57 protein-coding genes (1 of these 57 running past the window's edge) are annotated in these 56441 nt (G+C 64.4%); 32 read left to right on the top strand and 25 right to left on the bottom strand.

Annotation, left to right across the window (positions count from 1 at the left end; translation table 11 throughout):
• The 7 genes in view from dnaJ to recO are tightly spaced (at most 41 nt apart) and all read left to right on the top strand, a layout consistent with a single transcriptional unit that may run on beyond the window.
• Positions 1 to 766: the 3' portion of a molecular chaperone DnaJ gene (dnaJ, locus tag HMPREF1316_RS10475; RefSeq protein ID WP_040652281.1), read on the top strand. 410 nt of this gene lie to the left of the window's left edge; only the last 766 of its 1176 coding nucleotides appear in the window; its start codon lies beyond the left edge, outside the window; the stop codon is at positions 764 to 766.
• Positions 763 to 2004, top strand: coding sequence for a MiaB/RimO family radical SAM methylthiotransferase (locus HMPREF1316_RS10470; RefSeq protein WP_021726971.1), 1242 nt, complete (start codon positions 763 to 765; stop codon positions 2002 to 2004). The genes dnaJ and HMPREF1316_RS10470 overlap by 4 nt, the downstream gene beginning before the upstream one ends.
• A gap of 41 nt (positions 2005 to 2045) precedes the next feature.
• Entirely contained in the window at positions 2046 to 3026 is a 981-nt protein-coding gene (locus HMPREF1316_RS10465; RefSeq protein ID WP_021727008.1) for a PhoH family protein, read from the top strand.
• The gene (ybeY, locus tag HMPREF1316_RS10460; protein ID WP_021726976.1) at positions 3016 to 3525 is read left to right on the top strand and encodes an rRNA maturation RNase YbeY; all 510 of its coding nucleotides are present in this window, start codon (positions 3016 to 3018) and stop codon (positions 3523 to 3525) included. The genes HMPREF1316_RS10465 and ybeY overlap by 11 nt, the downstream gene beginning before the upstream one ends.
• Positions 3522 to 3899, top strand: coding sequence for a diacylglycerol kinase family protein (locus HMPREF1316_RS10455; protein ID WP_021726955.1), 378 nt, complete (start codon positions 3522 to 3524; stop codon positions 3897 to 3899). The genes ybeY and HMPREF1316_RS10455 overlap by 4 nt, the downstream gene beginning before the upstream one ends.
• Positions 3900 to 3931: 32 nt before the next feature.
• Positions 3932 to 4858, top strand: coding sequence for a GTPase Era (era, locus tag HMPREF1316_RS10450; protein ID WP_021726959.1), 927 nt, complete (start codon positions 3932 to 3934; stop codon positions 4856 to 4858).
• A gap of 8 nt (positions 4859 to 4866) precedes the next feature.
• The gene (recO, locus tag HMPREF1316_RS10445; protein WP_021726949.1) at positions 4867 to 5619 is read left to right on the top strand and encodes a DNA repair protein RecO; all 753 of its coding nucleotides are present in this window, start codon (positions 4867 to 4869) and stop codon (positions 5617 to 5619) included.
• A 172-nt stretch (positions 5620 to 5791) separates the two neighbouring features.
• Here recO and HMPREF1316_RS10440 read toward each other — a convergent pair whose 3' ends face one another.
• Both HMPREF1316_RS10440 and HMPREF1316_RS10435 read right to left on the bottom strand, forming a co-directional pair.
• Positions 5792 to 6613, bottom strand: a complete 822-nt coding sequence (locus tag HMPREF1316_RS10440) for a Cof-type HAD-IIB family hydrolase (RefSeq protein ID WP_021727004.1) — start codon at positions 6611 to 6613, stop codon at positions 5792 to 5794.
• Between the two features lie 111 nt (positions 6614 to 6724).
• Positions 6725 to 7600 (bottom strand): SurA N-terminal domain-containing protein, encoded by an 876-nt coding sequence (locus HMPREF1316_RS10435; protein WP_021726958.1) that lies wholly within the window; start codon positions 7598 to 7600, stop codon positions 6725 to 6727.
• Positions 7601 to 8112: 512 nt separating this feature from the next.
• Between HMPREF1316_RS10435 and rpsO the strand changes: the two genes are divergently transcribed.
• Together rpsO and HMPREF1316_RS10425 are read left to right on the top strand one after the other, a co-directional pair.
• Complete coding sequence (gene rpsO, locus HMPREF1316_RS10430) at positions 8113 to 8391, top strand: 30S ribosomal protein S15 (protein WP_021727015.1); 279 nt, start codon at positions 8113 to 8115, stop codon at positions 8389 to 8391.
• A 95-nt stretch (positions 8392 to 8486) separates the two neighbouring features.
• The gene (locus HMPREF1316_RS10425) at positions 8487 to 10706 is read left to right on the top strand and encodes a polyribonucleotide nucleotidyltransferase (protein WP_021727022.1); all 2220 of its coding nucleotides are present in this window, start codon (positions 8487 to 8489) and stop codon (positions 10704 to 10706) included.
• Between the two features lie 120 nt (positions 10707 to 10826).
• On the opposite strand, the gene HMPREF1316_RS14915 is transcribed toward HMPREF1316_RS10425, so the two are convergent.
• Both HMPREF1316_RS14915 and HMPREF1316_RS10420 read right to left on the bottom strand, forming a co-directional pair.
• Positions 10827 to 10952 carry a hypothetical protein gene (locus HMPREF1316_RS14915; RefSeq protein WP_021726992.1) on the bottom strand — a complete coding sequence of 42 codons (126 nt, stop codon included), beginning with the start codon at positions 10950 to 10952 and terminating at the stop codon, positions 10827 to 10829.
• 50 nt (positions 10953 to 11002) lie between these two features.
• Positions 11003 to 11572 (bottom strand): cysteine hydrolase family protein, encoded by a 570-nt coding sequence (locus HMPREF1316_RS10420; protein ID WP_021726961.1) that lies wholly within the window; start codon positions 11570 to 11572, stop codon positions 11003 to 11005.
• 210 nt (positions 11573 to 11782) lie between these two features.
• Here HMPREF1316_RS10420 and HMPREF1316_RS13385 point away from each other — a divergent pair, with 210 nt between their 5' ends.
• From HMPREF1316_RS13385 to hflX, 17 genes are all read left to right on the top strand, one after another.
• Complete coding sequence (locus HMPREF1316_RS13385) at positions 11783 to 12346, top strand: oxidoreductase (RefSeq protein ID WP_021727031.1); 564 nt, start codon at positions 11783 to 11785, stop codon at positions 12344 to 12346.
• Positions 12294 to 13748 (top strand): FAD-dependent oxidoreductase, encoded by a 1455-nt coding sequence (locus tag HMPREF1316_RS10415; RefSeq protein WP_051333000.1) that lies wholly within the window; start codon positions 12294 to 12296, stop codon positions 13746 to 13748. The genes HMPREF1316_RS13385 and HMPREF1316_RS10415 overlap by 53 nt, the downstream gene beginning before the upstream one ends.
• Before the next feature lie 216 nt (positions 13749 to 13964).
• The gene (locus tag HMPREF1316_RS10410; RefSeq protein ID WP_021726953.1) at positions 13965 to 15626 is read left to right on the top strand and encodes a ribonuclease J; all 1662 of its coding nucleotides are present in this window, start codon (positions 13965 to 13967) and stop codon (positions 15624 to 15626) included.
• 6 nt (positions 15627 to 15632) lie between these two features.
• Positions 15633 to 18161 carry an FtsK/SpoIIIE family DNA translocase gene (locus tag HMPREF1316_RS10405; protein ID WP_040652278.1) on the top strand — a complete coding sequence of 843 codons (2529 nt, stop codon included), beginning with the start codon at positions 15633 to 15635 and terminating at the stop codon, positions 18159 to 18161.
• A gap of 4 nt (positions 18162 to 18165) precedes the next feature.
• Positions 18166 to 19674, top strand: a complete 1509-nt coding sequence (locus HMPREF1316_RS10400) for a helix-turn-helix domain-containing protein (RefSeq protein ID WP_021726974.1) — start codon at positions 18166 to 18168, stop codon at positions 19672 to 19674.
• A gap of 36 nt (positions 19675 to 19710) precedes the next feature.
• Positions 19711 to 20208 (top strand): YajQ family cyclic di-GMP-binding protein, encoded by a 498-nt coding sequence (locus tag HMPREF1316_RS10395; protein ID WP_021726935.1) that lies wholly within the window; start codon positions 19711 to 19713, stop codon positions 20206 to 20208.
• Positions 20174 to 21562 carry a 30S ribosomal protein S12 methylthiotransferase RimO gene (gene rimO / locus HMPREF1316_RS10390; RefSeq protein ID WP_021726990.1) on the top strand — a complete coding sequence of 463 codons (1389 nt, stop codon included), beginning with the start codon at positions 20174 to 20176 and terminating at the stop codon, positions 21560 to 21562. The genes HMPREF1316_RS10395 and rimO overlap by 35 nt, the downstream gene beginning before the upstream one ends.
• The gene (gene pgsA / locus HMPREF1316_RS10385) at positions 21562 to 22215 is read left to right on the top strand and encodes a CDP-diacylglycerol--glycerol-3-phosphate 3-phosphatidyltransferase (protein WP_021727036.1); all 654 of its coding nucleotides are present in this window, start codon (positions 21562 to 21564) and stop codon (positions 22213 to 22215) included. The genes rimO and pgsA overlap by 1 nt, the downstream gene beginning before the upstream one ends.
• On the top strand, positions 22208 to 22726 hold the full coding sequence (locus tag HMPREF1316_RS10380; protein ID WP_021726934.1) for a CinA family protein: 519 nt from the start codon (positions 22208 to 22210) through the stop codon (positions 22724 to 22726). The genes pgsA and HMPREF1316_RS10380 overlap by 8 nt, the downstream gene beginning before the upstream one ends.
• Before the next feature lie 218 nt (positions 22727 to 22944).
• Complete coding sequence (gene recA, locus HMPREF1316_RS10375) at positions 22945 to 24051, top strand: recombinase RecA (RefSeq protein ID WP_021726999.1); 1107 nt, start codon at positions 22945 to 22947, stop codon at positions 24049 to 24051.
• A 117-nt stretch (positions 24052 to 24168) separates the two neighbouring features.
• Positions 24169 to 24753 carry a regulatory protein RecX gene (locus HMPREF1316_RS10370; RefSeq protein ID WP_051332998.1) on the top strand — a complete coding sequence of 195 codons (585 nt, stop codon included), beginning with the start codon at positions 24169 to 24171 and terminating at the stop codon, positions 24751 to 24753.
• Positions 24754 to 24998: 245 nt separating this feature from the next.
• Positions 24999 to 26555, top strand: a complete 1557-nt coding sequence (gene rny / locus HMPREF1316_RS10365) for a ribonuclease Y (RefSeq protein ID WP_021727023.1) — start codon at positions 24999 to 25001, stop codon at positions 26553 to 26555.
• Between the two features lie 6 nt (positions 26556 to 26561).
• Positions 26562 to 27647, top strand: coding sequence for an ATP-binding protein (locus HMPREF1316_RS10360; protein ID WP_021727002.1), 1086 nt, complete (start codon positions 26562 to 26564; stop codon positions 27645 to 27647).
• A gap of 98 nt (positions 27648 to 27745) precedes the next feature.
• Entirely contained in the window at positions 27746 to 28063 is a 318-nt protein-coding gene (locus HMPREF1316_RS10355; protein ID WP_040652276.1) for a stage V sporulation protein S, read from the top strand.
• Between the two features lie 59 nt (positions 28064 to 28122).
• Positions 28123 to 29430: a tRNA (N6-isopentenyl adenosine(37)-C2)-methylthiotransferase MiaB gene (gene miaB / locus HMPREF1316_RS10350; RefSeq protein ID WP_084620959.1), complete on the top strand. Its 1308-nt coding sequence runs from the start codon at positions 28123 to 28125 to the stop codon at positions 29428 to 29430.
• Positions 29427 to 30377: a tRNA (adenosine(37)-N6)-dimethylallyltransferase MiaA gene (gene miaA / locus HMPREF1316_RS10345; RefSeq protein WP_021726950.1), complete on the top strand. Its 951-nt coding sequence runs from the start codon at positions 29427 to 29429 to the stop codon at positions 30375 to 30377. The genes miaB and miaA overlap by 4 nt, the downstream gene beginning before the upstream one ends.
• A gap of 22 nt (positions 30378 to 30399) precedes the next feature.
• Positions 30400 to 31722 carry a GTPase HflX gene (hflX, locus tag HMPREF1316_RS10340; RefSeq protein WP_021726987.1) on the top strand — a complete coding sequence of 441 codons (1323 nt, stop codon included), beginning with the start codon at positions 30400 to 30402 and terminating at the stop codon, positions 31720 to 31722.
• On the opposite strand, the gene HMPREF1316_RS10335 is transcribed toward hflX, so the two are convergent.
• Both HMPREF1316_RS10335 and lexA read right to left on the bottom strand, forming a co-directional pair.
• A complete protein-coding gene (locus HMPREF1316_RS10335) occupies positions 31719 to 32483 on the bottom strand; it encodes a heparan-alpha-glucosaminide N-acetyltransferase (RefSeq protein WP_232204518.1) in 765 nt (254 codons plus the stop codon). The two genes, hflX and HMPREF1316_RS10335, sit on opposite strands and share 4 nt — an antisense overlap.
• The gene (gene lexA, locus HMPREF1316_RS10330; protein ID WP_021726957.1) at positions 32476 to 33123 is read right to left on the bottom strand and encodes a transcriptional repressor LexA; all 648 of its coding nucleotides are present in this window, start codon (positions 33121 to 33123) and stop codon (positions 32476 to 32478) included. Before lexA ends, HMPREF1316_RS10335 begins: the two co-directional genes overlap by 8 nt.
• Before the next feature lie 189 nt (positions 33124 to 33312).
• On the opposite strand from lexA, the gene HMPREF1316_RS10325 reads away from it, so the two are divergent.
• The 5 genes from HMPREF1316_RS10325 to HMPREF1316_RS10305 all read left to right on the top strand — a co-directional run bounded on the left by HMPREF1316_RS10325 (position 33313) and on the right by HMPREF1316_RS10305 (position 37269).
• Entirely contained in the window at positions 33313 to 33765 is a 453-nt protein-coding gene (locus tag HMPREF1316_RS10325) for a LysM peptidoglycan-binding domain-containing protein (RefSeq protein WP_021726962.1), read from the top strand.
• A 105-nt stretch (positions 33766 to 33870) separates the two neighbouring features.
• On the top strand, positions 33871 to 34323 hold the full coding sequence (nrdR, locus tag HMPREF1316_RS10320; protein WP_021726986.1) for a transcriptional regulator NrdR: 453 nt from the start codon (positions 33871 to 33873) through the stop codon (positions 34321 to 34323).
• Positions 34316 to 34762, top strand: a complete 447-nt coding sequence (dut, locus tag HMPREF1316_RS10315) for a dUTP diphosphatase (RefSeq protein ID WP_021727010.1) — start codon at positions 34316 to 34318, stop codon at positions 34760 to 34762. Before nrdR ends, dut begins: the two co-directional genes overlap by 8 nt.
• A gap of 88 nt (positions 34763 to 34850) precedes the next feature.
• Positions 34851 to 36164 carry an NCS2 family permease gene (locus HMPREF1316_RS10310; protein WP_021726956.1) on the top strand — a complete coding sequence of 438 codons (1314 nt, stop codon included), beginning with the start codon at positions 34851 to 34853 and terminating at the stop codon, positions 36162 to 36164.
• A 157-nt stretch (positions 36165 to 36321) separates the two neighbouring features.
• Positions 36322 to 37269 carry an NAD(P)/FAD-dependent oxidoreductase gene (locus tag HMPREF1316_RS10305; RefSeq protein ID WP_021726978.1) on the top strand — a complete coding sequence of 316 codons (948 nt, stop codon included), beginning with the start codon at positions 36322 to 36324 and terminating at the stop codon, positions 37267 to 37269.
• Positions 37270 to 37490: 221 nt separating this feature from the next.
• On the opposite strand, the gene HMPREF1316_RS10300 is transcribed toward HMPREF1316_RS10305, so the two are convergent.
• From HMPREF1316_RS10300 to HMPREF1316_RS10235, 14 genes are all read right to left on the bottom strand, one after another.
• Positions 37491 to 39113 carry a ClC family H(+)/Cl(-) exchange transporter gene (locus tag HMPREF1316_RS10300; protein ID WP_021726988.1) on the bottom strand — a complete coding sequence of 541 codons (1623 nt, stop codon included), beginning with the start codon at positions 39111 to 39113 and terminating at the stop codon, positions 37491 to 37493.
• Positions 39114 to 39219: 106 nt separating this feature from the next.
• Complete coding sequence (locus tag HMPREF1316_RS10295) at positions 39220 to 40530, bottom strand: C40 family peptidase (RefSeq protein WP_021726995.1); 1311 nt, start codon at positions 40528 to 40530, stop codon at positions 39220 to 39222.
• A gap of 128 nt (positions 40531 to 40658) precedes the next feature.
• On the bottom strand, positions 40659 to 41195 hold the full coding sequence (locus tag HMPREF1316_RS10290) for an adenine phosphoribosyltransferase (protein ID WP_021726998.1): 537 nt from the start codon (positions 41193 to 41195) through the stop codon (positions 40659 to 40661).
• Positions 41173 to 41955 carry a transcriptional regulator FtsR gene (gene ftsR / locus HMPREF1316_RS10285; protein ID WP_021726936.1) on the bottom strand — a complete coding sequence of 261 codons (783 nt, stop codon included), beginning with the start codon at positions 41953 to 41955 and terminating at the stop codon, positions 41173 to 41175. The genes HMPREF1316_RS10290 and ftsR overlap by 23 nt, the downstream gene beginning before the upstream one ends.
• 5 nt (positions 41956 to 41960) lie before the next feature.
• Positions 41961 to 42392: an FHA domain-containing protein gene (locus tag HMPREF1316_RS10280; protein ID WP_021726960.1), complete on the bottom strand. Its 432-nt coding sequence runs from the start codon at positions 42390 to 42392 to the stop codon at positions 41961 to 41963.
• 48 nt (positions 42393 to 42440) lie between these two features.
• Positions 42441 to 42821 carry a Rid family hydrolase gene (locus HMPREF1316_RS10275; RefSeq protein WP_021726975.1) on the bottom strand — a complete coding sequence of 127 codons (381 nt, stop codon included), beginning with the start codon at positions 42819 to 42821 and terminating at the stop codon, positions 42441 to 42443.
• Entirely contained in the window at positions 42818 to 44044 is a 1227-nt protein-coding gene (locus tag HMPREF1316_RS10270) for a MalY/PatB family protein (RefSeq protein ID WP_021726951.1), read from the bottom strand. The genes HMPREF1316_RS10275 and HMPREF1316_RS10270 overlap by 4 nt, the downstream gene beginning before the upstream one ends.
• An 84-nt stretch (positions 44045 to 44128) precedes the next feature.
• Positions 44129 to 44968: an aminomethyltransferase family protein gene (locus HMPREF1316_RS10265; protein WP_021727006.1), complete on the bottom strand. Its 840-nt coding sequence runs from the start codon at positions 44966 to 44968 to the stop codon at positions 44129 to 44131.
• A gap of 9 nt (positions 44969 to 44977) precedes the next feature.
• On the bottom strand, positions 44978 to 46132 hold the full coding sequence (locus tag HMPREF1316_RS10260) for a D-alanyl-D-alanine carboxypeptidase family protein (protein ID WP_021726969.1): 1155 nt from the start codon (positions 46130 to 46132) through the stop codon (positions 44978 to 44980).
• The gene (locus tag HMPREF1316_RS10255; RefSeq protein ID WP_021726982.1) at positions 46129 to 46875 is read right to left on the bottom strand and encodes a CDP-alcohol phosphatidyltransferase family protein; all 747 of its coding nucleotides are present in this window, start codon (positions 46873 to 46875) and stop codon (positions 46129 to 46131) included. The genes HMPREF1316_RS10260 and HMPREF1316_RS10255 overlap by 4 nt, the downstream gene beginning before the upstream one ends.
• A gap of 100 nt (positions 46876 to 46975) precedes the next feature.
• Positions 46976 to 48043 (bottom strand): tartrate dehydrogenase, encoded by a 1068-nt coding sequence (locus HMPREF1316_RS10250; protein ID WP_021726965.1) that lies wholly within the window; start codon positions 48041 to 48043, stop codon positions 46976 to 46978.
• A 45-nt stretch (positions 48044 to 48088) separates the two neighbouring features.
• Positions 48089 to 48571, bottom strand: a complete 483-nt coding sequence (locus HMPREF1316_RS10245; RefSeq protein ID WP_021726997.1) for a deoxycytidylate deaminase — start codon at positions 48569 to 48571, stop codon at positions 48089 to 48091.
• Between the two features lie 101 nt (positions 48572 to 48672).
• Positions 48673 to 50163, bottom strand: a complete 1491-nt coding sequence (locus HMPREF1316_RS10240) for a glycoside hydrolase family 32 protein (protein ID WP_021726972.1) — start codon at positions 50161 to 50163, stop codon at positions 48673 to 48675.
• Positions 50164 to 50187: 24 nt separating this feature from the next.
• Complete coding sequence (locus HMPREF1316_RS10235; protein ID WP_198009659.1) at positions 50188 to 51006, bottom strand: class I SAM-dependent methyltransferase; 819 nt, start codon at positions 51004 to 51006, stop codon at positions 50188 to 50190.
• Positions 51007 to 51054: 48 nt separating this feature from the next.
• Between HMPREF1316_RS10235 and HMPREF1316_RS10230 the strand changes: the two genes are divergently transcribed.
• Positions 51055 to 52884, top strand: a complete 1830-nt coding sequence (locus HMPREF1316_RS10230; RefSeq protein WP_040652289.1) for an elongator complex protein 3 — start codon at positions 51055 to 51057, stop codon at positions 52882 to 52884.
• Between the two features lie 134 nt (positions 52885 to 53018).
• Here HMPREF1316_RS10230 and HMPREF1316_RS10225 read toward each other — a convergent pair whose 3' ends face one another.
• The 5 genes from HMPREF1316_RS10225 to HMPREF1316_RS14530 all read right to left on the bottom strand — a co-directional run.
• Entirely contained in the window at positions 53019 to 53480 is a 462-nt protein-coding gene (locus HMPREF1316_RS10225) for a GNAT family N-acetyltransferase (protein WP_021726937.1), read from the bottom strand.
• A gap of 128 nt (positions 53481 to 53608) precedes the next feature.
• Positions 53609 to 53824 carry a hypothetical protein gene (locus tag HMPREF1316_RS14785; protein ID WP_021726979.1) on the bottom strand — a complete coding sequence of 72 codons (216 nt, stop codon included), beginning with the start codon at positions 53822 to 53824 and terminating at the stop codon, positions 53609 to 53611.
• Between the two features lie 354 nt (positions 53825 to 54178).
• A complete protein-coding gene (locus tag HMPREF1316_RS10220) occupies positions 54179 to 54961 on the bottom strand; it encodes a family 1 encapsulin nanocompartment shell protein (RefSeq protein ID WP_021726939.1) in 783 nt (260 codons plus the stop codon).
• A gap of 12 nt (positions 54962 to 54973) precedes the next feature.
• Entirely contained in the window at positions 54974 to 55315 is a 342-nt protein-coding gene (locus HMPREF1316_RS10215) for a hypothetical protein (protein WP_198009658.1), read from the bottom strand.
• A gap of 686 nt (positions 55316 to 56001) precedes the next feature.
• A partial coding sequence (locus HMPREF1316_RS14530) for a DUF7226 domain-containing protein (RefSeq protein WP_021726985.1) occupies positions 56002 to 56441 on the bottom strand: 440 nt, incomplete at its 5' end.

Genomic DNA, 56441 nt, shown 5'->3' with positions numbered 1-56441 from the left:
CTGCACCAAGACCATCTCCTACGAGCGCCTTGCCCCCTGTGACGACTGCGGTGGCACGGGCGCTGCCGAGGGCGGCCACCAGGCCACCTGCAAGCGCTGCGGCGGCACCGGTCGCGTGGTCGAGGTCCAGCGCACCATCTTTGGGCAGATGCAGTCACAGAGCGTGTGTCCCGACTGCGGTGGCACCGGCCAGGTGATCGACAAGCCCTGCGAGACCTGCGACGGCCAAGGTCGCACGCCCTCGCGCGAGACCGTGGAGGTCAAGGTGCCCGCAGGCGTGCATGCGGGACAATCGCTCTCGCTTACGGGCAGGGGCGAGGCGGGCGTACGGGGTGCCACGTCCGGTGACCTCGTGGTCTCCATTGACGTCGAGCAGCATGCCACGTTCGAGCGTCAGGGCGATGACCTCTTCTGCAGGGTGACGGTCGATTCCCTCGAAGCCGTCGTGGGAACCACCGTGAGCGTTTGCGGCATTCTGGCGGACGAGGTCGTGGGGGTCGCCATTCCGGGAGGCACGCAGTACGGGGAACAGATTCGCGTGGAGGGGCGCGGGATGCCCCGTCTGGGTTCCAATGCCCGTGGCAACCTGTTCTGCATCGTGCAGGTGAGCACGCCCCAGGACCTTACGCACGAGGAGCGCGACGCCATCGCGCGGATGGTGGACGTCCGCAGGGGCAGGAGTGCGGGTGGGGCGTCGGGTCCTGACGCCCGGGCGGGCGAGCGGCGTGGCAACCGGGCGTGGCGCCGCGGGAGGAAGCGTTCGTGAGCGGCGGTTCCGTCGCCTTCGTCAACCTAGGCTGTCGCGTCAACCGCGTGGAGCTCGACGACATCGCGGCGCGGCTCGAGGCCGCTGGGCTTGTCCCCACCGCACCCGCGGCCGCGGACGCCATCGTGGTCAACAGCTGTGCCGTGACGGGTGAGGCCGAGGCAAAGACGCGCAAGACGGTGCGTCGCATGGCGACGCTCGCACAGGCGCCCGAGGTCATCGTCACAGGCTGCGTTGCCAGCCTCTTTGCGTCGGAGCTCTCGGGCCTTGCCCCCAACGTGACCGTCGAGGCGGACAAGTCGTTGGTGGCAGGGCGCGTCATCTCGCTGGTGGGCCAAGGGGGTGGCGTACCGTCTGCCTGCGAGGGCGTGACGCCCACGGGGCGCACGAGACCCGCGATCAAGATCCAGGACGGTTGTGACAACCGCTGTAGCTACTGCATCGTATGGAAGGCACGGGGCAGAGGCCGTTCGCTCCCGGCGGTCGAGGTGCTGAGCCGTCTGGACGAGACCTGCGGGCGAGGGGCGCGGGAGGTCGTGCTCACGGGCATCAACATCGGCCGCTATCGGGACGGTGGGCTCGACCTTGCGGGGCTTCTCGACCTCGTCATGGCGCGTTCGGACGTGGGGCGCGTGCGCATCGGCTCCATCGAGCCGCCCGACGTGACGGAGCGGCTGGTGGACGCCATGGCACGTCACGGCGGGCGCGTGGCCCCCTTCCTGCACGTGTGCCTGCAGTCGGGATCGGATGCCACGCTCAGGCGCATGTGCCGGGCCTACGATACGGCGGCGTATCGCCAGGTCGTGGCATACGCACGCGATCGGCTGCCCAAGCTCTCGCTGGGGACGGACCTCATCGTGGGCTTTCCTGGCGAGACCGAGGGCGAGTTCGAGGAGAGCCTGGCCTTCTGCGAGGAGATGGCCTTCTCGCGCATGCACGTGTTCCGCTACTCCAGGCGTCCCGGCACACCCGCCGCCACGGCGCCCAGGCAGGTCGACCCCCGGGAGATGGCACGACGGAGCCGTCGCATGCGGGAGCTGGCCCGTCGCATGCGCCGGTCGGAGGCCGAGCGCATGGTGGGATCCGAGCAGCTGGTCCTTGTGGAGCGCGCGGGCCGCGGTGTGACGGGCGGCCTCTTTGACCTGCACCTTGATCCCTCGGTACCCGTGGGATCCCTCGTGCGGGCGTGCGTCCGCTCCGTCTTGGATGACGCGAGCCTGCTCGGCAGGCTATCATGAGGGGCACAGACGCTCGTGCGAGAAGGGACCACACGGAATCTATGCAGCCTACCCATGTGAGACTCACCATACCGGATTCCGTTGACCCCCTGATGCTCATGGGGCCGAGCGACGCGCTGCTCAGGCGCATCGAGGGCGCCTTCGATGCCATCATCACCGTACGAGGGGACCAGATTCTCGTGATGGGCGCCTCCGCCGAGGTCGAGCAGGTCACGAGCGTGTTCTCGCGTCTCATCCATCTCGTCGAGCGGGGAGACGTGCCCACGGCCGAGGATGTTGACCTCATCATCGGTCAGGTGGGGTGTGGTGCCCAGGAGGCGAGCGAGAGCGCCTCGAGCATTCTGCTCACATATCGCGGCCGTGCGGTGCGCCCCAAGACGGCAGGGCAGCAGCGCTACGTGGACTCCATCGCCGCCAACACCATCACGTTCGGCATGGGGCCCGCAGGCACCGGCAAGACCTACCTCGCCATGGCCATGGCGGTGGCGGCGCTCAAGCGCCACGAGGTGAGTCGTATCGTGCTCACGCGCCCCGTCGTGGAGGCGGGGGAGTCGCTTGGATACCTGCCGGGCACGCTGCAGGAGAAGCTCGACCCATACGTGCGTCCCCTCTACGACGCCCTCTTCGACCTCACCGACGTCGAGCGCGGCAATGCCCTCATCGAGCAGGGGACCATCGAGATCGCGCCTCTCGCCTTCATGCGCGGACGCACGCTGAACGACGCCTTCGTGATCCTGGACGAGGCGCAGAACACCACGCCCGAGCAGATGAAGATGTTCCTCACGCGCCTGGGGTTCTCGTCCACGTTCGTGGTGACGGGTGACCGATCCCAGCGCGACCTCCTGGGCAGGGGTGGCCTCGAGAGCGCCCGGAGCGTGCTGAACGGTCTGGAGGGCATCGAGTTCGTAGACCTCGATGTGGGTGACATCGTGCGTCACAGCCTGGTGGCGCGCATCGTGGATGCCTATGACCAGGCGGGGATCGCATCACAGGGGACGGGAGGTGCCTTCCATGACGAGTGAGGTCGACGTCTCGTGTGACGAGGGGGTGTCGGCCCCCATCGACCTTCGCGAGCTGGAGGCGGATGTCGCCCTCGTGTTCGCCGAGGAGGAGGTCACTCGGCCCTGTTCCGTCTCGGTGAGCGTGGTCACGGACGGGCGCATGCGCGCCCTCAACCGCGCGTGGCGCGGCCAGGACAGGCCGACCGACGTGCTCTCGCTCGGGTGCGAGCGACCCGATGATCCCGACCTCGCCCCCGGTGAGCCCTGCGAACTGGGAGACGTCGTGTTGGCACCCGCCTACATCGAGCGTCAGGCGCGGGAGTTCGGCACCACGTATGCGGATGAGTTCCGCCTGCTGCTCGTACATGGCCTGCTGCATCTTCTGGGGTATGACCATCTCGACGATGCGGAGGCCGCGATCATGGAGGCTCGCGAGGATGCGCTAGTGGTCAGGATCGCCACGGACGCGCCCATCGACCCCGTGACGCTCACGCGGCATCGGGAGGGTGAGGATCGATGATCCCCGGCAAGAACCCGCACCACCCCTCGTTCCGCAGGAGCTTTCTCTTCGCCTTTCAGGGCTTCAGGAGCGCAGCGCTGCAGGAGCGCAACTTCAAGGTGATGCTGGCCGGTGGGGCGCTTGCCATCGCGATGGGCTTCGTGTGCCAGCTCGACCTCGTGAGCTGGGCCATCATCCTCATCTGCATAGCCGTCGTGCTGGCCAGCGAGCTTCTGAACACCGCCATCGAGACCGTGGTGGACCTCGTGAGCCCCGAGTTCCATCCGCTCGCGGGCCGCGCAAAGGACGTCGCGGCGGCAGCGACCTGGGTGACCACACTGCTCGTGGCCCTTGCGGGCATCTGCGTGTACGTGAACGCGCTGTTCTTCCGCTGACCCCTCCCCAGTTTCCCAAGGTAAGGATGCCCATGGACACGGACACAAGCGCCCCCAAGACTCAAGAGTTCCACAGCGGTTTCGTCGCATTGGTGGGGCGGCCCAACGTGGGCAAGTCCACGCTGCTCAATGCCTGCTACGGCGGCAAGATCGCCATCACGGGCCCCGTGGCTCAGACCACGCGCCGCCGCATGAGGGCCGTCGTGAACACACCGGACTCCCAGCTCGTGATCGTGGACACGCCGGGGCTGCACAAGCCCAAGGACACCCTGGGCAAGGAGCTCAACAGGGCAGCGATCGCCGAGCTCGCGGAGGTGGACATAGCGAGCCTCCTGATCGATGCCACCAAACCGGTGGGCAGGGGAGACGAGTGGGTGGCCCGCCACGTGCAGGAGTCCAAGGCTCCCTACAAACTGCTCGTCATCACCAAGGCTGACCTGGTCGAACCCGAAAAGGCTCAGGCTCAGCTCGAGGCAGGTCGAGGGTTGACCCCCTTCGATGACGCGCTCGTGCTCTCGGCCAAGGAGGGCTTCAACGTCCGCTCGTTCGTGAGCCTCGTGTCAGCGCATCTGCCCGTGGGACCGCGATGGTTCCCCGAGGACATGGACGTGGACATGACCGACGAGGAGCTCGTGGCCGAGTTCGTGCGCGAGAAGGTCCTTCTCAACATGAGACAGGAGGTGCCCCACTCCGTGGGCGTGCTCTGCAATGACATCGCGTGGGCCCACGACGGGCACGCCTCTGTCACCTGCACCATCGTGGTTGAGCGCGAGGGGCAGAAGGCCATGGTCATCGGCAGGAAGGGCACCGTGATCAAGCGCATCGGCAGTGCGGCGCGCGTGGATGTCGAGCGACTGCTGGGAGCCAGGGTCTTCCTCGACCTGACGGTGCACGTGCGTCCGCAGTGGCGACGCGACCAGAACGAGATCCGTCACATGGGCCTCACGGTGGAGGAGTAGGCCAAGCTATGGCGGGTCGGCGTACATACCGTACGAGCGCCATCGTACTCGACCGCACGAAGCTCGCGGAGCAGGACCTCATCCTCACGCTGCTCGCGGCGTCGGGAGCCGAGGTGCGCGCCGTTGCCAAGGGTGCCCGCAAGCCGGGTGGACGCCTCGCCTCGCGTGTGGAGCTCTTCTCGGAGACGGACTTCCTGCTGGCCAAGGGCAGGGGGGCGCTGGACATCGTCTCCGAGGCGTCGCTCGTCGATGCACACCAGCGTATACGCGGAGACTTCGCGCGCTTGAGCGCCGCAAGCGCCATCGCCGAGGTCGCCCGCCTCACGTGCTTTCAGGACAGCAAGGACGGCTTTTTGTATCCCATCTGCTCACGCGCACTGGCGGCCGTCGAGCAGGCCGCGGACCAGGAGCATCTCGACCTGGTCGTCGCGACCTACGCCTTCAAGGTGCTGGCCCATGCAGGGTGGCGCCCCGCGCTCGACTCGTGCGTGGCCTGTGGGGATGCGGATGTCTCGTACTTCTCCGTGCGCGCGGGCGGCGTGCTGTGCGCGAGCTGCGCCAAGGACGTGCCGGGTGCCGAGGAGATGGGCCCGGCGCGACGCGACTGGCTCTGCTCCCTCATCGGGCTCACCTTCGACGCGCTCCTGGCATCGGGGATCGACCTCGAGACCTCGACGGAGCTGGTCTCGCTCGCGCACCGGTGGGCCGCCACGCATCTCGACGCGCGCCTGCGCGCCTTCGAGTTCCTGCTCAGCGTCTAGGCTGCCCCTTCCTGAGTCGTATGCAATCTCTCCTCCCGGCTGATGGAGTCGTATGCACTGTTGGGCCGCCATCCGCGATAAACTGTAGAGTCAATAACACAGCTACCTGTGGTTATGTTGAGAGGAATGCGCAGGCCCCTCCCAAAGAATGCGAACGACTCGGACGGATGGCCTAGAAGAGCCACTCGATGGCCTCGACGATGCCGTTGTGGTCGTTGTCCGCAACGACCAGGTCACAGACGGCCTGCACGCGCTCGTTCGCGTTGCCCATGGCAACGGCCGTCCCCGCCACCTCGAGTGCGTCGAGGTCGTTGTCATCATCGCCGATGGCCACCACGTCGGCACGGTCGATGCCCAACAGCCCGCACAGACGCATGAGGCCGAGGGCCTTGTCGACGCCGCGGGCGGTGCACTCCACCGAGGTGGTCTCCGCACGCTTGAGCGCAAGGGACGTGTCCGCCGAGAGCTGGGCGAGCGTTCTCTCGCGGGCCGCGGGGCTGGGGTGGTAGATGTCTATCTTGATGACGGCGTTGGGATGGTCGGCGACGTAGGCCGTAAGGTCGTCCGAGCAATCCCACTGCCGGCGGAACATGGGCTTGTAGACGCCCACGGCATAGTCCTCGCAGTGCTCGATGAAGCCCGTCTGCGTGACGGAGCGGGTGGTGGTGCTCAGGTGCACCATGGCACCCTCGCGCCCGCCGGCCCCGATGCAGGCCAAGGCCTCTGCATCGGGGATGGGCGTGCTCGCGAGGGGCCTGCCGGCGCGCAGGTCATATACGAGACCGCCACTACAGAGCGAGCCAAGCGAAGCCCAGGGGAGCCGCCCCGCGAAGTCGTTGAGCTCCGCCGGCCCGCGACCGGTGGAGAGCGCGATGGTGACGCCCGTGGCACAGAGGGCCGCCAGGGCCTCGGACGTCTGGGCCGCTATCTGCTTCGTGCTCGTGAGCAGCGTTCCATCCATGTCGAGCGCGAGGAGCTTGGGCCTGTGTGGCATCGGGGAGTCCTTCCTGTCGGCAGCGGACGGGGCGTCGGGTCCCCTGATTATCCACCTTTCTACCTATGCCAAGACATTTTCAAAGAGGGGAAACAGCGAGAAGAGCTGGGCCTACGACACGAGGGTACCGATGTGGACGTCTGCAGCTCCAAACACGCTGTTCACATAGTCCGTCCAAGTCTTGCTCGCCGCTTGTGTTGCCTGCTGATACTTCTGGACGGCGACCGCGTACGCAGCCTGTGCCGCGGCGTAGGACGCCGAGTCGTTGGTCACCTCATAACCGGCCAGTGCCAGTGCGTAGGGACTGTCGGGATCCCTCCACGTGCCTGCCTCGGCATCCCATTCGTCCCCGGCAAGGTCGATGATGTAGCGGGCATAGTCTACCGACGTCATATCCGGGTTGCCATCACTCGGCTGGTCGGGCGCTGTCGGCACATCACCTATCGGACCGTTGGTCACCTTGTCCTTGAGCTTTAATAGCGTCGCAGCATGAGTGACCTGCTCCTTGGCTTCATCGACCTCTATGCCATAGCGCTGGGCGATGTCATCAAAGTCATCAGTGCCGCTATACTGACGCGCGTAGGCACTCACCTCCTCATCGGAAACCGTGATGCCTTGGTTTTTGGCCTCCTCCAGGAGAGCGTTGGTGCGCACTATGCTGAGCACCGTGTCGGCTGTGGGCATGGTGTAGGTGCCGTCATCGTTCTTTGCCGCCTCAAGGGAGGAGCCATACATGATGACCTCTCGGGCACTGATCACGTGCACCACGCCATTATATGTGTAGCTTGCCACGGGGTAGTCGAGCTGGTCTTCCGTGAGCGTGGTTCCCGTGAGGAGCGTGGGTTGCTGCGAGGCGATCACGGCATCCTCATCGGCGCGGATCTCCTGCTCGGGCCTGAGCGTGATGGCGCCGCTGAGCGAGAGGGCGACCACGATGGCGGCGCAGGCGGCTGCCACGACGACGCCTGTCACGACGGCAGAAAACATGTGACCATGAGGCGTCTGCTGCGGGGGGAGCGGCTCTGCAGGCGTCGTATACGTCGGCGGCACAGGCACACCGGGCATCTGTGGCATGGCAGGCGGCCGGACCGAGGGCTGCCCGGCTGGAGGTGCGACAGGCGACGACGAGGTTCCCGACGCATCCTGGGACACTTGCTGGCCCAGCCGTGTCCCACACGTCGTGCACACGGCCGATTCGTCGGGTTGTTCGGTTCCGCAGGTAGGACAGCGCATGGATATCATCCCTTCAGATGGACGTCTTTGGGGTACTCCATGCCTACGATACCGCCTCATGGGGCGCCGTGCGCAGCTCGTAACACGGACGTCGCCTGGCACGCAATGTGTGCAAGCTGCGGGTTTGCATGCATGCCGCCCATCCCGTGTGACTTCGCATGACAGGCATGGTACTCTATCCAAGTCTGTACCTCCCACTTGGTGGCCCGCCCATGCCAGGCGGCCGTCCCAGTCCGAGGCGAATCATACGAAAGAGAGGATCCACCATGGCAGTCACCAAGGAGCGCAAGGCCGAGCTCATCAAGCAGTACGGCAAGGACGAGAGGGACTCCGGTTCCGCCGCCGTCCAGGTCGCCCTGCTTTCCGAGCGCATCAAGGGCCTCACCGAGCACATGAAGTCCCACAAGAAGGACTACCACACCCGCCGCGGCCTGCTCATGCTCGTCGGCCAGCGCCGTCGCCTGCTCTCCTACATCAAGAGGCAGGACGTCGAGGCCTATCGTTCGCTCATCAAGAGCCTGGGCATCCGCGACAACATCCAGTAGCATCACATATGGCTATGTGAGGGGCGCCTGCGGGCGCTCCTCTTTCATGACGGCCCGCCTGCAATGGGGCAGGCGGAGATAGCAGAGGAAAAGAAATGGCAAAGGTTACGCACGAGTTCGACCTCTATGGCAAGCACTATGCCCTCACCACAGGCGAGCTCGCAAAGCAGGCTACCGGAGAGTGCCTGGTGTCCTGCGGCGACTCTACGGTCAACGTGACCGTGGTGGTCTCCAAGGAGCGCAAGAACTACGACTTCTTCCCGCTCACCGTTGACTTCATCGAGAAGATGTACGCCGTGGGCCGCATCCCCGGCGGCTACCTCAAGCGCGAGGCCCGTCCCTCCGAGAAGGCCACCCTCACGGCCCGCATGATCGATCGCCCCATCCGCCCGTCCTTCCCGGAGGGCTTTCGCAACGAGGTCCAGATCGTGGCCATGCCACTCGTGGCCGATCAGGTGAACTCCGTCGACACCATCTCCATCATGGGCGCCTCCGCGGCGCTCACGGTGGGTGGCGTGCCCTTCGAGGGTCCGCTGGCCGGCGTGCGCATCGGTCGCAACGTCGAGACCGGCGAGTTCGTCGTGAACCCCACCTATGAGGAGCGCGATGCGTCCGACCTCGACCTCGAGCTCGCGGGCTCAGCCACCTTCATCTCCATGCTCGAGGCGGGCGCCCAGGAGATCTCCGAGGAGGACATGCTGGCCGCCATGGCCTTTGGCCAGGAGGCCATCGCGGCCTTCTGCAAGGAGGAGAAGAGGTTCTTTGCCAAGGTAGAGGAGGTGGGCGGCCCCATCGTCCAGCGGCACTACGAGCTTGACCAGCCCGTGCCCGAGGTGCATGAGCGCGTATGGGCGCACTTCGAGGAGATGAGCGCCGCCCTCAAGAACGCAGACAAGCTCTCCCGCATGGGCAGGGTCGAGGACCTGAAGGAGGCCATCCGGGCCGAGTTCTCCGAGGAGGAGCAGGTCGAGTGGGGCCGCGCCATCCCCGTGGAGCTCAAGAGCCTCGAGAAGCACGCCATGCGCACGATGGTCGTGGAGACCGGCGAGCGCGTGGACGGACGCTCCGCCACCGAGGTGCGCCCGCTCATGGTGAAGCCCAACTACCTGCCGCTCGTGCATGGCTCCGGCCTCTTCCAGCGTGGTCAGACCCAGGTGCTCTCCGTGGCCACCCTCGGCATGCTCAACGAGTGGCAGCGTCTTGACACCATCGAGCCGGTCGACGGCAAGCGCTACATCCACCACTACAACTTCCCGCCGTTCTGCACCGGCGAGACGGGTCGCATGGGCAGCCCCAAGCGCCGCGAGATCGGTCACGGCAACCTGGCCGAACGGGCACTGCTGCCCGTGATCCCCTCCGAGGACGAGTTTCCCTACACCATCCGCGTGGTCTCCGAGGTCATGGAGTCCAACGGCTCCTCCTCGATGGCATCCACCTGCGGCTCGACGCTCGCCCTCATGGACGCGGGCGTGCCGCTCAGGCGCCCCGTCTCCGGTGTGGCCATGGGCCTCATCCAAGAGGAGGGCAAGACGGTGGTCCTCACCGACATCCAGGGCCTCGAGGACTTCCTGGGTGACATGGACTTCAAGGTGTGCGGCACCACCAAGGGCATCACGGCCATGCAGATGGACAACAAGGCCACCGGCCTCACGCCCGAGATCCTGAGGCAGGCACTCCAACAGGCGCACGAGGGCCGCATGCTCATCCTCGACGCCATGCTCGACGAGATTCCCGCGCCGCGCACGTCCACCAAGGAGACGGCGCCCTCCATCATCAGCCTCTCCATCCCCACGGACAAGATCCGCGACGTCATCGGCTCCGGCGGCAAGGTCATCCGTGGCATCCAGGACGACACGGGCGCCACGATCGACATCCAGGAGGACGGCACCGTCTTCATCGCCGGCACCGGTGGCGCGGGTACGGAGGCCGCCGAGCGCATCAAGGCCATCGTCAAGGTGCCCGAGATGGGCGAGGAGTACACTGGTCGCGTGGTCAACATCCAGCCCTTCGGTGCCTTCGTCGAGCTACTGCCGGGCAAGGACGGCCTGCTGCACATCTCCCGCGTCGCCAAGGGTCGCGTGGAGAAGGTCGAGAACGTCCTCAACATCGGTGACGAGGTCAAGGTCAAGGTCATCGAGGTGGACGAGAAGGGCAAGGTGAGCCTGGATCGTCTCGACAAGCCCGAGGCTCCCGCCGGTCCCGGCGCGTCCCACGAGCACAACGGTACGCGCCACGCGCGTGGGCATCGTCATCCGGGCGACAGGGGCACGGGCAACGGCTCCGGCCGCCAGCCCCGTCGTCACCACGAGGGATAGGCCTCGGTGTCGCAGCCAGTTCTGCCTCAGTGCAAATACCAGAGGTGAAAAGCAGGGCCGCCCACCATGTGGGTGGTCCTGTGTGTGCACCACATACCGTATGTTGCCGCAGAAGATCTCTTACGTATGAGGCGTGCGTAGGTACTTCACCAGCGCGATGCACCCCAGCATCATCAGTGCCAGCCCCAAAAGCTCCTTCACATAGGCCATTGCTTGGATGAACACCACATAGGGATCAAAGGCCATGATCGCTCCTCGTCTAGTGGACGCCATACATCCGGGACATTACCGTCCGCTCACGCCTGTGCGAGCGCTGTCACCAGCTCCTCGGTCGTCGTGATGGTGGATCCAAAGCACCGCCGGCAGTGCTCGATGCCCGCCTCCTGCGTGCCGCACAGGAAGGTGCGCGTGGCATCCTCCACCACGATGGTCCCATAGCCCAGGAAGTAGGCATCCGCCAGGGTGTGCAGCACACAGATGTTGGTGTCCTCGCCAACGGCTATGAGCGTGTCCACGCCCAGCTCGCGCAGGGTGAGGTCGAGGTCCGTCTGGAAGAACCCCGAGTAGCGGCGCTTGGGGATGATGAAGTCCCTCTCGCCCGACCCCGCCCGCAGTGCCGGGTTGGGGATGGCCAGGCCCTTGATGCCATGGTCTCCCCACAGGTCAAGCTCACGGTCGAGTCCGGGGATGTGCTGATCGCAGCAGAAGATGACGGGCAACCCCATCGCGCGCGCGGCGTCCACGACCCTCACGGATGCCCCCACGAGCCCCTGCTCGGCGGGGTCTTGGGTATAGAGCGTGTCCTCGCCCTTGGTGACCAGGACGTCTATGACGAGGAGAGCGGTCCGTGCCTTGTCCAGCCTCATGGGTGGCCTCCTTGCGCAGGGCATCGGGGTTCGGATGAGACCATCCTACCGCTCGCCGCCTCTGCTGTCACAAGCCGAAAGCAGCTGCTCACAAACGGCGTGTCCGCCGCCCGGGACGTACGTCCATCCGCCGCTTTCCCGTTGTCCCCCTACCCCTCGAGAGCCTATCTTGGGCGCAGGGGAAAATAGAGTGCATGGAGAGGGGATGGCATGTTCGATAGGCTGTTCGAGCCGGTGACCATCAACGGGATGGTGGTGCCCAACCGCGTGGTCTTCGAGCCCATGGGCAACTACTATGCGGAGCTGGACGGCAACGCCAGCGCGCGCGAGGCGGCCTTCTATGCCCGCCGTGGCCAAGGTGGCTGCGGCCTCGTGCTCACGGAGATCTGCTCCGTGATGGATGGGGCGGGGCGTGGTGACGCCCGCAACCTCCTTTTGGACGCGGATGACAAGATCCCCAGCTTCAAGGCCATGGTGGATGTGGTTCACGGAACGGGCGCCAAGTTTGGCCTGGAGATCTACCATCCCGGCTGCCAGGGCACGCCTGCCCTCGCTCCCGACGGTATCCTGGTGAGCCCCTCGGGCCAGGAGTCGAAGCTCACGCATGCGCTCACACGCGCCCTCACGCACGACGAGGTGCTCGAGGTCATCGATGCCTTCATCGCCGCAGGCGTCCGCGCCCAGAAGGCCGGCTTCGATGCCGTGGAGCTGCACTGCGCCCATGGCTACCTGCTCTGCCAGTTCCTCTCGCCCCTACACGAACCACCGCGATGACGAGTTCGGGGGCTCTCCCGAAGGCCGTGCGGAGATCGTGCGGCGCATCATCCGGGGCATCCGCGAGCGGACGAGTCCCGACTTCCCCATACTGGTACGCCTCACGGCTGACGAGTACCTGCGCATGGTGGGCATCGACGACGGCATCACCCTGCCACTCGCCGTGGAGTACTGCAGGCTGTTCGAGGTCTGGGGTGCCGATGCCCTCGACATCTCCGCGGGCAACTACGAGACCATGAATTGGGCGTGGGAGCCCGTCGGCTTTGACGAGGGCTGGAAGTCCGTCAGCGGCAGGACCATCGCGGCCGCGGTCGGCATCCCCGTCATCGCCTGTTCGGTGGTGCGCCATCCCGAGACGGCCATGGACCTCATCGAGGGGGGCGTGGCCCTGGTGGGATCCGCCCGCCAGTTCTTTGCGGACCCCGACTGGTCGAACAAGGTGCGCGCTGGCAGGGCGGACGAGATCCGCCCCTGCATCAGCTGCATGCGCTGCATCGAGAGCCTCATGGCCGCGCACGAGGACCCCTACACGCCCATGGTCTGCTCCGTGAACCCCGAGGCCGGGCGCGAGTGCGACCTTGCCCCCATCGAGCGGGATGGGGACGGCAGTCCCGTGGCGGTGGTGGGCTCCGGCCCCGCAGGGCTCGTCGCGGCGATCGTGCTGGCGCAACGGGGCTACAGGCCGGTCGTCTTCGAGAGGGACTCCCAGGTCGGGGGCCAGCTCGTGCTGGCCGAGCACCCGCCCAAGAAGTGGCGCCTCGGCTGGCTCGTCCGGTACTACCAGTCCCAGCTTGCCAGGTGGGACGTGGAGGTTCGCACCAGCACGGCGTTCGACGAGGCCGCACTCGCAGAGCTGGCGCCCCGGGCCGTCGTGTGGGCGGCAGGCTCCGAGCCCATCAGGCCCGCGTCCATCGAGGGGCTCGATGACCCCCGCGTCCTCACGCCACCGGAGGCCATCATGGCAGACCCCGCCATCTCGGGCGAGCGCGTCTGCGTGGTGGGGTCCGGCATGACGGGCATCGAATGCGCCGAGATGCTCGCTGCCCAGGGCAATCACGTGGAGCTCTACGAGATGCTCGACGAGATCGGCCCGGACCTCTTCTTCCAGAACAGGATCGACATCATGGGGCGGCTGGGCCAGACGGACGCCAGGATGTTCACGGACACCCGGCTGACGTCCGTCTCGGACGGGTCCGCGGCGTTCGAGAGGGCGGACGGGACGACTCTGACGGCCACCTTCGACCACCTGGTGCTCTCGCTGGGCACGGAGCCGATGCCCGTCCCGTCATGGTTGCGCGAGAGCGGCATCGCCATCGCCGAGGCGGGGGATGCCACGGGTGTGGGGAGGATTCAGGAGGCGACGCGCACGGGCTACGATGTGGCGCGGGCGCTCCTGGGGTAGCCTCTCACGCTGGCATGAGACGGGCGAGGGGCCTCGCCGTGTGCGAGGCCCCTCTTGGAGACATTGCATAAGACCATGGCAGAGCTTTGTGACCAGCGGCACCAAGGCTACAATGGACTGGATTAAGGGAACCAGAAACGGCATCGGCACCCTTGAGGGCCGAACAAGTGGATAGCATGGCGGCTTTATCGCACTCAGAAAGGAACCACGGCTCACATGGCAAAAGGCAACACTCCCCTGAGGATCATTCCTCTGGGCGGACTCGACGGCATCGGCAAGAACATGACGGCCTTCGAGTACGGGAACGACATGATCCTCATCGACGCGGGACTCATGTTCCCCGATGATGACCAACCGGGCATCGACCTCGTCCTGCCTGACTACACCTACGTCCTCGAGAACGAGCAGAAGCTGAGGGGCATCCTCATCACCCACGGTCACGAGGACCACATCGGCGCCCTTCCGTACCTGCTCGCGGACCTCACGCGCAAGGTGCCCGTCTACTCCAGCAAGCTCACGCTGGGCTTCATCGAGAACAAGCTCTCCGAGTTCAGGATCAATGCGCCCAGGTTCCGTGAGGTGCAGAACGGCACCCATCTCAATCTGGGCTCCTTCAGCATCGACTTCTTCTCGATGACGCACTCCATCCCGGCGGCGCTTGGCATCTACATGCGCACGCCCGCAGGGTCCGTCATGCATACGGGCGACTTCAAGCTCGACCAGACGCCCATCGATGGCGTGACGCCCAACTATCAGGCCATCTCGCGCTTCTCCACCATGGGCATCGACCTTCTGCTCTCTGACTCCACCAACGCCACGCGTCCGGGCTTCACGCCCTCCGAGGCCGCCGTGGGCCCATCGCTCAGGCACATCATCAAGAACGCCACGGGGCGCGTGTTCGTGGCCTCGTTCTCGAGTCACATCCACCGACTCCAGCAGGTGTGCGATGCCGCCTGCGCGGTGGGTCGCAAGGTGGTCGTCACGGGCCGCTCCATGGTCAACAACACCAAGGTCGCACGCGACCTGGGCTATCTCAAGATCTCCCAGGATGACATCATCGACGCCTTCGACGTGCAGGACATTCCCGACAACAAGATCGTGGTGCTCTGCACGGGCAGCCAGGGTGAGCCCATGAGCGCCCTTGCGCGCATGGCCACCGGCGACCATCGCTCGCTCACCATCACGTCCTCTGACACGGTCATCATCTCCGCCACGCCCGTTCCCGGCAATGAGAAGAGCGTCCAGAACATCATCAACGCCCTTTCCAAGATTGGCTGTACGGTGTTCGACAAGTCGAGCACGCTGGTGCATGTCTCAGGTCATGGCAGCCAGGAGGAGCTCAAGCTCATGCTGGCTATGACGCGCCCACACTACTTCATGCCGGTGCACGGCGAGGCCGTGCACCTGCGTGCCCACGCCACGCTGGGCGAGCAGATGGGCATCCCGCGCGGCCGCATCTTCATCGCGGACAATGGCGATGCGCTCGAGATGCGTGGCGGCACGGTCAAGTGGGGCGATCCGGTGGAGTCCGGCGTCGTGTACGTGGACGGCCTCTCCGTCACCGACGGCGACCCCGTGGTCTTCCGCGACCGTCAGAAGCTAGCGAGCGACGGCATCGTCACCTGCGTTGCCACGGTCTCCAGTCGCGGTGGCAAGGTCGTCGATGTGGAGCTTGCCATGAGGGGCGTCTCGTTTTCCTCGGACGGGCTTGCCGAGGATGCCCAGGATCTCGTGAGGCGCACCGTCTCCCAGAGCTCCCAGAAGGGCGGCGCAAACACAGACACCCTGCGCAAGAACGTGCGCAATTCCCTCACCAACTTCCTGTGGAGCAAGACCCACACCCGTCCCATGGTCATACCGGTCGTCATGGAGGTCTAGCGACGCATGGCCGCACAACGCAGAACAAACGCAGCACAACAGGGAAAGCCAAGGAGGCAGGCTTCGCCGGAGCCCACTCCCATCAGGGGGACGGTGGTGGGCGACCTCGTTGGCGTGGGGCTCATAGTCGCCTCCATAGCCATGATCGTGTCCGTCGTCGCCCCCTCGAGCGCGGTGGTCACACGGGCCATGGGTCAGTTCCTCGAACTCTGCTTTGGCGTGGGGGCCATCCTCTGTCCCATCGCCCTCATCGTCGTTGCGGCGACGTTCTTCGTGGATGATGACGGCCCCATCTCGGGCAGGATCGCCCTTGGGCTCGTGCTTATAGTCCTTGCCATCCTGGGCATCCTTTCCATCAACATGTCCCTTGCCGATGCCCATCCGGATGCGGTGCTGGTGCCGGAGACCGTCGTCGCGCGCGGCGGGTATGTGGGCGGTGCCATCGCATGGGGCCTGCTGGTCTCCGTCGGCCGCATCGTGGGCAACGTCATCCTGGTGGGCGTGGTCGTCGCCGGCATCGTGGTATGTGGCTTCTCCGTCTCCGATATGGTCACGCACCTGCGTGATGCCCTGCGCACCGTGCGCGACGCCCACGAGGACACCCGGGCGCGACGGGAGGGGTTACGCTCGATGACGGCATCCGAGCCCGCTGGTGTCGATGCCGCTGAGGTACCCTTTGAGGGGGATGGGGCCACGGCTCAGAAGACGTCCTTCCTAGGCAACCGCACGACGACCGTGCTGAGGCGCAATCGCGACGCGGCTGCCACGGCGGATGGTATGGACGAGCAGGCCGCGCCCACGCACCTGCTGAAGCGCAGGCGTCATCCCGACCTTGACGTGGACGTCGCGGAGCCGGCAGCGTCCGAGACGGCCCAGGCCCCTGCGACCGAGGCGGAGCCCCATGCCAACGTGCCCGACTTCCTGCAGGACGCAGTGGTCGGCAAGACGAGGCGTCGTCGTGGCACCAAGCGCACGACAGGTCCCAGCACAGGCATGTCCGCAGCCTGCGAGACGAAGGTCGCGCGGGCGCAGACTGTGCCCCGCCCCGGCGACGAGACGGACGGCTATGGGCTCCCGTCCTTCTCCATGCTCTCGTCCAACCCCAACAGCGCGGCAAGTGCCAGCTCGCGCGAGGAGCTTGACACCACCAGGATGCGCCTGCAGGGCACGCTCGAGGAGTTTGGCCTCAGGAGCCGTGTGGTGGACTACGTCTCGGGGCCACTCGTGACCACCTTTCGCATCGAGATGGGGGAGGGGGAGCGGGTCAACAAGATCCGCAACCTCGAGGATGACATCGCGCTCACCCTGGCCGCCGAGAAGGTGCGCATCTTCGCACCCATCCCCGGAACCTCCTACGTGGGCATCGAGATCCCCAACAGGACGCGCCAGAACGTGCACCTAGGCGACGTTCTGCCCTATGCCAAGGGAGGTCCCCTTGAGGTGGCCATCGGCCGTGACTCTGCGGGCAAGCCCGTCATCGCGGACATCTCCAAGATGCCGCACATGCTCGTGGCCGGTACGACCGGATCGGGCAAGTCGGTCATGATCAACTCCATGATCATGTCTCTGCTCATGCGCACCACGCCCAAGCAGGTGCGCCTCATCATGATAGACCCCAAGCGCGTGGAGTTCTCGGCCTATAACGGCCTGCCCCACCTGTATGTGCCTGTGGTCACCGAGCCACGCCAGGCGGCGAGCGCCCTAGCGTGGGCGGTCTCAGAGATGGAACGCCGGCTCAAGGTGTTCGCCAAGGTGGGCGCACGCGAGATCAAGAGCTACAACAGGATGTGCGTCTCGGGCAAGCTCGCCGAGATGGACAACCCACCCGAGCCCATGCCCTTCCTCGTGGTCATCATCGACGAGCTCTCCGACCTCATGATGGTTGCGGGCAAGGACGTGGAGGCCTCTATCGTGCGCATCGCGCAGCTGGCACGCGCCGCCGGCATCCATCTGGTCATCGCCACGCAACGCCCCTCGGCCAACGTGGTCACGGGCCTCATCAAGTCCAACATCGACAGCAGGGTGGCCCTCAAGGTGTCCTCGGGCATCGACTCGCGCGTCATCCTGGACGAGACCGGAGCCGAGCGACTCCTGGGCAACGGTGACATGCTCTTCAAGGACCGCGGACTCTCGCCCAAGCGCGTACTGGGTTGCTACACCTCCGACAGTGAGATCAACAGCGTGGTGGACTTCATCCGCGGTCAGGCGGAGCCGGACTACCATGAGGAGATCCTCACCCAGGTGGTCCCTGGTCAGCCGGGCGCAGGCGACGCCCCTGGCGGCGACTTCGAGGAGACGGACGACCCTCTCGTGTGGGAGGCCGCGCAGATCGTAGTGGAGTCTCAGTTGGGGTCGACTTCGGGACTTCAGCGCAGGCTCAAGGTGGGTTATGCTCGCGCGGGTCGTATCATGGACATGCTCGAGAGCAAGGGCGTCGTCGGGCCACCCGATGGCTCCAAGCCACGTGAGGTGCTCCTCGACAAGGAGGGGCTTGAGGACCTGAGGGCACAAGAGGCAACGTATCAGGAGGTGTAGTCCTGTGGCTCGTCCACGCTTTAGCGAGATGCTCGTCGACCGCCGCCGCAGGCTGGGCCTATCCGTCGTGCAGGCGGCCGAGCAGCTGAAGCTCAAGGAGCAGGTGCTCATCGCCTTTGAGGATGGCGACTTTGGCAACATGCCCAAGAGCGGGTATGCCCAAGGCATGCTTTCCTCGTATGCGCGCTACTTGGGACTCAACCCCCGCGTGATCACCCAGCAGTTCTCGTCCGACCTGCATGCATGGGAACGGGAGGTTGGCCGCAGCAATCGCAGGGACCGTGGCGCTGCCGCAAGTCCCACGGGTTACCAGGGCAGCCGAGGCCTGCTCCCCACGTCGGGCGGCTATGCTGGTGACCTCGATGACTACGCGACCACCTCGCCCGCACGTGTGAAGGGCGAGGAGGGGGGCGTCTACGAGGCGGCGCGCCGCCGCTCCCGCACAGGCGAGCGGCGCTACACGGGACGCGACGTCACGCGCGAGCAAGAGCAGCGCAGGGCTTCCCAGTATGGCCGCACGCGCACGCGCCAGACGCGATCCGAGCGTGCGCGCCGCAACGACGTGCCACTTGCGCCCAGCGCGGGCGGGCGCATCACACGCCGTGAGGTCACCCCAAGCGACTTCGAGGATGACCTGCGCTACGGCACCGCCAGCCCCTACGAGGCGGCATCCACTGCCACGGGTCGGCGTTCCTCGCGCAACATCGTGCGTGTCGATAGGCCCAGGGTGCGACGGCGTGCGGGGGCAAACCGCGGTCGTGCAGGCCAGTCTGACCCGCGCAATCGCAGGGTCCCCTCAGGCATCCTGGGTGGGGAGACCCGCCGTCTCGTGATCCTCACCTTCGTCATCGTGGCCATACTCACGGCCATCATCATATTCTCGGTGAGCTCCTGCGCGAGTGGTGCGCAACGTGACGCGCGCGGAAGCTCGGTCGTAAGCACCACGCAGACAACGGCACAGACGTCATCCAGCCAGAGCACGCAGAGCACCTCGAACCCCTCCGACTCCATGGGCGATGCCACGGACCCAACCGACCAGACCTCCACGGAACCCACGGAGGTCGAGGTCTCCGTTGCCAGCGGCGGCGTCTCGTGGGTGGAGATCAAGTGTGATGGCAAGAGCGTCATGGCACAGCAGGTGACGGGTCCGTGGGATCAGAGCTATACCGTCACGCAGTCCATCACCATCCATGTGAGCAACGTCTCCGTGGTCACGGTCTCCAAGAACGGAGAGACGCAGAGCTTCGAGACAAAGGCCTCCGGGCTGGGCACCATCACCATCCAGGGCACCCCTGCCAGCACAGACGGCTCGGGAAGCGGCACGGGATCCTCCTCGGACTCATCGAAGGGCACCTCGGGAGGCTCTGGTGGCTCCGGCGGATCGAACGGCAGCTCGTCCTCGGGCACAAGCGGCAAGGGGAGCTCCTCGTCCTCATCAACGGGTGGCTCGACCAACGGCAAGGGCACGACCTCCAACTCCGGTTCGCCGGGTGCCACGGGCAAGAAGAGCTAGCCACATCGCACGACCACCTACCAGAAAGGGCGCATCATGGCCAAAGAGTCCAGCTTCGACATCGTCTCCGTCGTGGACCTGCAGGAGGCTGACAATGCCTATCAGCAGGCCGTACGCGAGCTTTCGCAGCGCTACGACCTCAAGCAGACCGGCGCCACCATCAGCTTCTCCAAGCGGGACGCCACCTTCACGATAGGCGCGCCGTCGGAGTTCGTCTGTGGCCAGGTGCGCGACATGCTTGGCTCAAAGCTCGCCAGACGCCAGATAGATCTCTCGGCACTCGACTGGGGCAGGGTCGAGGCTGCGGCCGGCGCCTCGGTACGGCAGTCGGGCACCTTCGTCCAAGGCATCGACAAGGAGACGGCAGGGCGCCTCTCCAAGGATGTGCGCGCCCTCAAGCTCAAGTGCAAGGTAACCATCGAGGGAGACAAGCTCCGGGTGAGCTCCCCCTCGCGCGACATGCTCCAGCAGGTCATCTCCATGCTAAGGAACGCTGACTATGGCCAGCCCCTCCAGTTTGCCAACTACCGATAGCACGTTGGGCACCTGCCTGTTCGTGACGCTTGGCTGTGCCAAGAACGAGGTGGACACCGACCGCATGCGCGCCCTGCTGTTGCAAGGTGGCTTTGGCGAGGTCACAGAGGTCGAGGATGCGGACGTCGTGCTCATCAACACCTGCTCCTTCCTTGCCGCCGCCACCTCGGAGTCCATCGAGGCGACACTCGAGCTCGCGGATGACGTGAAGGACGGCGTGCGCTCGCGGCCCATCATCATGTGTGGCTGCGTGCCCTCGCGCTACGGTGCCGAGCTGCCCGATCAGCTTCCCGAGGTCGCCGCCTTCGTGCGCGCCGACGAGGAGGACGGCATCGTGGGAGTCGTCGATGACGTGCTCGGGATTGACCGCGTCCGCCGGGAGGTGGCGGGAACCAGCATCGGAAGCAGTACGAGCCTGCGCACCGTGGAGGGCACGAGTGCCTACGTCAAGATCTCCGATGGCTGCGACCGCTACTGCACGTTCTGTGCCATTCCCTACATCCGCGGGCACTACCTCTCCCGCCCCGCGCCGGAGATCCTCGCCGAGGTCGCCTCCCTCATGGAGGGTGGCGTGCGCGAGGTGGTCCTCATCGGGCAGGACACGGGCATCTGGGGCAGCGACCTTGACGACGGGACGAACCTTGCGTGGCTGCTGCGCCAGGTGGCCGGGATCGTGCGCCCCCACCAGGGGTGGGTGCGTGTGCTCTACCTCCAGCCCGAGGGCATGACAGACGACCTCATCAGTGTCATTCGGGACACGCCCGAGGTACTCGACTACATCGACATCCCCATTCAGCACTGCTCCGGGCGCATGCTCGCACGCATGGGACGGTCTGGCTCCGAGGACGAGCTGCGTGCGCTCTTTGCCCGCTTGCGCCGCGAGATCGATGGCATGGTGCTGAGGACCACGGGACTCGTGGGCTTTCCCGGCGAGACGGAGGAGGAGTTCGAGGGACTACTCGACTTCGTACGGGAGGAGGAGTTCGACTACACCTCCGTCTTCCCGTACTCCCGCGAGGAAGGCACGCGTGCCGCCCACCTTGACGGCCAGGTGGACGAGGGGGACAAGCTCGATCGCGCACAGCGTCTCCTGGACGTCGCGGAGCAGTTGGGCTTCGCCGCCACCGCCAAGCACGTGGGCGAGGTCACCGATGTCATCATCGATGGCGTCGAGGAGGGCGAGGAGGGGACCGAGCTGATTGGGCACGCCTGGTTCCAGGCACCCGACTGCGACGGCGCCGTACACATCGAGGAGGGCACTGCTACGGTGGGTGACGTGCTCAAGGTGCGGCTGGTCGATTCGTTCTGCTATGAGCTCGTTGGCGAGGTCGTCAAGGGTGGAGGAGGCAGCTGATGGCTCACAGGGGCATATGGACGCTGGCCAATGTCGTGACCTGCGCCCGCGTGGCGCTCGTTCCCGCATGGCTCCTCGTCGCCGAGCTTGCCGTGACGCCGGGGTCGTGCCAGGGCGTCCTCTGGATCGTGACGGCAATCCTCTTCATCCTGCTGTCCCTCACGGACAAGCTCGATGGCTATCTCGCAAGAAGTCGCAACGAGGTCACCGTGTTCGGCAAGTTCCTTGACCCCATCGCGGACAAGCTCGTCGTGGTGGTGGCGCTCGTCTTTCTCCTGCAGGTTGGCTCGGTGCGTGCCGTGGTCATCCTCGTCGTCGTGGCACGCGAGTTCCTGGTGTCGGGGCTGCGTATGGTGGCGGCATCTGCGGGCGAGGTCATCGCCGCCAGCAACCTTGGAAAGTGGAAGACGGCAACCACGATGGCATCCATCGCGGGCCTGCTGCTGGGCAATGCGCTCCGGGCATTCCCCTTCCCACCCGGCCTCCTCTACACGGAGGCATACGGCCGCATCCTGGCGGCCACATGGGCATTGATGGGCGTATCGCAGGTGCTGCTGTGGATTGCCGTCGCCCTCACTGCCTGGTCGGGCGTCGACTACTTCATGAAGGCCTGGCCCTACCTGTCTGCCTCCGAGGAGGACACCGATGGATAGGGGTGATGTCTCATGCACCAACGAGGACGTCCTTGCGCGGGCGCAACGGGTCGTGAGCGCTGCGACACGCGACGGTCGCACGGTGGGTACCGCCGAATCATGTACGGGCGGTCTCGTGTCCGGTGCGCTCACGGCCATTCCGGGCAGCTCGCTCGCCGTACGCGGTGGCATCGTCTCGTATGCCATCTCCGTCAAGCACGAGGTGCTGGGGGTCGAAGGCGCCATCCTCGACGAGCCCTCCATCGGTGCCGTCTCGCGCGAATGCGCCGAGCAGATGGCGGCCGGCGCCCGCAGGGTGCTGAGGGCCGATGTGGCCATCGCGACCACGGGCATTGCCGGACCGGGGGGTGCCGAGCCGGGCAAGCCCGTTGGCACGGTCTGGTTTGGCGTGGCGTCCTCCCGGGGCGAGCGGAGCGAACGCCATGTGTTCTCGGGGGACAGGGGCACGGTGAGGCGCAAGGCCGTGTACGTTGCGCTCGGCCTGCTTTGTGACGAGTTGTTGAAGTCCTAGGCCTGCCGCTTGGCCGCCCCCTCCGTGCGCAGCCGCCGCGCCCCGTCGCTGTGCGCAGGTGCCTGCCGACGCCATTGTCAGGCGCGACGTTGTCATGCAGGCTTCAGCATTTCTTGGCAAGCATGCCGCCAGTGACGGCTGCTACCATTGTGCCGTTCGATTGACACCGAACGACTGTTCGCATATGATGTCTGTGCATCCCAGGACAAGGAGACGGCATGGCACGTAGCAAGGGCACCCCACGTGAGGTTCACGAGAAGACCTATGGCGAAGAGCGCGACAAGATGGTCTCCGTCACCACATCAGAGATTGAGAAGAAGTTCGGCAAGGGGTCCATCATGCGCTTTGGTGACGGTGGTCCGACGATGGAGATAGAGGCCATCCCCACAGGTTCGTTGGCGCTCGACGCCGCACTGGGCATCGGTGGCGTCCCGCGTGGCCGCATCGTCGAGATCTACGGCCCCGAGTCATCGGGCAAGACGACACTCTCCCTGGAGATCCTTGCCGAGGCGCAGGCCATGGGTGGCGTCGTCGCCTTCATCGACGCAGAGCACGCACTCGACCCAGGCTATGCGGCACGCATCGGTGTGGACATCGACGAGGTGCTCATCTCTCAGCCCGATACAGGTGAGCAGGCACTTGAGATTTGCGACATGCTCGTGCGCTCCGGTGCCATAGACGTCGTGGTCATCGACTCCGTGGCCGCCCTCGTTCCCCGTGCGGAGATCGAGGGGGAGATTGGAGACACGACCGTTGGTCTCCAGGCGCGCCTCATGAGTCAGGCCCTCCGCAAGCTGGCGGGGTCACTCTCCAGGTCAAACACCACGTGCATCTTCATCAACCAGCTGCGCGAGAAGATTGGCGTCATGTTCGGCAACCCCGAGACCACGCCCGGTGGGCGCGCGCTCAAGTTCTTCTCATCGGTGCGCATGGACATCCGCCGCACAGACTCCATCAAGAGGAACGGCGAGAACGTCGGCAACCGCGTGAAGGTCAAGGTCGTCAAGAACAAGGTCGCCCCTCCCTTCAAGCAGGCCGAGTTCGACATCATGTATGGCACGGGGATCTCCAAGGAGGGTTCCATTCTCGACATGGCAGTGGACTACGACATCGTCACCAAGTCAGGCTCCTGGTTCACCTATGGAGAGGAGCGCTTGGGTCAGGGGCGCGAGGCCGTCAAGGAGTTTTTGACGACCAACCCCGACCTTCGCGATGAGATCGACCACAAGGTACGCGTCGCCTGCGGTCTCGAATTGGGTGACGAGCGTGTGGGCGAGCCTGTCGCCGATGGCGATGCCACCCCAGAGCCCGAGCGCACGGAGTAGGCGCGCGGCATGGCGCCGTCCGCCCATCAGTCGGGGCTCGCATGGAGCGTCTCGCTCCCCGAACGAGGGGCGGGCACCCCTTCCCTCGGAGGGCAAAAGCCTCGTGCGACCATCGCCGTGACGGCAGCCGACGGCTCCATCGAGGAGCTTGCCGTTCCGTTGTCCGTTGGCAAGGCGGCCAGAGGTCGTCGGCGTTCGGGGGAGTTCGCCCCCACATCGCGCACCGAGCTGGTCTCCATGCTCAGACGGCTCCAGGAGGCCAAGGCACGCGATCGTATCGCGGGCCTCGTAAACAGGCGCGACTACTCAAGCCATGAGCTGAGGGAGAAGCTCTTGGCTGACGGCTATTGGAAGGGCGCCGTCGAGGCGTGCATCGCCCGCGCGATCGAGGCGGGCATCGTCAATGACGCCCGCTACGCCGACGTCTTCATCCGCTCTAAGGCATATGCCGGATGGGGGCGCTCCCGCATCGAGCGCGCCTTGGCACAGAAGGGCATCGAGCCTGCCGATGTTCCCGGCTGGCCCGATGCCTACCTTCCCGATGAGGGGGAGGCCGAGCGCGCCTATGAGGTGGCGGCGCACCGCCGCTTTACGGGCGGGGATCCCTATGCCAAGGTCGTGCGCTTCCTGGGCGCACGCGGCTTCTCGCTCGACGTCGCCCATGCCGTTGCCTCCCGGCTCAGAGACGAGGGTGCCCTCTGACCCATTGCCGGCCCCTGCGGCGCACCGTCTGCCGCAGCGATTTGACAGCAGTCCAGCCAGCACATACGATGGCTATGTTCTCCGAGTCGTCTCACGCATGCGCGCCATGCGTTTGTCTATTCTGTCAGCATTGCGTCCAGCTCTTCATACGCAGGTACTTGCAGCAGGCTGCGTCTCGGATGACGGGTTCCGCCTCTCATGGGACGGTCTCCTGAACACATGGACAAAGCATCTGAGGAGTAAGCATGCCAATCTACATCATCATCGGGGTCGTGGGACTCCTGGTAGGCGCGCTCATCGCCTACCTCGTTGTCTCCAACGGCAACAACTCAAAGGTTCAGCAGGCAAACCGGGCATTGGACGATGCGCAGGGCGAGGCGAAGCGCATTGCGGCGGACGCCGCGCACGATGCGGAGAACGCCAAGAAGACCGCCCTCGTGGAGGCCCGCGAGGAGATCCTTCAGCTCAAGCAGCGCTCCGAAGCGGACGAGAAGCGTCGCAAGCAGGAGCTTCAGGACCTCGAGAGGCGCGTCATGCAGCGCGAGGAGTCACTCGACCGTCGCAATGACGCGCTGGATCGCAAGGAGCACCAGCTTTCCAGCATGCAGGGCCAGATAGACAGGCGCAAGGGCGAGATCGATGGCCTCTATGCCAGGCAGACCTCCGAGCTCGAGCGCATTGCAGCGCTCACCAAGGAGGAGGCGCACCGGGAGTTCATCGAGCGTGTGCGCGCCGACTCCGTGCGCGAGGAGGCACAGATCCTGCGAGAGAGCGAGCAGCGCGTGCGTGCCCAGGCTGATAAGACGGCGCGCGAGATCGTATCCACGGCTATCCAGCGCTGTGCCTCCGACCAGGCGGGCGAGATCACGGTGACCTCCGTGCACATCCCATCCGATGACCTCAAGGGTCGCATCATCGGTCGCGAGGGCCGCAACATCCGCACGTTCGAGCAGGTGTCCGGTGTCTCGCTCGTCATCGACGACACGCCCGAGACCGTCGTGCTCTCCAGCTTCGACCCCGTTCGCCGCGAGACCGCACGCGTGGCCCTCGAGAACCTCATCGCAGACGGACGCATCCATCCCGCGCGCATCGAGGAGCTGTACAAGAAGGCGGAGACCCTCGTGGGCGAGCGCATCCAGGAGGCTGGCGAGCAGGCCACCTATGAATGCGGCATTCACGACCTGCACCCCGAGGTCGTCAAGACCTTGGGTCGCCTTCGCTACCGCACGTCCTTCGGCCAGAACGTGCTCAATCACTCCATCCAGGTGGCACAGCTCTGCGCCATGATGGCCGCCGAACTCGGGCTTCCCGAGGCGCCTGCCAAGCGTGCCGGCCTCCTGCATGACATCGGCAAGGCCATCGACAGTGACGTGGAGGGGCCACATGCCGTCATCGGCGCCGACCTCTGTCGTCGGTATGGCGAGAAGCCCGAGATCGTCCATGCCATCGAGGCGCACCATGCGGACGTCGAGCCCAACACGGTGCTCGACGTCCTCGTGCAGGCCGCCGACGCCATCTCTGCCGCACGTCCCGGTGCGCGCCGTGAGAGCGCCGAGACCTACATCAAGCGCCTCGAGAAGCTCGAGGAGATCTCGAACGCCCATGAGGGCGTCGAGCGCACCTATGCCATGCAGGCCGGTCGCGAGCTGCATGTGATGGTTCAGCCCGAGAGGATCTCCGATGCCCAGGCAACCGTGCTCGCGCACGACATCGCCAGGCAGATCGAGGACGAGATGCAGTATCCCGGCCAGGTGCGCGTCGTGGTCATCCGCGAGTCCCGCGCCGTCGACATCGCCAAGTAGCCTCCGATGTCTGGGGCGGGCTCACTCGAGGGGTTCATCTCCGCCATGGGCGGGGAACGTGCGCTCAGGGTGGACGAGAACCTGGGGGATGGCTACGTGCGCCTGAAGGTCTCCGAGGCCGAGCGACGCCAGGCCCAGCAGGACATCCGCCACCTGGAGGACATCGTCATCGAGATGCTGCGAAACTCCCGTGACGCGGGGGCTCGCAGCATCTTCGTGTCTTCCTCGCGTGAGGGGGGCATCCGCACCCTCACGGTGATCGATGATGGCGCTGGCATCCCGTCGGCCCTCCAGGACCGCATCTTCGATGCGCGTGTGACCTCCAAGCTCGACGCCCTGCGCACGGACCGGTGGGGCGTCCATGGGCGTGGCATGGCCCTCTACTCCGTTCGCGAGAACGTGCTCTCGGCACGCGTGGTGTGCTCGGCCCCTGGCCAGGGATCCTCCATCCAGGTGCTCAGCGACACGAGCGCCCTTTCCGAGCGTGCCGACCAGTCCAGCTGGCCCATCATCGAGCGTGATGACGAGGGCGTCCCACATGTCGTGAACGGCCCCCATAACGTCATCCGGACCTGTGTGGAGTTTGCCCTCGAGGAGCGGGGGGAGTGCCATGTGTACCTGGGCTCCCCGGCAGAGATCGTGGCGACCCTGGTCAAGGTGTCCCAGGGACGCATCGATCCCACGAGCCTGCTCTTCGTGGATGACTTCGGCACCCTGGGCTGCGTGGAGCGCTTCGCCCTCGCCTCGGACGCGTACGACCTGCTATCCATTGCCGCGTCCATCGGCCTGGAGGTGAGCGAGCGCACGGCCCATCGCATACTCTCGGGCCAGATACGGCCCCTGCGCGACGTCCTTGCCTGCCGCACGCACGAACCCTCTGGCCGAGGACACGCACGCTCGTCGGTCAACCTCGCGCGTGACCAGCGCCACCTGCATGTCTCCAAGGATGACCTGGGCGAGTTCTCCCGCGCGATGGAGCGGGACTTTGCAAGGCTGGCGGAGCGCTACTATCTCAGCTTGGAACGTGAGCCACAGGTGAGTGTGCGTTCGGACAAGATTACGGTCACGTTCTCCGTCATTCAAGATGATTGACTTTCCCATATGCTGTACCATACAGAAAATGCTCGTCATGGGCCACAAACGAAGTACCGCGCATGCAGACATGCGTATGCGGCAAATGGGAGTCACACATGGATTTTCTCAAGGTGTCGAGCAAGTCATCGCCTGCGTCGGTCGCAGGTGCCATTGCCGGCATGGTCAAGGACGGCGTGCCCGTCAATATCCAATCCGTCGGAGCGGGTGCCGTCAACCAGGCAGTCAAGGCGATTGCCATCGCGCGCGGCTTTCTCATCCCGACGGGGGTGGACATCTCCTGCGCGCCCACCTTCTCTGACATCGAGATCAATGGCCAGACGCGGACGGCCATACGCATCGCCATCTACGTGCATCGCATTACGCCTCAGGCCGCCATGGTCGAGCCGACGGATCCCACGAGTGTGGTCGCCTAGTGCCTGCGTATGACGTCCTGGCAGGGAGGACCTACTTCGTGAGGACCTTCGGCTGCCAGATGAACCTCCATGACTCAGAACGCGTGAGCGGCCTGTTGGACTCCTATGGCTGCAACCTGGTCGACGAGCCGACCGAGGCTGACATCGTGGTCTTTATGACCTGCTCCGTGCGCAGGAAGGCGGACACGCACCTCTACGGGGAGGCGACGAACCTTGCACGGCTGCCCCAGGCACCGGGAGGGCGACGCGTGGTGGCCGTAGGCGGCTGTGTGGCGCAGCGCGAGGGGGAGCGGCTGTGCGACCTCATCCCCAACGTCGACGTGGTCTTCGGCACCAGTGCGCTCTCGTCCCTGCCCCATCTTTTGGCCGCGGCCTTCGATGAGGGGGTCGGTCATGTGCAGGTCGACACGCAGGAGGAGGGGAGAGGCTTCTCCACGGAGCTTCCGTCCCGCCGCGAGCACGAGTGGCATGCCTGGGTGCCCATCATGACAGGGTGCAATAACTTCTGCACGTACTGCATCGTGCCCCATGTGCGCGGGCGCGAGCGCAGCCGCAGGCTGGAGCGTGTGGTGAGCGAGGTGTCCGCCCTTGTGGGGGATGGCGTGCGCGAGGTCACGCTACTGGGCCAGAACGTCAACTCCTACGGTCGCGACCTGTATGGAAGCCCCCGCTTTGCGGAGCTGCTTCGCGAGGTGGGTGCGACGGGCGTCGAGCGTATGCGCTTCACGTCCTCCAATCCCAAGGACCTCTCGGACGAGACGATTGCGGCCATGGCGGACGTGGGGGCGGTCATGCCTCACCTGCACCTTGCCGTGCAGAGCGGCTCCACACGGGTGCTGCGCGCCATGAGGCGCACCTATACGCGTGAGCAGTACCTCAGGCGCGTGGCGGCACTGCACGCCGCCATCCCAGACATCGCCCTCTCGACGGACATCATCGTGGGCTTTCCCGGCGAGACCGAGGAGGACTTCGAACAGACGCTCTCCCTCGTACGGGAGGTGGGCTTTAGCTCGGCCTATACCTTTATCTACTCACGGCGCCCTGGCACACCCGCGGCGCGGATGCGGGATGACACCCCTCGTGAGGTCATTCAGGGACGATTCGGCCGTCTGGCACGGGTGGTCGAGGATTGCGCCCTCGCCGCCAGCCAGAAGGAGCTCGGTGCCACCATCGAGGTGCTGGCTGAGGGCAGCTCCAAGCGCAACGACCACATGATGGTGGGCCATGGCCCCAAGAGCCAGACGGTTCTCTTCGCCCTGCCCGAGGGACATGCGTGCGACGAGTACGTGGGCAAGCTCTGTGACGTGCGGGTGGATGACGCCCGCCCCTGGTTCCTGCGTGGAACGCTCGTGGGGAGTCCACGGTGACATCCCCCGGCCCCATCGTGGCCATCGTTGGCCCGACCGCGTCAGGCAAGAGCTCGCTCGCCGATGCGCTTGCCATGAGGTTGGGGGGCGCCGTCATCTCCGTGGACGCCATGCAGGTGTATCGCGGCATGGACATCGGCACGGCCAAGACGCCTCCTGCCGGGCGCGAGGCTCCGCTCCTCATGGTGGACGTGGCGGACGTGCGCGAGGACTACTCCGTCAAACGCTTCCAGTCCGAGGCGCGCGCATGCGTCGACGTGCTGCTGTCCCAAGGGCAGGTTCCCATCCTCTGCGGCGGTACGGGCCTCTACCTCGACGCCGTGATAGACGAGGTGTCGTTTCCCCAGGGCAGGCGTGGCAGTGGGACGCGCTTGAGGTGGGAGCGGATGGCCGAGGCGGAGGGTGCCGAGGCGCTTCATCGGGAGCTTGCCATGCGCGACCCCAAGAGCGCCGAGCTCGTTCACCCCCATAACATGCGGCGCGTGGTGCGTGCCCTCGAGATGCTCGACGAGGGTGTGAGCTATGCGCGCCAGCACGAGGGTCTCAGGCAGCGCACCCCCCATTACCTGACGCAGCTGTATGCCATGATGCTGCCACGTGCCGTGCTGTACGAGCGCATCGATGCGCGAGTCGATCGGATGTTCTCCCAGGGACTCGTCCAGGAGGTCGAGAGCCTCAGGGCGCAGGGGCTCACCGAGGGCATGACGGCTGGGCAGGCCATTGGATACAAGGAGGTGCTCGCCGCCCTGAGGGGCGATTGCTCCCTGGATGAGGCTCGCGAGCTCATCAAGCGAAGGACGCGCCACTACGCCAAGCGTCAGCTCTCTTGGCTCAGGCGCGACGGGAGGGCGCGTCCCCTCGATGCGACGTTGCCCCCTGACGAGCTGGTGGGACAGGTACTGTCTGGGATCCAGACATCCCGGGACGCCTGCCGCAGGAGGAGCTGACCAAACTGTGGAAGGGTGACGCATGGCTCGATTCAAACCTCGGTCCACGGCACCGGTACCGGAGCGCGCACTCCTGGTGGGCGTCGACCTTGGCACCGCAGCGTGGCCCCTCAGGGACTCGATGGCGGAACTCGGCCGCCTGGCGGTAACGGACGGGGCCGTCGTGGTGGGACAACTCACACAAAGGCTTCGGAAGCCCGTGTCGCGCACCTTCATCGGCAGCGGCAAGACCGAGGAGCTCGTGCGCATGGTACGAGCCCTTGACGTTGACGTAGTGATATTCGACGATGAGCTGACTCCCTCCCAGCAGACGAGCCTCGAGCGAATCGTGGGAGACTCCGTCAAGGTCATCGATCGCACGGCGCTCATCCTGGACATCTTTGGCAAGCACGCCACCACGCATGAGGGGCGCCTGCAGGTGCAGCTGGCACAGCTGCAGTATGTGCTCCCGCGTCTGAGGGGCATGTGGAGTCACCTGGTGGGAGAGCAGGCACGCGGCGGCATCGGCAGCCGTTTCGGCCAGGGCGAAAGCCAGCTGGAGATCGATCGTCGTCTGGTACGCGACCGCATCTCGCACCTTTGCCGCGAGCTCAAGGAGCTGGACAAGCGACGACGCATGCAGAGCAGGGCGCGCTGGGACTCGGGAATCTACCGGGTGGCCCTGGTCGGCTACACCAATGCCGGGAAGTCCACGTTGCTCAACCGTCTGACAGGTGCGGACGTCTATGCCAGAGACGAGCTCTTCGCCACCCTCGACCCCACCACACGCTCGCTCGACCTAAAGGCCGGTCGACGCATCACCCTGACGGACACGGTGGGGTTCATCCAAAAGCTCCCGACGAACCTCGTGGAGTCGTTCAAGTCCACGCTGGCAGAGGCTCGGGCCGCCGAACTCGTGCTGAAGGTTGCCGACGCGAGTGATCCCAACTGCGAGCGACAGATCGATGCCGTCGACGCCATTCTCGCTGACATAGGTGCGGCGGACATCGCCTCGGTGGTCGTGTACAACAAGTGCGACCAGCTCGACCGCGAGGTGGTACATGGCATGGAGGCACTGCACCCAGATGCGGAGTTCGTCTCGGCGCTTACGGGGACGGGGACGGATGGCCTGCTGTATCGCATCGCACGCGAGGCCGCGCGCGGCGACGTTACCATCACAAGCCTCATCCCCCACGACAAGGGACTGCTCGTGAAGCTGGTTCATGAGCGCGGCCAGATCGTGCGCGAGCGTTACGAGCAGGGCGGCCTGCTTGTGACGGCCCGTGTCCCTAGGCGTATGGCGGACACGCTCGAACCCTATGGCGTGAGTGACGCAGGGGAGGCGCAAGGGCGAGTGGGGGCCTAGAGGAACAGGCTCAGCAGGAGCAGCATGGGTTGGTGCAGCACATAGATGGGCAGGGCATGCCTACCTACGAACTCAAGCGGCCTCAGGCCCACCGAGTGCAGGAACGCTGGGAAGCCATGGGCGCCGAGCGAGGCCCCGATGCCTGCGCCAGCGAGAAAGAGCAGCGAGTAGGGGAGTAGGGGGTAATAGTCCCCCGAGGCGAAGTGCGGCCCCGGAAAGCCCAGGGGAGCGAGGTAGGGTGTGGCATAGAGCTGCCGGGGCAGCTGCAGAACGAATTGTCCCACACCCACCAGCCCCTGGGGAACGCGCAGACAGGCGAGGAAGAGTGCCATGAGAGGGATCGAGCACAGCCAGGAACGGCGGCCCCTGAGGAGCCCTGCCGACCTGAGCAGTGCCGCAACGAGCGTGGACGCGCCCATGCAGAAGATGATGCCAAAGCTGATGGGCGTGTCCACGGCAGCGATGGTGGTGACCCCATAGATGAGCGCGGCAACCACCAGATATTTGCCGGCACGCCTGTAGTTGTCCCGCGAGAGGGCGCACATCATGCCGGCAATGAAGAGAAACGTCCAGCCGATTGACGCACGCCACACGTCCTCGAAGGGCGAATGGAACAGGGGGAGCGTGCGCCCCCTCAGCGTCACGAGATCGTACGAGAGGTGAAAGAGCACCATCGACACGACGGAGCACCCCCTCACGGTGTCGATGAGGCGCAGCCGCGACGAGCGCCTCGGCTGCGGGGCCATCCGCAGCCTAGGCAATGGTCCTCATGAGTGCGACGACCTTACCCAGGATGATGGGATTCCGTACGTAGATGGGATCCATCGTGTCATTCTCCGGCTGGAGGCGGATGCGACCCTCCTCCCGGTAGAAGGTCTTGACCGTGGCGGAATCGTCTATGAGGGCCACGACGATCTCGCCATCCTGGGCATCATGCTGCTCGCGTACGGCAATGATGTCACCGTCGAGAATCCCCTTGTTGACCATCGATGTGCCATGGACCTTCAGCAGGAAGGAGCTGCCGCTGCCGACGACACTGGCGGGGAGCGTGAGCTGATCCTCCACATTCTGCTCGGCAAGAATGGGGGTGCCTGCGGCGACGCGGCCGATAAGGGGAAGGGAGATGGTTCCCTCGCTCACATGCTCCTCCACCGACGCAAGCGCTTGTCCGCCGGGCAGGTCGTCCTCAACCACCTCAATGGTGCGCGGCTTCTTGGAGTCGCGCTTGATGAGGCCACGCTCCTGAAGGACCTTCAGGTGCATATGAACCGTCGAGGGCGAGGCCAGCCCCACGGCCGTGCCAATCTCCCTCACCGAGGGCGGATAGCCATGTTCGGTGGTGTAGGAGCAGATGAAGTCGTAGATGGACTGCTGTCTCTTGCTGAGCCTGTCCTTGGCCATTGGTCCCCCTCGTCCCCGTGACTAGGTAGCGTAGCAAAAATACAAACACATGTTCTCTCTTTGCTTGACAGTGAGCGTCATTGTCCCTATAGTAGCACATATGTTCGCAGTACACGTGTTCTTTTGGCAATTGCTGTCGCGTGGTCTTGGTATACCAGTCTCGTACACACGCCGGGAGGGGAGTAAGCCATGCAGTCCTACAGACGCATCCAGAACGGTGTCGCAGCATTTCCCATCGCTGGCACGGCAGCGCTCAGACCTCGGCAGCACCGTGGTCTCGTGATGCTCGAGGGCGGTGCCACGGCACAGCGCCACCTCGCCGATGTGCGTGTCAGGCGCGAGGGGCGCCTTCGGCCGCACACGCTTGTCCTTGGGGCCCTTCTCGTCTGCGTCCTTTCCGTAGGCGCACTGATCCTTTCGGGCATCACATCTGCAGCCGCCGCACAACAGGCGCTGGATCGGGCAGACACCGTAACGATAGCGGTGCGGCAGGGAGACTCCCTGTGGAGCATCGCTCATGAGCATGGCATTGCCGGAGTCGATGACGGACGTATCGTCTCTTGGATCGAACAGCACAATGGGGTCTCTGCTGACGGGCTTGTGCCCGGCCAGAAGCTCGTCATCCCCACCTCCACAGCATGATCACAGTCACGGCCCTATCGCATAGAGGATTGCGGTTTGGTCACGTAGAAGGCTGAGCCGCGTGATCCTGTGGTATCCTCCATTTGTACATATATGAGGAGGAGTATGCGCTGTCCCAAGTGTGGTTGCGAGGAGTCGAAGGTCGTCGACTCTCGCCCGTCCGAGAACAATGACGCCATTCGCCGCCGCCGAGAGTGCATCAGGTGTGGTACGCGCTTTACCACCTACGAGCGTCGCGAAGAGATGCCCATCATGGTCGTCAAGAAGGATGGCCACAAGGAGGCCTTCGATCGCACAAAGATCATGCGGGGGCTCATGGTGGCCACCATCAAGCGCAACGTTCCGCTGGAGCGGCTCGATGGTCTCATTGACAGCATCCTCAGTGAGCTCAGGGACTCCGGCACGGTCGAGGTGAACTCCCAGGAGCTGGGCAAGATGGTCCTCCAGCGCCTCGTTGATATAGACAAAGTTGCCTATGTGCGCTTTGCCTCGGTTTATCGCGACTTCAAGGACATTGACGAGTTCGAAGAAGAGCTACGGAGCCTCATCAATGGGTAATGACAGGATCTCTCTACCTATCAAGCGCCTCGACCCGTCGATCGAGCTGCCCTCCTATGCCCATGCGGGCGATGCCGGCCTCGACCTGAGGGCAAACGAGGACGTTGTCCTCAGGCCCCTCGAGCGGCGCCTCGTCCCCACGGGGCTTGCCATAGCCGTCCCCGAGGGATATGCCGGCTTTGTGCAGCCGAGAAGTGGCCTCGCCTTCAAGGAGGGCCTTTCTATGGCCAACACCCCCGGCCTCATCGACGCGCACTACCGCGGGGAGCTCAAGGTGTGCGTCGTCAATCTCGACGCCACGCACGACATCACTATCACCAGGGGCGAGCGCATCGCCCAGCTGGTCATCCAGAAGGTGCCCGAGGTGTGTCTCAGGGAGGTCGGCGAGTTGGATGAGACGGACAGGGGCACGGGCGGCTTTGGTTCCAGTGGCGTCTAGCTTCAAGACGCCAGGTGCTTGAGGCATCGGGGATGCCTCCTTTTTTTCGTTCGCGTGCCCATGACGGCAGGTACAGAAGGGGAGTTTCATGGATTCGTTCTTTAAGGTCAGCCAACGGGGGTCTTCTACCGGCCAAGAGGTACGGGCCGGCCTCACGACCTTCCTGGCAATGTCGTACATCATCGCGCTGAACCCCCTCATTCTCTCGAATGCGGGCGTTCCCATCTCTGCAACCATCACCAGCACCTGCTTTGGTGCCGGCATCATGACCATCCTCATGGGCATCTTTGCCAACCGCCCGCTCGCGCTTGCCTCTGGCCTGGGCATTAACTCCATGATCGCCGTTGCCACGACGACGCTCTGCAACGGTGACTGGCATGCCGCCATGGGCGTCATCTTCGTCGAGGGCGTCGTCATCCTGGTCCTGGTGCTCTGTGGTCTCAGGCAAGCCATCATGGATGCCATTCCCATCTCGCTGCGCCATGGCATCTCGGTGGGCCTCGGCCTCTTCATAGCCATGATCGGCCTGGCCAATGCCGGCATCATCACGGGGGACGGCAGCACCATCCTCGCCCTGGGCAAGGTCACGAGCCCCGCCTTCATCCTAGGTGTCATCTCCATCGTCGCCACCATCGTCTTCGTGGCGCTCAGGTTGCGTGGCGCGCTGCTGCTGGGCATCATCGTCGCCGTCATCTGCGGCATCCCCCTGGGGCTCACCCAGGCTCCCCAGGGCATGCTCTCGTTGCCGGACTTCTCGAGCTTTGGGGCCCCGTTTCAGGCGGATGCGAACGGTACCATCGGCCTCCTCAAGGTCATGACCACCCCTACGCTGCTCGTGCTCGCATTCTCACTCATGATGTCCGACTTCTTTGACACCATGGGCACGGCGATGGCCGTGGCCAAGCAGGGCGACTTCCTCGAGGAGGATGGCAGCGTCAAGGACATGTGCACGATCCTGATCGTTGACTCCTGCGCCGCATGGGTCGGTGGCCTGCTCGGCGCCTCCTCCGTCACGACGTTCGTGGAGTCCGCGTCCGGCGCGGCCGACGGCGGCCGCACGGGCCTCTCGTCCGTGTTCGCAGGTGTCCTGTTCCTCATCGCCGCGTTCTTCGCACCTGTCATTGCCGTCATCCCCGGTGCAGCCACCTGTGGGGCCCTTGTCTACGTTGGCTACCTCATGCTCTCCGAAGCCCTGGAGATCCAGTGGAACGATCTGCTCGAGGGCCTGCCATCCTTCCTGATCATCGCGGGCATTCCGATGACGTACTCCATCTCCTCGGGCATTGGCCTGGGCTTCATCGCCTACGTGGTCGTCGCCGTGGCGACGGGCCAGGTGCGCAAGGTCAAGCCGCTCATGTGGGTCGCCGCGCTCGCGTTCCTCATCTACTTCCTCGTGTCGTAGCGGGACGTAGCCAGGAGCCATACAAGAGGGGAGGGGGCAGACGCCCCCTCTTCGTCTGCACACAGGTCCGGGGCGACTGAAAGGCACATACCCTAATGGGTAGCATTCCAGTGACAATTCATGCCATGAACGCTCTCTCTAGAAAGGTCGTTGTGAGATGTCCGAACAGCAGAAGGACCTGGTCATCATCGGTGGTGGCCCCGCGGGGCTGTCCGCCGCCATCTATGGGGCCCGTGCGCTTCTCGATGCCGTCACGCTCGAACAGGAGGCGGTCGGCGGCCAGATCATCCTTACGAGCGAGGTGGATAACTATCCCGGCGTGCCGCACACGGATGGCTTCTCGCTGACGGATGCCATGCAGAAGCAGGCCATCGACCTGGGCGCCTCCATCAAGATGGGACAGGTGGCCTCCCTTGCGCGCAAGGAGGATGGTTCGGGGTTCGTCGTGGAGACAGCGGAGGGCACCTATGACACCAAGACGGTCATCATCTCCGGTGGCGCCACGCCACGCCATGTTGGCTTCGAGGGCGAGGAAGCCTTCGGGGGCCACGGCGTCTCATACTGCGCCACCTGTGACGGCATGTTCTATAGGGGCAAACAGGTGTTCGTCATTGGTGGTGGCAACTCTGCCGCCGAGGAGGCGCTGTTCCTCACGAAGTTTGCCGACAAGGTGACCATGGTCGTCCGCAAGGACCATCTGCGAGCCCAGGCCTCCGTGGGCAGACAGATCGAGGAGAACCCCAAGGCCAGCATCCGCTACAACACAAGCGTCACGAAGGTCGCTGGCGATGTCCTGCCGAGGGACATCACGTTCCGCGACACCGTGACCGGCGAGGAGTCCATGGAGACCTATGACGAGGGCTCGTTTGGCGTGTTCGTGTTCGTGGGCAGGGTTCCCGCAACGGGGCTTGTGAGGGGCCTCGTGAAGCTGGATGACCACGGCTATGTCATCACCAACGACCGCATGGAGACCTCCGTGCCGGGACTCTTTGCGGCAGGCGACATTCGGCAGAAGTCACTGCGCCAGATCGTAACCGCAACGGCTGACGGCGCCGTCGCGGCCACGAGCGTCGCCTCGTACCTTGGGCAGCCCATCGAGGGATAGATCCGAAGGGTGGAGATGAATCGTGCGAGGTCTCTCGGTCGATCTGTCCCGCGTGCTGGCTCATGTCCGCACGCGGGACCTTTTCAGTGGCAGAGGCAGGCACGACCAGCGCCGTGTCTGGGACGCTCCAAGGCACACCAATGACCCCATATCGATCTCATATAAACCATGATAATATATCTTATGTAAAGTAATAAATGAGACGCCCCATCTGCCGTACCCTACCGTCTCGGTGTGTGCTCGGTCGCCAACGAGCTTCGGCAGAGGCGCCAGACATGGTCCTGTATGCTGTCCTCGGCGCGCATGTCCATGATGACGAGCAGGTCATCCAGCGCCTGCAGGCGCGTGTCGCCATTGGGTACGATCTCCGTCCCGGCACGGTACACCGTCACGATCATCGAGCCCCTCGGCCAGTCGATGTCCCTGAGGCACCGGCCCTCGAGCAGGCTGCCGGCACCCACGGTGTAGTCGTGCAGCACCTTCTCCTTCTTATGGCGCACGCGTGGGGTCTTCGCGGTGACGTCCAACAGATTGCCCAGGAGCCTCTCGTAGAACGGATCCGTCCTGGTGATGTTGGCGACGACATACGCCACGATCGATACGATGGAAGCTGCGAGCAGCGAGTCCATGCTACCCGTGAGCTCGAACGCTAGGACGACGCCCGTGACCGGGGCGCGCACCACCGACGAGAACAGTCCTGCTATGCCCAACACCATGAAGTTGACGATGTACATCGCATTCATGGAACATGTGTTCGTAAGAACGTTACCATAGACCGCTCCCGCGAGCATGCCCATGACGCATAGGGGGAAGAGCGTGCCGCCCGGGGCGCCTGACGCAAAGCACATTGAGGTGAGGGCGTACTTCCCCACTAAGAGGAGCACGAGCGTCAGGAAGGGCACCATGGTGGGGTATTTGAGCAGTTCGACAATGGCATCCCCGCCGTCAAGGAGCAGGGGCGCCGCGAACGCGGCGACGAGCGTGAGCGCGAAGGGCAAGGCGAGCCTTCCCCCATAGGGAACCCTGGCAAGCACCGTGCCATAGAGGCCCTCGTTGAGCAGGAACATCCCCCTGTTGTGAAGGGCGCCCAGAAGCCCCATGACCAGGCCCATGAGCAGGACGAGCACATAGTAGACGTGCGGGAGGTCCTGGACGAACGCGAGCCGGAGCACGGGCCGCACCCCCAGCACCTGGGACACCAGGAAGTCGGCGGACACGGCCGATGCCATGGCGGAGATGATGAGCGAGGGCGTGAACTCCTTGTGTATCTCCTCGATGGCGAAGAGCGTGCCGGTGAGCGGCGCATTGAAGGCGGCACTCATGCCTGCGGCAGCCCCGCAGGTCACGAGCAGGCGCTCCTCCCCCCTTCCGCGGCGCAGCAGCCTTGAGATGGCCTTGCCACCCATGCCGCCCAGCTGAATGGAGGGACCCTCGCGTCCCAGGGAGAGTCCGGAGAGCGCCAGGAGCGTCCCCTCCGTGAACTTTGCCGCCAGCACACGATGCCAGGGCATGTCAAGCTTGCCCATGACCTCGGCATCCACCTGGGGGATGCCGGATCCCTGCGTATAGGGCTCCCAGCTGACAAGCTTGGCCACAACCAGACAGCACGCGGCCATGAGGGCGATGAGCCCTGCGAGGGCCATGGGGTGTGCCTGTGCGAACGGGATGATGAACCTGAGCGTGCGCTCGGCCAGCGTCAGGCACAGACGGTAGAGCGTGACGATGCCGCCGGCGGCAAGCCCCACGAGGACGCCCTCCCATACCATGTCGAGCTGGAAGCGACGCGAGTTCCGCCTGCTTACCTGGGCGCGAGCGTCCGTCTTTATCGCCTGCGTGGTGCCCATCCCCCATCGCGCTTGCCCCTGCCTACCCCACCTGCCACAAGAGGGGGACGAACCCCGTTCGTCCCCCTCGTATCATAGCGATTCATGCCGCGCGGCCAAAGCCCGCTTAATACGTGCCGCCTCCGATGAAGGCGTACACCGTGGTGATGCAGACGGCACGACCGGGGCTGGGAGCATGGATCATCTTGTTGTTACCAATGTAGATGCCCACGTGTCCCGTGCTCGGGAAGACGAGGTCGCCCACCTGGAGCTGGCTCTTGTCCGTCTTCCAGTCACCCGAGGCCTTGAGGCTGGCAATCATCTGATAGGTGGTGCGCCCGCGCTTGCCGCCATAGCACACGTTGACGAGACCGGAACAGTCCACGCCACTCGCGCTCGTTCCACCCCACACATAGGGGACGCCAATCATGGCATAGGCGGTGGAGACGCCACCGCCGGCGCTTGCGCTGCTGGATGTGCCCTTGCTGCCACCACCACTGGATGATGGTGCGGACTGTGGCTTCGAGGTCGTGGGCTTCGAGGTGGTCGTGGACTTCGAGGTCGTGGTAGCCGTGCCGTTCGATCCGCCATTGCTGGGGTTGCTGCCATTGCCGCCCTTGGACCCATTGTCAGAGCCATTGGAGCCGTTCGAGGTGGGGGCGGCATTCGAATTGTCGCTGGAATCGCTGGAGTCGCTTGTGGGCTGCGCGGCATTCTGCGCCTCGGGCGCCGTGGCGGTACCACTGGCAAGCTGGGTGACGGTGGCCGCGGCCGTGGACGGCTCGGTGCCGTTCTCGTTGGCCCCGGCGACCTCGCTCGCGGCCTCTTGGGCCAGCTGCTGCTGGACCTCCGCGCTCAGGCTGTTGTAGTAGTCCTGCGCCTTGGCAACCTTCTGGTTGTACTCGTCGATCTGGGAGTTGATGCTGTCGATGGTCTGCTGCTGACGTGCCTGCCTGGCCTCGAGGTCGCTCCGCTCGCTCTTGAGCTGGGATTGCAGGGTGGTGACCGCGGAGATCTTCTCCGACTGGGCATCGCTCATGCGTGTGGCGTAATACACGTTGGTGACGAAGTCCGAGAAGCTGTCTGACCCCGCCACGATGTCCATCAGAGAGATGCCACCGCTGGTGTAGGAATCGTGCACGTTCTGGCTCAGGTCATCCTTGGCGACGTCCAGCTGCTGCTGCGTGTCGTCGATCTTGGACTGGTTCTCGTCGATGTCATACTGCGTGTTCTCAAGGTCAGAGGAGGCGGTTGCCAGCTTGTCCTGGAGATCGCTCAGGGAGCTGGTGAGGGACTCGATCTGCTGTCGTGCTGCATCGAGGTCGGACTGGGGGTCGGCATAGGCGACAGGGGCGGCACTTGCGAACACGAGTGCGGCGGTGAGACCACATGCGACGGCACGACGTGCGACGGACTGAAGATGATGGTTGGTTATCAAGAACGTCCTCCTTTCGCATAACGCTAAGAATTTTAGCTGTTACTGTCCCCTTCTTCACGCGCCTTCATAGAATGGACAATGGCCTGTGAAGGGGTTGTGGTGAACGCCATGAGGTGCACCCGTGCCCCCTACCCCACCTGAATGAGGGTGAAGACCTCCTGGTCGAACTCCTTGGAGATGACGTCACGCGGGTTGAGGTAGGCAAGCTCCAGGATGAAGGAGAAGCCCATGACCTCCGCGTTGGCCTGTTCGATGAGCTTGGCGGTGGCGACGCAGGTGCCGCCCGTGGCCACGAGGTCGTCCACGATGAGCACCCTGTCGTCAGCATCGAGGGCATCTTGGTGAATCTGCAGTTCGTCGGTACCGTATTCGAGCTCGTAGCTCTGGGAGTACACGGCACGGGGGAGCTTGCCGGGCTTGCGTGCGGGCACGAAGCCGGCACCCAGCCGGTAGGCGACGGGGGCACCGATGAGGAAGCCACGTGCCTCGGCCCCAACGACCTTGGTGATGCCGATATCTCCGAAGTGGCTGACAATCTTATCGACGGAGGCATGCAGACCCTCCGGCGAAGCCATGAGTGGCGTGATGTCCTTGAAGATCACGCCCGGCTCGGGATAGTCGGGGACGTCGACGATATACCTCTCAAGATCTGTAGTAATGGCCACGTTCGTTCCTCTCGCGCTCTCTGGTCCTCTTGCCGCCCTCCCCCTCGCTCATCTGCGAAAAGGCGGTGGATATCTGACGACGCAGCAGAATGTCGCGCACCTGGGCAGTGAGCGAGAGCATCTGCTGCATGGCATCGGCAAACTGTTGGCGGTTCTCCGGGGTGTCCTCCATCTGCACACCGCCACCCTTTCGGGCGAACACCACAAGCGCCTGCTCGAACATGGCGCTCTCGCGGTTGGCGGCCGTCACATACTGACGCAGGTTCTTGGGGCCAATCCCAAAGTGGCGCAGCCGGTCACATGTGCGGATGAGGGCGAAGTCGCGTCCATCCACCAGATCGCGCCCATGAGGCGAGCGCTTGAGGCCGATGAGCCCCGCCTCGGCAAGCTCGCGCACAAAGCTCACGGGCGTGCCAAGCAGCTCGGGCATGCGGTCTATGGGATGCAGCCTCGAGGTGGTCTGGGTGTCCTCCTGCGGTTCGACATCACTCAAAACGGCCCCAAAGACGCCGTTCTTCTCGTTATCGAGCTGTTCCTTGATGACCTGCAGGGGCAGGAAGCGGTTCTTCTGCAGGTACAGGATGGTCTCCAGCCGGCGAACGTCAGACGGGGAGTACAGACGGTACCCCGAGGGCGTGCGAGAGGGCTCGAGCAGCCCCTCGTCCTCGAGATAGCGCACCTTTGAGATGGAGAGGTCAGGATACTGCCCCTGCAGGCGCTTCACGACCTTTCCTATGGTGAGGTACCTGGCATCCGCCATGAAGGCTAGTCCTCGGTTTTGATGCGTGCGGCCTTCCTGTTGGCATGGAACACCATGCGGAAGGTGCCAATCTGGACGGTGGAGCCATCACGAAGCACGGCCTTGCTGACGATTGCGCCGTCCACCCACGTGCCGTTGAGCGAACCGAGGTCCTCGATAGTGGCATAGCCCGACCCCATGCCCGAGAGGTCGATGCGGGCATGGTGGCGTGAGACCGTCATGTCATTGAGGAAGACCGCATTGGCAGGGTCGCGCCCCACCGTGATGAGGTCGCCATCGAGCTCGAGCACGGAGCCCGTCTGGGGACCCTTCACGATGGCGAGCGTCGGATACGCTGGTGGGACGGAAGTCATGAGATCGGGCGTCGTGGCATCGGTGGCAGGAACCCTGAAGATCTCCGTGGCATCCATGTCTGCCTTGTTGCCATTGGACTGCATGGGACGTCTCCCCTTTCGACTATGTCAACAAAACCTATGATAGCGTTCCTATCTGCATGCCACACAGCTCAACTCCACATGTGCGCCCTTGGGCAGACGTGAGACCTCCGCGACGCTACGTGCGGGCGCCGGCATGGCAAAGTGACGCGAGAAGCACTCATCCACCACCGGAAGGTCATCAAGACTCGTGAGGAGCACCGTTACCGTGGCAATGTCATTCAACGTGCAGTCGCACTCCTCAAGCAGCAGTGACGTGAGCTGCAGGGCACGCTCGAGCTCGGCCCGCGTGCCACCCTCCACGAGCGTGCCGGGATCGTGGACATCGAGACCCAGCTGACCTGCGGTAAAGATGAGGCGGCCGGCCGTGGTGCCAGCGGAGTAGCTGCCCTCGGCATCGGGAACGGCAGGTGCGTTGATGGCATACTTCATCGGTCATCCCTCTCGCAGGGACGCGCACGCTGGTTGGTGGCATAGACCAGACGCTCCAGCGCACTCTCGAGCACCTCGCGGGGACAGGCAAGGTTGAGGCGCACAAACCCCTCCCCACCCGTGCCAAAGAGGTATCCCCCCTCCGCGAAGACGGAGGCCTCCCCCTCCATGAAGTCCTCAAGCTCACGATCGGTCATTCCCCAGGCCCTGAAGTCGAGCCAGGCAAGGTAGGTGCCCTCAAGCGGCGCGATCCGCACGTCGGGCAGATAGCGCTCCACCATTCCCCTGAGCAGCTGGTAGTTGCTCCAGATGACGGCAACGAGCTCGTCGAGCCACTCGTCACGGGCCGTGTAGGCCGCCGTGGTCGCAACGTAGGCAAGGGAGTTGAGTGAGTCCGTGCCGATCTCGGCCAGCCCCCGCCGGAAGCGCCTGCGCAGCTCCTCGTCGGTGATGAAGATCTGTGCGGACTGTATGCCCGTGATGTTGAAGGTCTTGGAGGGGGCGGTGCAGATGACGAGACGGTCGTACTCACCGCCCTCGGCAACCCGCATGAGGGCACTGTGCTTGTAGCCCGGCATGACGAGGTCGTCATGGATCTCGTCGGCAACGATTATGACGTCATGGGCGACGCATATGTCCAGGAGCCTCCTGAGCTCGACGGCACTCCATACCCTGCCTACGGGGTTATGCGGGCTGCACAGCACGAGCATCGTGTTGGCGGGATCCTTGACCAGCTCCTCGAGTCCCTCGAAGTCCATGGAATAGGCAAGCCCGCCATCCTGCGTCAGCTCGCGGCAAAGGGGGCTCTCCACGACGGTACGACCATTGTCCCTGATGGCGCGGGCGAACGGATAGTACACGGGAGGCTGGATGATGACGCCGTCCCGTGGCTCGGTGAGCGTGCGCACGGCTGTATAGATGGCGGGCACCACACCCGGCGTGTTCACGAGGGACGTCTTGTCGGGCTCCCAGCCGTGCCGGCGACTCTGCCAGCCCGTACAGGCGTCATAGAACTCCTCCGTGGGGGCAGGGTATCCGAGGGGCTGCTCGTCGAGATAGTCCTTGAGGGCCTTGGTGATGGGTGGCGCGGGCACGAACTCCATGTCCGCAACGGACAAAGGAACCACCTCGGGCGAGAGATCAGGCACCTTCCTCGCCATAGCCTCCCACTTTGCGGAACCATGATGGGCACGGCGCGGCAGGGTCGAGAAGTCATAGGACATAGCACTCTCCCTCCAAATGCAAAGGTAGAACGTGACAAACGTCTCAGCCCCATTGTAGGCGAGAGGTGGCATGCATGGGAATACTCAGCCCGCAAGACCACGTGCCCCGATGAAGTCCATACCCTCGCGCACCATACCAGAGGCACGCAGCTCCCCCTCCCCTATCGTCAGGCGATCGGGAACAGGGAGTTGTGAGAGCACCGCAGTCCTCCGCGCCATCCATGTGCGCAGGGCAGCGTGACCCACAGGCATCACGGAGCCAAACGAGAGCAGGCTCCGCCATATGGCGCGCGCATAGATGGGTGGCACCAGCACCAGATAGGCGGGCTGGGGAAGGTCAAGGGCACAGACGATGGTGGTGATGCGGCCGTCGAGGTCGAGGTTGGCAACCTCGCCAGCCAGGGGGAGCCGTTGGTGCACATCCCCTGGCACGTAGTCGGAAAGCACGGCAGGGGCAGTGGGGCCCGTGAGCGCGAGGGGTACGAGCGAGGCCGTCTCATCCGACATGGCAAGCCCATCGTACGGCCTCACGCCGTCTCGCTCGATGTGTGCCACAAAGCCCAACCACGAGAAGAGCACGTCCATGCGAGGGGAGGCATCGAGGATAAGGTATTCGGAGGCACCCGTACGCACGAGCAGCGGAACGGAGGCCACGCTGCCATCCCCCAGCAGGCAGGCCCCAAGGGCGCACGTCCCCACGGAAAGCCTGGGGCCCGCACATGCGGCCTCGCAGAACGCCTGGGCGGGAGCACCCGAGACAAGCCACATGCCCATGCCCGTAAGGTCGACGAGCGCGGCATCTACGTCAAAGGCCGCCAGCTCCACGTCCTCATCCGCATAGCGAACGGGACCCAGGAGCGCCCCCTCCTCTTGGATGAGACCACCCAAGAGCTCATGCTCCTGCCTGAGGACAGACGTTGCCATGCGTTCCCCCTATGCCGCCTCCACAGGCGCTGGGTAGAGCAGCGACATCACGAGGGGCTCGAACATGGAGACCTGATAGAGCCGCTTGCTTGCGCGGAACACCTGCGCGCAGGGGGCGACGCCATCCTGCGTCCACACGGTCACGCCGTAGATGCCGCCGGCATCCTGCAGCGTGCCCTCGGGAGGCATGTGCACCGTATAGGAGATGGGCTCGTCGGGCGAGAAGCGGCCGTAGACGTCGTACGAGCCCGTGATGGCCAACTTGCCATGGAAGCTCAGCGTGCTCGTGACCCATCGCACGGTCCGTGCCGCCTCGCTCATGCGCCGCCATGAGAAGTAATGCTCGTAGGCCCAGCTCATGAGCGCCTCCGTGTCCGCGAAGCGGCCGTCGTTGGTGGAGCAGCCCAAAACGCAGCTGTAGACGGAGACCGTACCATGCGTGGAGGCGCCTAAAAACGCCTTGCCGCTCTCGACGACCCCCGTCTTGATGCCCCTCAGCCCCGCATAGGTCTCCATGAGGTCATCGGTGGAGCGGAAGGTCCTCTGCTCTCCTCCCAGCGTGACGTCCACGGAACGCATGTGTACGGTCTGGGCGATGAGCGGGTAGTGCTCGAGGGCGTAGCGCCCCATGGTCACGAGGTCACGCGCACACGAGTAGTGGCCATCCTGGGAGAGGCCGTGCACATTGGCAAAGCGCGTGCCCGTCATGCCCAGCTCCCGTGCCTTCTGGTTCATGCGATCCACACAGGCGTCTATGGAGCCGAAGACGTTGATGGCAAGGTTGTCCGCCGCATCGTTGGCGGAATAGATGAGCATGAGCTGGAACAGCTGGCGCACGGTGACGCCATCGGCTGGCTTGAGCTCCGCAATCTGGGCGTCATCCTGATAGTCCCCACGTGTGATGGTCGCGGGGGCATCGAGGCTGGCGCCGGAGTCCAGAACGACCATCGCCGTCATGACCTTGGTGATCGAAGCCGGCTCCATCTGCTGGTCGGCGTTCCTCTCGAGGATGGTGTGACCCGCACCGTCGGAGACGAAGTAGCACTGTGCCTCGCTCACCTGGGGCTCTGGCACCTCAGCGGCATACGCGTAGGCGCGGGGCACCACGGCGACCGCCATGAGTGAGCACAGCGCGAAGGTGGCCAGTGCGATGCCGGCCCTCATCGAGACCCGCCCCCCTGGGACTCGAGGCACTTCCTGCGAATGGTGAGGCCCGTGCGCGTATAGACGACCGCCGTGATGAAGGACAGGACGCATCCCAGGTAGACGAAGAGCACGCCCACGCAGGAATCGGTGCCGTTGATGCCGGGCAACCAGACGGCACGGACGAGATGGAGCGCTGCAAGCGGCGGCCACTTGAGCAGCATGAGCACGAAGCCCGTCATGAGGACGGCCGTGGCGGCCTTGCCCACGTAGGCGACGTCGACGGGACGCTTGCGATAGCGTTGAAGCATCATCCCACCAATCAGGAGGTAGACGTCACGACCAATCACGAACACGGCCGTCCAGAGCGGGAGCTCGCCGGTCACCAAGAGTGCGAGAACGCCCGTGAAGAGCAGCACGCGATCCATCACGGGATCCATGACCTTGCCCAACCAGCTGACCGTCTGCGTACGGCGGGCCACCTGCCCATCGAGGAAGTCGGTGGCGGCTGCCACGGCATAGCAGGCAAGCGCGAGCGTTCGGTTGATATGCCGCACGAAGAGCACGAGGAACACGACCGTGAGGACGAGGCGGAGCATCGTGATTGCGTTGGCGGCCGTCAGCACCCGATGAGAGGGATTCCCCGAGGTGCCAAGGGGGGCCGTGATCGTCCCCGCGGCCTGCGCGCCAGCAACGGAGGGGTCGACGCCCATCATCACGCGTTCGGACAGCCGATGCGTAAGGCCATGTCTCACTTGTGTCACTGGCGTGTACCCCCTCGCTCGGCCTGCACCGCCCCACGCGTAGCCCTGCAGTCACGGTAGTACATCCTAGCGCAAAAGAAGGACGGCCCTCACGTGTCAGTCAGTCGTTTGCCAGAAGCCTCACCACGGCATCGCCCACGCGCTGCGTGCTGGCCGTGCCGCCAAGGTCGGGCGTGAGCGTCTTCGCCTCGACCAGGAGTCGCTCGATGGCGTCGATGAGGCGCGCGCCCCACTGCGGGTGGCCCAGGTGATCCAAGAGCTGGCTGGCGGACCACACGGTCGCGAGCGGGTTGGCGATGCCGCGGCCCGCGATGTCGGGCGCAGAGCCGTGGACGGGCTCGAACATGGAGGGGAAGACCCGCTCGGGGTTGAGGTTGGCGCCAGCCGCCAGACCCATGCCACCAGCGATGGCGGCACCCAAGTCGGTAAGGATGTCACCAAAGAGGTTGGAGGCCACGACCACCTGGAAGCGCGCGGGGTCCCTCACCATGAGCATGGAGGCGGCGTCCACCAGGTAGGAATGGGTCTCCACATCGGCATACTCCTGCGAGAGCTCGTCGAAGATCTGATCCCAGAACACCATGGAATAGTTGAGGGCGTTGCCCTTGGAGATGCTCGTGAGCGACTGGTGCTTGGAACGGGCGAGCTCGAAGGCATAGCGCATGACGCGCTCCGTGCCGTAGCGCGAGAACACGCCATCCTGTATGACCACCTCACGCGAGGTGCCCCTGTAGAGCCATGCACCGTTGCCAGCGTACTCCCCCTCGGAGTTCTCGCGGATGAAGGTCATGTCCACATCCGCCTGGCTGACGCCCTTGATGGGACACGGGGCACCCCTGAGCAGGCGCACAGGGCGTACGTTCACATACTCGTCGAAGTCGTGACGGATGCGCAGCAGCAGGTCGCGCAGGGAGACGTGGTCCGGCACGCCGGGATAGCCCACGGCGCCCAGGAAGATGGCGTCAAAGTGGCTGAGCGTGTCGATGCCATCGGCCGGCATCATCTCGCCCGTCCTGAGGTAGTGCTCACAGCCCCAGGGGAACTCCGTGAACTCAAGGGAGAAGCCACCGTCGTACGCCGCCACGGCATCGAGCACCTTGATTCCCTCGGCGATGACCTCGGGTCCGATGCCATCGCCGGGAATGAGTGCGACCTTGTGCGTCTTCATGGTGGCTCCCTTGGGGCTCGTGGGTTGGCGTGACATGCCACGGCCTCAGACGAGGGCGTCAACGGGCAGCGAGACCTGCCGGTACGTGACGCCACAGCGGTCAAGGACGAGGCGCGAGACCTCGGCACCCTCCGTGTCATGATACTTGTCGTCCAGGTAGACCACCTCACCGATGCCCGCTTGCACCAGGGTCTTCGCGCACTCCTGGCAGGGGAACAGCGTGACGTAGATGGTGCCGTCCTGCACGTCCTTGAGCGAACCGCGGTAGTTGAGGATGGCGTTGGCCTCGGCGTGGATCACGAAGTTGTGCTTGTCCTGGATGGAGTCGTCCGTGACGTCCCAGGGGAACTCCTCGTCGGAGAGTGCCTCCGGCGTGCCGTTGTAGCCTACGGAGAGGATGCGCTGGTTGGTGTCGGCGATGCAGGCACCCACCTGCGTCTGGGGATCCTTGCTGCGCAGGCTGGCGGCGTACGCCACCCGCATGAAGAACTCGTCCCACGTGATGGCGTCCTTGCGCTTGCCTGACATAGAGATACCTCCCAAAGAAAACGCCTCCGGGAGGGATTGTATCTCTGCACATGGTGACCCTCCCCTGCCATGGGGATCGTTTTCCCAATGGTTACGCGAGGCTAGCGATCCACGAGATAGTCGATGGAGAGGGGCTCCATGCCATAGACCGTGGCCTGCTCCGCCGTGGTGTGGATGGCGAGCGGCAGCGTCTCGTCTTCCGTGAAGTAGCGCGTGGAGAAGACGGCGGCGCCATCGTTGAGGTAGATCTCCAGCACGGAGGTATCCACGATGACGCGCAGGTCCCTGATGCCGTCCACGGCAGCGCGCCGTATGGCGCGCCCCTGCCCGGCAGTCGTGCCGGCATCGGTCCTGGCAAACCCGAGCGTCGCGATGCCATCCGCGACGGTGAGCGTGAGGAAGTCGCCGAACGTCATAGCGAGATCGCCCCTGATGCCTGAGACCACCACATCCGCCACCTTGGGGCAGAGCTCCGTGGCAAAGCCCGTGGCGGTGTGGCCCATCTCCTGTGAGCTCCTGCGCAGGTCATCGAACTCCTTGACGGGATGCTGCAGGATGAGGCCGGTCCGCGCATCGCGCGTGAGCACGCGCGGCACCGTGAGGCAGCCCTTCCATGTGGTGGTGGGGTTGTCATAGGGACGCACGTCGTTGGCATCGTGCGGCAGGCTCATCCAGCCAATGAGGAGCGTGCGGCCCCGTTCGTCCACGAGCGTCTGGCAGGCATAGTAATCGAAGCCATGGTCCCAGTCGTGGAACGTGGAGGCATCGATGGCGGCGTGCGGGGCGTCCGCGCCCATGAGCCCCGTGTCCTGATGCATGACGTCCAGGATCGTGCCCTCCATCGGGAAGTAGCCGGCGGCATGCACGTTCTGGCAGGTGAGCTTGGAAGGGTCGTCGGGGTCGGAGGCCATGGCCATGCCCTGCGGACAGGTGCCCAGGTACTCCCGGCCGTCCAGCGCGATGCGATCGGGGCACTCCCACATGTAGCCGAAGGGCGTTCCGCCCAGGTTGGTGACGGAGCCCTCCATCGTCCAGACGAGGCCATCGGGCGAGGAGTAGCAGAGGATGGCGCCGCGGCTGTCCGCGCGCGTGCGGGCGCCGAGCATCATGTGCATGCTCCCGCCCTGGCTCCACACCTTGGGATCGCGCACGTGGCAGCTGCAGTAGGCCGGATAGGCGTCGTTGCGCATGACCACCGTCTTTGGTCCCAAGTTGATGCCGTTGTATGACTTGATGAGCGTCTGGTTGGCCAGGCGGCCGGAGTGGGTGCCATCGCCCTTGCCGTCACGGACGTTGCCCGTGTAGTAGAGCCAGAGCTCGTCGTCATGTATGTAGGCGCCGCCCGAATAGGACCCATCGCGGTCGCTTGGGCAGTCGGGCATGATGTGGCAGCCCAGGAAGGCCCAGTGCACAAGGTCACGACTGGTGAAGTGGCCCCACCCGTGGGGGCTGTCCGCATGGGGTGGGTAGGTGGGCGCATACTGGCTGAAGAAGTGATACGTCCCCCGGAACTGGTTGAGCCCGTTGGGGTCGCTCACCGACCCGTTGTGTGCCGAAAGGTGGAGCTTGGGACGCCAGGACTCGTTGCTCATGGGACGCTTCCCCTCTGTCGATGTCTAAGATGACCCCATCTTAGGGCCTCGGTGTGAGAACGATTCCATAATCTGTGCAGGCGGTACGCTTTTGCCGTTGGGAGAGGTGGCGCCCTTACGCCTGAGCACGAGGTAGGTGTTGAGGTCGCCGCCATGGCCATCCGCAGGGAAGGTGCCCACGGGCTGCGCCGAGGGAACGGCCCTCGTGAGCGCCCGCACCTCGTCATCGTCGACGTAATGGCAGAAGCGGTAGGCGCCCGGCTTGCCCTGCCAGCCGAGGAGGTAGTCGTTGGCACCCAGCTCGCCCTGCGCGAGACCCAGGGCGCCAAGCGCCCGCGCGGTGGTCGCGCGCGCCTTGGCGGCCAACGGGTCGGAGTCCATGAAGCGCCAGAGCGAGACGACGGCGAGCCCGCCGGGCCGCACCGCTGCCACGAGCGAGGAGAGCAGCCGCTCACGCGCGGCGGAGGTGGGCAGGTGGTGCATGAAGCCAAAGGAGACGGCCGCATCTGCCTCGGGGAGGCCCAGGTGCAGGGGACGCTCGAGCAGCGTGCGCGCCACGTCAGCCTCAACGAGGGGGGCATCGCCAGCGAGGGCCCTGCAGTTGTCCACGCCCACGTAGGAGAGCCGCGTGTGGGGCAGCCGCTCCTCCAGGAAGCGTCCCAGCCGTTGGTTGCCGCAGGCCACGTCCACCACGCCCAGCGACGGCGGGTCGGGTGGCAGCAGTTCCAGCAGGTGCTCCCAGCCCGGCCAGGCGGACTGACGCGTGGCCGAAAACGATGCGGCCTGCTCGCGGTAGAAGGCGGAGGTGAGCGTGACCATGCGTCGTGCGAGCCCAAGGCTCATGTCTGGGCATGTGGGCATGCCGTTCCCTCCCCGCTATACTGGGTGGCCATGGAAGAGCTGCTCCTGGACATAATCGCACACCTGCGCCGGCAGAAGGACCGCGCGCTCACCTCCCGTGAGCTCGAGGGCATCCTCATGGAGCACAACCGTGGCGTCGCGGGCCACGTGCGCCACGTTCACAAGCGGCAGCTCCTCCCCTACTACCTTCACGTGAAGGAGCAGGGGCACGACACGTGGCAGCGTTGGGGCGTTGACGCGGCACTGGAGGAGCGACTCCTCGCCACGCTGCGCCTGAAGCCACGGCGCACCGCCTCGGGCGTGGCCACCATCACGGTGCTCACAAGGCCCCATCCCTGCTCGAGCGACTGCATCTACTGTCCTGCGGACCTGCGCATGCCCAAGAGCTATCTCGCGAGCGAGCCCGCCTGCCAGCGCGCCGAGCAGAACTTCTTCGACCCCTTCCTGCAGGTGTCCGCCCGCCTGCAGGCGCTCCACCAGATGGGCCACTCCGTGGACAAGGTGGAGCTCATCGTGCTGGGCGGCACCTGGAGCGACTACCCTCGGGACTACCAGCTGTGGTTCGTGAGGGAGCTCTTCCGTGCGCTCAACGAGTGGCCGTACCCCATGGAGGAGCTGCACGCGCGCGCTCGGGCCTATCGCGCGCTGGGGTTCTCCAACAGCCCGGACGAGTGCGTCCGGCGCGTGGCCGCGGAGCAGGCGCGCATCGATGCGGGCAAGGAGAGCTACAACCAGGGGTTCGCCCGTCTGTACGCTGGGCCTGACGGCTCCGGCGCCAAATTCCAGACCACCACGATGGAAGAGCTCGAACGCGAGCAGCGCCGCAACGAGACGGCAGCGCATCGCGTGGTGGGGCTGGTCATAGAGACGCGCCCCGATGCCATCACGCCAGAGCTGCTCACGCGCGCGCGGCGACTGGGCTGCACCAAGATCCAGATGGGCATCCAGTCCACGCGCCAGGAGGTGCTGGACGCCAACCACCGTGCGGCCACGGTCGCACAGGTCAAGCGGGCGTTCTCGCTCGTGAGGCTCTATGGGTTCAAGCTGCACACGCACCTTATGGCCAATCTCCTGGGTTCGACGCCCGATGGGGACAAGCGTGACTTCGAGGCCTTCGTGAGCGACCCCGGCTTTCTGCCGGACGAGATAAAGCTCTATCCCTGCGCGCTTGTGGCGGGCACGCAGCTGGTGCGGGAGTACCGGCAGGGTCGTTGGCGCCCCTACAGCGAGGACGAGCTCATGGACGTGTTGGTGGCGGACATGCTGACCACCCCTTCCTACGTGCGCATATCGCGCATGATCCGCGACATCAGCGCCACGGACATCCTCGTGGGCAACAAGAAGACCAACCTGCGCCAGATGGTCGAGGGGCGCATCCGTGCGGAGGGGCTTGCCGGCCGCGTGCGTGACATACGCTTTCGCGAGATTGCCCGCTCCGAGGTTGACCTGGGTGCGCTGACGATGGATGACGTGCACTACGAGACGGCCGTCTCCACGGAGCACTTCCTGCAGTGGGTGACGCCAGAGGGGCGCATTGTGGCCTTCCTGCGCCTCTCGCTTCCCCACTGGGACGAGCTTGCGGCGGGAGCGTTCGACGTGCGAGCCGAGGAGCTGCCCGTGCGGCCCGGAGAGGCCATGATCCGCGAGGTGCATGTATACGGCAAGGCCGCGCACCTGAGGAAGTCCGACTCCAGCTCGCAACACCAGGGGCTGGGCCGGGCGCTTGTGGCTCGTTCCCGCCAGATTGCGCGCGATGCGGGCTATGTGCGCCTCAATGTGATCAGCTCCGTGGGAACGCGCGAGTACTACCGCCACCTGGGCTTCGAGGATGCGGGGCTGTACCAGCGGGTGGGGCTGTGACTAACACGAGCCGGGGGCTTCTTGCTTGGCAATGATTGCCTGGCCAATGCGATGGGGTATGCCAACGACCAGCGCATTGGCCAGGCAACATGCGCTTCATGCCGAGATGATCCACACTCTTGCACGGACGTCGTCTATTTGAGGGACATCACATATATCTGGCATGGATTTTCTTCGCCCCATAGCGTAGGAAGTACCTCAAACTCCTTAAATCCAAGTGAAATGTAGAATCGGTTGGTGGCGTCATACTCATCATACCTTCTCATCTGCACAGTCTTCACCTGGAGGAATGAGTACCCATGTGCCACTGCCATTTCCTTGGCCTCTTCAAAGAGCCTCTTCCCAATGCCCCGTCTGTGGTACTCCTTTAAGACCCCCATTACATGCAATTCAACCGTATCTTTTCCCGTTTCTCTCAAATAGATAAATCCTATGGGGCGATCCGCATCGTATGCCGCATAGAATGCATGGTTGGCACTCTCGTGTATATAGCTTTCCCGGGCTTCAGGAATGCCAAACCAATCAGGCAGGTCCTCCAATATCAAGCGTGTAACACGTTGCCTTTCGACTGCGTTCGTAACCTCCTTGATAACCACGTTCTCTATGCTCCTTAGATCAAGCGATCACCTAGGAAGTAGTATCGCTTCCCCACACCAGGCCTCTTAACTAGGCCTCTTATACGCCCCCAGTCCAAGGCTCCTTGTATACTGTGGGGAAATCCGCACTACAGATAAATGCCTGGCCCCTCTCGGCACGCTACCGTCTTCGGTGGGATGCCATGCCCAATCGAGCCCTTGAGGTAGTGTTGTACCTCTTTCCATGGTGCCCCAAAGCCGTTCTTGGTCAGCAGCGTCTCGACGAGCTTCTCGCTGCGTGGTAGTGTTACGCCATTGTCGGAAGAATCCTTTATGTAGCATATATGTTCGCCCAGCCCATTCATATCCTCACACAGGGGGTGTGGATGCCGCAATGCCAGAGGCATGACGCAACAAAGATAATGTCGAATAAGCATTCCAGTCTCTTGCTCACAGCGTCTCGCAGACTGTAACACTGCGGTAAATGTGAGCTAGGCGTTCTTGGAACCAGGAAGTGGAGACCTCATATCCCAGCACCCTAACGCATGGCTGACCCTGCTGGGGAGGGATGACCCTCGTCCGGAGGGTGAGAGCACTGGGAGGACGAAGGCCCTTCCCAGCGCTCCTAGAGCATTACTATCACGATAGGCCACACACTATGTGCAAAGGCCCTTCCTTCCATTTCGCGCGTGGACAACGCCCTATAGAGGAAACAACAACTACCCCTGGAAGACGACGACGGCCCTCTGGTTCTTGACGCGCAGGAGCGCCGTCTCGAACACGCGGAAGTCGTGGTCGAGCTCGGAGGAACCGAGATAGCCCGTGATCATGTCCTGGCCGATGGCGAGGTCCATGTTCTGCTCGCCACAGGCCAGCAGAAGAGCCGTCTTGGTAGGCAGCACGGGAGTCTGGAAGATCTTGCCCTCGATGAGCGCCGCGATGCGCTTGCCCTCCAAGGTGCCCGTGCCGGGCTGGATCCTCTGCAGCTGGACATAGACGTCAGGGCTCACGACCAGGGCCTTCTCGCCGTAGACCTGGCTCTCGAGCAGCGCCTGGAGGCCACCCGCCACGTCGGTGAACGCGTTCTCGCCCTCGGACCAGTCCCGCGCCTCGGCCTTCTGCGCCTCGGGCAGGCCGAGCAGGCCAGCGGTGCCATACTCCTCGTTGCCCAAGAAGATCATACGGTCCTCCTGAAGGGCGCAATCGGTTGCGGCGACGGAGACCTCGGAGTAGGACAGGGGAATGCCCATCCGCTCGGCCGCCTGGATCGCACGCCAGGACAGCGTGAAGTCGGCAGAGAGCATCGGAAGCTCCACGGCGCGTCTGCCGCCGTCCTGCGCGGTGGGCGCCTCGAGCATCTGTATGCCAGAGCCCAGTGGCCCGTAGATGTCGAGGAACTTCCTGCCCGTCAGCACGGCCTTGGCCGCCGCGATGACCTTCGCGTCGACCTCATCCCACTGCACATCCGTGAGCTTGCTGTCATCCCTCATGAGGTAATCCATGACGCTGTCCCCCTAATCCTTGAGGCTGCCGATGGTGCTGGCGCCATCGGAGCCGTTCGTGTCGTTACCCTCCAGGACCTGGGGAAGCTCGACGGGCTTGATGCCCAGGTCGTCGAGCATCTCCTGAACCTCCTGGGCGCCCGCGTCGTACTGGACGCCCTCTTGGGGGTCGAGGTACTTCAGGAGCGTGAGCAGCTCGCCCATGTGGGCCTTCTCCTCATCCCTGATGTCGGCAAGGACGGCCTTCGCCACAGGGTCATCCGTCGCCTGCACGTGGGCGTCGTAGCCATAGATGGCCTCGAGCTCGCCCGAGAGGTCGGCCCTGATTGCCTGTATGAGCTCCCCCTTGTTCATCTTGCGTTCAACGTTTGCGGAAAAAGGATTTCCAAACATCGTGTACCGCTCCCTTCGACGTGGTGTGCGAGCTATCCCATTATAGCTGCAACTGATATACATTCTCAATATAATAGGCACGTCGATGGATGGTGAGTCCCGTGTCACCACAGGGTGGCATAGTCTCTTTGTTGACCACATGGACGACTTGAGCGGAGCCTACCTCTTCGCCGACTTGGTTACGCCCACCAAGTTTCCGTCTCCGTCCTACCTGGGTAAGACGTGGACGCCTTGCATGAAGACGGCTGGAGTCATCAGCGTGTCTGGTGCTAAGCTGCGCTTTCACGATCTGCGTGACATCTTCGCCACGCGGACCCTCACCCCGGCATTGACATCGTGACTGCCACATCCATCCTCGGTCATCGTGACACGTCCACCACCCTTTGTCATTACGCTCGTTGGATGCCAAACGCCACCGTCCCTGCCATGGAGAAAATGGATGGCGTCGTAGGCGGATCCTCGTAACGCCCGTGTACCATAGGAAATGTTCTCCTCCACACAGAGAAAGGGCACCCTCATGGACGTTCCTCCTCTGTATTGCCCCCGCTGGGGGCGAAAGTCAAGCGAAGCGCGGTCGCCTTTGGCGACCGCGCTGGCACAAGCAAGGGTTGTAGCATGCCCTATCGCAGAAACAGCGTTGTGCATCGTCAATCGTCCTCCGGCAGAGCCATAATCCAATTCAGCCAGCTGATGACGGTCGTGGCGCGCCTGACCACGGTGGCACCGTTGTTGCACACATTCAGCTCTAGCATTACTTCGATGACGTCACTTTTCTCAGGCATCGTGCCACTCCTGAATGCGATGCCGAACAAACGGTGGAATATCTCATGTTTGAACATGAGGGCAACATAGGCAAGCTGACGGTCACGATATCTGAAGTCAAGTATCGCCTCTGCTAGCGGCGTCAGCTTCACATGTCCGCGCTCGCTCCGGTCAAACAGACCAAGATATTGGCCAGCCGATGGGTAGTATGCCGCTTGCCTCGGAACGTAGCCGATGAACTCGGCCACGTCACTCGCGAGCATATCCCCGCCCTCGGCTTTGACACGCTCCAAGAGCGCTAGGACGATTTCGAAGCGATCCGCTT

It is taken from the genome of Olsenella profusa F0195, from assembly GCF_000468755.1.
Taxonomy (GTDB): Bacteria; Actinomycetota; Coriobacteriia; order Coriobacteriales; family Atopobiaceae; genus Olsenella_F; species Olsenella_F profusa.
This window is presented reverse-complemented; position numbering and strand designations above follow the sequence as displayed.

Coding starts and splice junctions, on each gene's coding strand:
- HMPREF1316_RS10465 (WP_021727008.1), top strand. CDS start 2,046: ATGCAGCCTACCCATGTGAGACTCACCATACCGGATTCCGTTGACCCC.
- ybeY (WP_021726976.1), top strand. CDS start 3,016: ATGACGAGTGAGGTCGACGTCTCGTGTGACGAGGGGGTGTCGGCCCCC.
- HMPREF1316_RS10455 (WP_021726955.1), top strand. CDS start 3,522: ATGATCCCCGGCAAGAACCCGCACCACCCCTCGTTCCGCAGGAGCTTT.
- era (WP_021726959.1), top strand. CDS start 3,932: ATGGACACGGACACAAGCGCCCCCAAGACTCAAGAGTTCCACAGCGGT.
- recO (WP_021726949.1), top strand. CDS start 4,867: ATGGCGGGTCGGCGTACATACCGTACGAGCGCCATCGTACTCGACCGC.
- HMPREF1316_RS10440 (WP_021727004.1), bottom strand. CDS start 6,613: ATGCCACACAGGCCCAAGCTCCTCGCGCTCGACATGGATGGAACGCTG.
- HMPREF1316_RS10435 (WP_021726958.1), bottom strand. CDS start 7,600: ATGTTTTCTGCCGTCGTGACAGGCGTCGTCGTGGCAGCCGCCTGCGCC.
- rpsO (WP_021727015.1), top strand. CDS start 8,113: ATGGCAGTCACCAAGGAGCGCAAGGCCGAGCTCATCAAGCAGTACGGC.
- HMPREF1316_RS10425 (WP_021727022.1), top strand. CDS start 8,487: ATGGCAAAGGTTACGCACGAGTTCGACCTCTATGGCAAGCACTATGCC.
- HMPREF1316_RS14915 (WP_021726992.1), bottom strand. CDS start 10,952: ATGGCCTTTGATCCCTATGTGGTGTTCATCCAAGCAATGGCCTATGTG.
- HMPREF1316_RS10420 (WP_021726961.1), bottom strand. CDS start 11,572: ATGAGGCTGGACAAGGCACGGACCGCTCTCCTCGTCATAGACGTCCTG.
- HMPREF1316_RS13385 (WP_021727031.1), top strand. CDS start 11,783: ATGTTCGATAGGCTGTTCGAGCCGGTGACCATCAACGGGATGGTGGTG.
- HMPREF1316_RS10415 (WP_051333000.1), top strand. CDS start 12,294: ATGGCTACCTGCTCTGCCAGTTCCTCTCGCCCCTACACGAACCACCGC.
- HMPREF1316_RS10410 (WP_021726953.1), top strand. CDS start 13,965: ATGGCAAAAGGCAACACTCCCCTGAGGATCATTCCTCTGGGCGGACTC.
- HMPREF1316_RS10405 (WP_040652278.1), top strand. CDS start 15,633: ATGGCCGCACAACGCAGAACAAACGCAGCACAACAGGGAAAGCCAAGG.
- HMPREF1316_RS10395 (WP_021726935.1), top strand. CDS start 19,711: ATGGCCAAAGAGTCCAGCTTCGACATCGTCTCCGTCGTGGACCTGCAG.
- rimO (WP_021726990.1), top strand. CDS start 20,174: ATGGCCAGCCCCTCCAGTTTGCCAACTACCGATAGCACGTTGGGCACC.
- pgsA (WP_021727036.1), top strand. CDS start 21,562: ATGGCTCACAGGGGCATATGGACGCTGGCCAATGTCGTGACCTGCGCC.
- HMPREF1316_RS10380 (WP_021726934.1), top strand. CDS start 22,208: ATGGATAGGGGTGATGTCTCATGCACCAACGAGGACGTCCTTGCGCGG.
- recA (WP_021726999.1), top strand. CDS start 22,945: ATGGCACGTAGCAAGGGCACCCCACGTGAGGTTCACGAGAAGACCTAT.
- rny (WP_021727023.1), top strand. CDS start 24,999: ATGCCAATCTACATCATCATCGGGGTCGTGGGACTCCTGGTAGGCGCG.
- HMPREF1316_RS10360 (WP_021727002.1), top strand. CDS start 26,562: ATGTCTGGGGCGGGCTCACTCGAGGGGTTCATCTCCGCCATGGGCGGG.
- HMPREF1316_RS10355 (WP_040652276.1), top strand. CDS start 27,746: ATGGATTTTCTCAAGGTGTCGAGCAAGTCATCGCCTGCGTCGGTCGCA.
- miaB (WP_084620959.1), top strand. CDS start 28,123: ATGAACCTCCATGACTCAGAACGCGTGAGCGGCCTGTTGGACTCCTAT.
- hflX (WP_021726987.1), top strand. CDS start 30,400: ATGGCTCGATTCAAACCTCGGTCCACGGCACCGGTACCGGAGCGCGCA.
- lexA (WP_021726957.1), bottom strand. CDS start 33,123: ATGGCCAAGGACAGGCTCAGCAAGAGACAGCAGTCCATCTACGACTTC.
- HMPREF1316_RS10325 (WP_021726962.1), top strand. CDS start 33,313: ATGCAGTCCTACAGACGCATCCAGAACGGTGTCGCAGCATTTCCCATC.
- nrdR (WP_021726986.1), top strand. CDS start 33,871: ATGCGCTGTCCCAAGTGTGGTTGCGAGGAGTCGAAGGTCGTCGACTCT.
- dut (WP_021727010.1), top strand. CDS start 34,316: ATGGGTAATGACAGGATCTCTCTACCTATCAAGCGCCTCGACCCGTCG.
- HMPREF1316_RS10310 (WP_021726956.1), top strand. CDS start 34,851: ATGGATTCGTTCTTTAAGGTCAGCCAACGGGGGTCTTCTACCGGCCAA.
- HMPREF1316_RS10305 (WP_021726978.1), top strand. CDS start 36,322: ATGTCCGAACAGCAGAAGGACCTGGTCATCATCGGTGGTGGCCCCGCG.
- HMPREF1316_RS10300 (WP_021726988.1), bottom strand. CDS start 39,113: ATGGGCACCACGCAGGCGATAAAGACGGACGCTCGCGCCCAGGTAAGC.
- ftsR (WP_021726936.1), bottom strand. CDS start 41,955: ATGGCGGATGCCAGGTACCTCACCATAGGAAAGGTCGTGAAGCGCCTG.
- HMPREF1316_RS10280 (WP_021726960.1), bottom strand. CDS start 42,392: ATGCAGTCCAATGGCAACAAGGCAGACATGGATGCCACGGAGATCTTC.
- HMPREF1316_RS10275 (WP_021726975.1), bottom strand. CDS start 42,821: ATGAAGTATGCCATCAACGCACCTGCCGTTCCCGATGCCGAGGGCAGC.
- HMPREF1316_RS10270 (WP_021726951.1), bottom strand. CDS start 44,044: ATGTCCTATGACTTCTCGACCCTGCCGCGCCGTGCCCATCATGGTTCC.
- HMPREF1316_RS10265 (WP_021727006.1), bottom strand. CDS start 44,968: ATGGCAACGTCTGTCCTCAGGCAGGAGCATGAGCTCTTGGGTGGTCTC.
- HMPREF1316_RS10260 (WP_021726969.1), bottom strand. CDS start 46,132: ATGAGGGCCGGCATCGCACTGGCCACCTTCGCGCTGTGCTCACTCATG.
- HMPREF1316_RS10250 (WP_021726965.1), bottom strand. CDS start 48,043: ATGAAGACGCACAAGGTCGCACTCATTCCCGGCGATGGCATCGGACCC.
- HMPREF1316_RS10245 (WP_021726997.1), bottom strand. CDS start 48,571: ATGTCAGGCAAGCGCAAGGACGCCATCACGTGGGACGAGTTCTTCATG.
- HMPREF1316_RS10240 (WP_021726972.1), bottom strand. CDS start 50,163: ATGAGCAACGAGTCCTGGCGTCCCAAGCTCCACCTTTCGGCACACAAC.
- HMPREF1316_RS10235 (WP_198009659.1), bottom strand. CDS start 51,006: ATGAGCCTTGGGCTCGCACGACGCATGGTCACGCTCACCTCCGCCTTC.
- HMPREF1316_RS10230 (WP_040652289.1), top strand. CDS start 51,055: ATGGAAGAGCTGCTCCTGGACATAATCGCACACCTGCGCCGGCAGAAG.
- HMPREF1316_RS14785 (WP_021726979.1), bottom strand. CDS start 53,824: ATGAATGGGCTGGGCGAACATATATGCTACATAAAGGATTCTTCCGAC.
- HMPREF1316_RS10220 (WP_021726939.1), bottom strand. CDS start 54,961: ATGGATTACCTCATGAGGGATGACAGCAAGCTCACGGATGTGCAGTGG.
- HMPREF1316_RS10215 (WP_198009658.1), bottom strand. CDS start 55,315: ATGAACAAGGGGGAGCTCATACAGGCAATCAGGGCCGACCTCTCGGGC.